This is a genomic window from Ideonella sp. (genome assembly GCF_041287625.1).
Taxonomy (GTDB): domain Bacteria; phylum Pseudomonadota; class Gammaproteobacteria; order Burkholderiales; family Burkholderiaceae_C; genus Ideonella.
In genome coordinates this window covers 1-54,154 of the sequence record NZ_JBGGNH010000050.1, presented here as the reverse complement: position 1 = coordinate 54,154, position 54,154 = coordinate 1, and the positions used below count along the sequence as shown (strand labels likewise).

General features: G+C 66.9%; 60 protein-coding genes and 1 pseudogene (1 of these 61 cut by a window edge). 39 read left to right on the top strand and 22 right to left on the bottom strand.

Annotated features, from left to right (window positions below; genetic code table 11):
* The 13 genes from fliG to ACAH41_RS18945 form a co-directional block, all read left to right on the top strand.
* Positions 1–41, top strand: partial view of a flagellar motor switch protein FliG gene (fliG, locus tag ACAH41_RS19005; RefSeq protein WP_325656368.1) — the 3' portion only. Its footprint begins 970 nt before the window's first position; the window shows 41 of its 1,011 coding nt (coding positions 971–1,011); its start codon lies beyond the left edge, outside the window; it ends in the stop codon at positions 39–41.
* Entirely contained in the window at positions 28–867 is an 840-nt protein-coding gene (locus tag ACAH41_RS19000; RefSeq protein WP_325656372.1) for a FliH/SctL family protein, read from the top strand. Before fliG ends, ACAH41_RS19000 begins: the two co-directional genes overlap by 14 nt.
* Positions 867–2,294, top strand: coding sequence for a flagellar protein export ATPase FliI (fliI, locus tag ACAH41_RS18995; RefSeq protein WP_325656374.1), 1,428 nt, complete (start codon positions 867–869; stop codon positions 2,292–2,294). The genes ACAH41_RS19000 and fliI overlap by 1 nt, the downstream gene beginning before the upstream one ends.
* 136 nt (positions 2,295–2,430) lie before the next feature.
* Positions 2,431–2,895 carry a flagellar export protein FliJ gene (gene fliJ, locus ACAH41_RS18990; protein WP_370538412.1) on the top strand — a complete coding sequence of 155 codons (465 nt, stop codon included), beginning with the start codon at positions 2,431–2,433 and terminating at the stop codon, positions 2,893–2,895.
* 49 nt (positions 2,896–2,944) lie between these two features.
* Positions 2,945–4,111, top strand: a complete 1,167-nt coding sequence (locus tag ACAH41_RS18985; RefSeq protein ID WP_325656379.1) for a flagellar hook-length control protein FliK — start codon at positions 2,945–2,947, stop codon at positions 4,109–4,111.
* A gap of 299 nt (positions 4,112–4,410) precedes the next feature.
* On the top strand, positions 4,411–5,040 hold the full coding sequence (fliL, locus tag ACAH41_RS18980; protein WP_325656380.1) for a flagellar basal body-associated FliL family protein: 630 nt from the start codon (positions 4,411–4,413) through the stop codon (positions 5,038–5,040).
* Positions 5,041–5,071: 31 nt separating this feature from the next.
* Positions 5,072–6,076, top strand: coding sequence for a flagellar motor switch protein FliM (gene fliM, locus ACAH41_RS18975; RefSeq protein ID WP_325656381.1), 1,005 nt, complete (start codon positions 5,072–5,074; stop codon positions 6,074–6,076).
* Complete coding sequence (gene fliN / locus ACAH41_RS18970; RefSeq protein WP_325656383.1) at positions 6,066–6,509, top strand: flagellar motor switch protein FliN; 444 nt, start codon at positions 6,066–6,068, stop codon at positions 6,507–6,509. The genes fliM and fliN overlap by 11 nt, the downstream gene beginning before the upstream one ends.
* Positions 6,510–6,543: 34 nt before the next feature.
* The gene (locus tag ACAH41_RS18965) at positions 6,544–6,903 is read left to right on the top strand and encodes a flagellar biosynthetic protein FliO (protein WP_325656385.1); all 360 of its coding nucleotides are present in this window, start codon (positions 6,544–6,546) and stop codon (positions 6,901–6,903) included.
* Positions 6,900–7,673 (top strand): flagellar type III secretion system pore protein FliP, encoded by a 774-nt coding sequence (gene fliP, locus ACAH41_RS18960; protein WP_325656387.1) that lies wholly within the window; start codon positions 6,900–6,902, stop codon positions 7,671–7,673. The genes ACAH41_RS18965 and fliP overlap by 4 nt, the downstream gene beginning before the upstream one ends.
* 13 nt (positions 7,674–7,686) lie before the next feature.
* On the top strand, positions 7,687–7,959 hold the full coding sequence (gene fliQ / locus ACAH41_RS18955) for a flagellar biosynthesis protein FliQ (RefSeq protein ID WP_325656389.1): 273 nt from the start codon (positions 7,687–7,689) through the stop codon (positions 7,957–7,959).
* Complete coding sequence (gene fliR, locus ACAH41_RS18950) at positions 7,956–8,720, top strand: flagellar biosynthetic protein FliR (RefSeq protein ID WP_325656391.1); 765 nt, start codon at positions 7,956–7,958, stop codon at positions 8,718–8,720. Before fliQ ends, fliR begins: the two co-directional genes overlap by 4 nt.
* Before the next feature lie 36 nt (positions 8,721–8,756).
* On the top strand, positions 8,757–10,430 hold the full coding sequence (locus ACAH41_RS18945) for a response regulator (protein ID WP_325656394.1): 1,674 nt from the start codon (positions 8,757–8,759) through the stop codon (positions 10,428–10,430).
* A 28-nt stretch (positions 10,431–10,458) separates the two neighbouring features.
* Here the strand turns inward: ACAH41_RS18945 and ACAH41_RS18940 are convergent, their stop codons facing one another.
* Positions 10,459–12,135, bottom strand: a complete 1,677-nt coding sequence (locus ACAH41_RS18940) for an alkaline phosphatase (protein WP_370538411.1) — start codon at positions 12,133–12,135, stop codon at positions 10,459–10,461.
* Between the two features lie 168 nt (positions 12,136–12,303).
* On the opposite strand from ACAH41_RS18940, the gene flhB reads away from it, so the two are divergent.
* From flhB to ACAH41_RS18925, 3 genes are all read left to right on the top strand, one after another.
* Positions 12,304–13,458 (top strand): flagellar biosynthesis protein FlhB, encoded by a 1,155-nt coding sequence (gene flhB, locus ACAH41_RS18935; RefSeq protein WP_325656398.1) that lies wholly within the window; start codon positions 12,304–12,306, stop codon positions 13,456–13,458.
* A 98-nt stretch (positions 13,459–13,556) separates the two neighbouring features.
* On the top strand, positions 13,557–13,829 hold the full coding sequence (locus ACAH41_RS18930) for a DUF1778 domain-containing protein (protein ID WP_325656400.1): 273 nt from the start codon (positions 13,557–13,559) through the stop codon (positions 13,827–13,829).
* Positions 13,826–14,320 (top strand): GNAT family N-acetyltransferase, encoded by a 495-nt coding sequence (locus ACAH41_RS18925; RefSeq protein ID WP_325656405.1) that lies wholly within the window; start codon positions 13,826–13,828, stop codon positions 14,318–14,320. The genes ACAH41_RS18930 and ACAH41_RS18925 overlap by 4 nt, the downstream gene beginning before the upstream one ends.
* Positions 14,321–14,401: 81 nt before the next feature.
* Here ACAH41_RS18925 and ACAH41_RS18920 read toward each other — a convergent pair whose 3' ends face one another.
* The 6 genes from ACAH41_RS18920 to ACAH41_RS18895 form a co-directional block, all read right to left on the bottom strand.
* Positions 14,402–14,779: a VOC family protein gene (locus tag ACAH41_RS18920; RefSeq protein WP_325656407.1), complete on the bottom strand. Its 378-nt coding sequence runs from the start codon at positions 14,777–14,779 to the stop codon at positions 14,402–14,404.
* A gap of 85 nt (positions 14,780–14,864) precedes the next feature.
* Positions 14,865–15,560 carry a hypothetical protein gene (locus tag ACAH41_RS18915; RefSeq protein WP_325656409.1) on the bottom strand — a complete coding sequence of 232 codons (696 nt, stop codon included), beginning with the start codon at positions 15,558–15,560 and terminating at the stop codon, positions 14,865–14,867.
* 330 nt (positions 15,561–15,890) lie between these two features.
* On the bottom strand, positions 15,891–16,400 hold the full coding sequence (locus ACAH41_RS18910) for a GNAT family N-acetyltransferase (protein WP_325656411.1): 510 nt from the start codon (positions 16,398–16,400) through the stop codon (positions 15,891–15,893).
* 4 nt (positions 16,401–16,404) lie between these two features.
* The gene (locus ACAH41_RS18905) at positions 16,405–16,701 is read right to left on the bottom strand and encodes a DUF705 domain-containing protein (protein ID WP_325656413.1); all 297 of its coding nucleotides are present in this window, start codon (positions 16,699–16,701) and stop codon (positions 16,405–16,407) included.
* Positions 16,702–16,905: 204 nt separating this feature from the next.
* Entirely contained in the window at positions 16,906–17,403 is a 498-nt protein-coding gene (locus ACAH41_RS18900) for a hypothetical protein (RefSeq protein ID WP_325656415.1), read from the bottom strand.
* A gap of 586 nt (positions 17,404–17,989) precedes the next feature.
* Positions 17,990–18,478, bottom strand: a complete 489-nt coding sequence (locus ACAH41_RS18895) for a hypothetical protein (protein WP_325656417.1) — start codon at positions 18,476–18,478, stop codon at positions 17,990–17,992.
* A 464-nt stretch (positions 18,479–18,942) separates the two neighbouring features.
* On the opposite strand from ACAH41_RS18895, the gene flhA reads away from it, so the two are divergent.
* The 4 genes from flhA (at position 18,943) to ACAH41_RS18875 (ending at position 24,228) form a co-directional block, all read left to right on the top strand.
* Positions 18,943–20,982 carry a flagellar biosynthesis protein FlhA gene (flhA, locus tag ACAH41_RS18890; RefSeq protein ID WP_370538413.1) on the top strand — a complete coding sequence of 680 codons (2,040 nt, stop codon included), beginning with the start codon at positions 18,943–18,945 and terminating at the stop codon, positions 20,980–20,982.
* Between the two features lie 70 nt (positions 20,983–21,052).
* Positions 21,053–22,696 carry a flagellar biosynthesis protein FlhF gene (flhF, locus tag ACAH41_RS18885; protein WP_325656421.1) on the top strand — a complete coding sequence of 548 codons (1,644 nt, stop codon included), beginning with the start codon at positions 21,053–21,055 and terminating at the stop codon, positions 22,694–22,696.
* 23 nt (positions 22,697–22,719) lie between these two features.
* Positions 22,720–23,496 (top strand): flagellar biosynthesis protein, encoded by a 777-nt coding sequence (locus ACAH41_RS18880; RefSeq protein ID WP_325656423.1) that lies wholly within the window; start codon positions 22,720–22,722, stop codon positions 23,494–23,496.
* Between the two features lie 18 nt (positions 23,497–23,514).
* Positions 23,515–24,228, top strand: a complete 714-nt coding sequence (locus ACAH41_RS18875) for an RNA polymerase sigma factor FliA (RefSeq protein WP_141286913.1) — start codon at positions 23,515–23,517, stop codon at positions 24,226–24,228.
* 239 nt (positions 24,229–24,467) lie between these two features.
* Here the strand turns inward: ACAH41_RS18875 and ACAH41_RS18870 are convergent, their stop codons facing one another.
* The 5 genes from ACAH41_RS18870 to ACAH41_RS18850 form a co-directional block, all read right to left on the bottom strand.
* Positions 24,468–25,112, bottom strand: coding sequence for an antibiotic biosynthesis monooxygenase (locus tag ACAH41_RS18870; protein ID WP_325653198.1), 645 nt, complete (start codon positions 25,110–25,112; stop codon positions 24,468–24,470).
* 104 nt (positions 25,113–25,216) lie between these two features.
* Positions 25,217–25,630 carry a type II toxin-antitoxin system VapC family toxin gene (locus tag ACAH41_RS18865; RefSeq protein WP_325653200.1) on the bottom strand — a complete coding sequence of 138 codons (414 nt, stop codon included), beginning with the start codon at positions 25,628–25,630 and terminating at the stop codon, positions 25,217–25,219.
* A gap of 6 nt (positions 25,631–25,636) precedes the next feature.
* Positions 25,637–25,894, bottom strand: a complete 258-nt coding sequence (locus tag ACAH41_RS18860) for a type II toxin-antitoxin system Phd/YefM family antitoxin (protein WP_325653202.1) — start codon at positions 25,892–25,894, stop codon at positions 25,637–25,639.
* Positions 25,895–25,948: 54 nt separating this feature from the next.
* On the bottom strand, positions 25,949–26,269 hold the full coding sequence (locus tag ACAH41_RS18855) for a high-potential iron-sulfur protein (RefSeq protein ID WP_325653204.1): 321 nt from the start codon (positions 26,267–26,269) through the stop codon (positions 25,949–25,951).
* 10 nt (positions 26,270–26,279) lie between these two features.
* Entirely contained in the window at positions 26,280–26,480 is a 201-nt protein-coding gene (locus tag ACAH41_RS18850; protein ID WP_231011856.1) for a heavy-metal-associated domain-containing protein, read from the bottom strand.
* 208 nt (positions 26,481–26,688) lie between these two features.
* On the opposite strand from ACAH41_RS18850, the gene ACAH41_RS18845 reads away from it, so the two are divergent.
* The 7 genes from ACAH41_RS18845 to ACAH41_RS18815 all read left to right on the top strand — a co-directional run bounded on the left by ACAH41_RS18845 (position 26,689) and on the right by ACAH41_RS18815 (position 33,392).
* On the top strand, positions 26,689–28,920 hold the full coding sequence (locus tag ACAH41_RS18845) for a heavy metal translocating P-type ATPase (protein WP_325653207.1): 2,232 nt from the start codon (positions 26,689–26,691) through the stop codon (positions 28,918–28,920).
* A 22-nt stretch (positions 28,921–28,942) separates the two neighbouring features.
* Positions 28,943–29,404: a Cu(I)-responsive transcriptional regulator gene (cueR, locus tag ACAH41_RS18840; RefSeq protein WP_325653209.1), complete on the top strand. Its 462-nt coding sequence runs from the start codon at positions 28,943–28,945 to the stop codon at positions 29,402–29,404.
* A 49-nt stretch (positions 29,405–29,453) separates the two neighbouring features.
* Positions 29,454–29,840 carry a DUF2946 family protein gene (locus ACAH41_RS18835; RefSeq protein ID WP_325653211.1) on the top strand — a complete coding sequence of 129 codons (387 nt, stop codon included), beginning with the start codon at positions 29,454–29,456 and terminating at the stop codon, positions 29,838–29,840.
* Between the two features lie 115 nt (positions 29,841–29,955).
* Complete coding sequence (locus ACAH41_RS18830) at positions 29,956–31,353, top strand: TolC family protein (RefSeq protein ID WP_325653212.1); 1,398 nt, start codon at positions 29,956–29,958, stop codon at positions 31,351–31,353.
* A 10-nt stretch (positions 31,354–31,363) separates the two neighbouring features.
* Positions 31,364–32,743: a copper oxidase gene (locus ACAH41_RS18825; protein WP_325653214.1), complete on the top strand. Its 1,380-nt coding sequence runs from the start codon at positions 31,364–31,366 to the stop codon at positions 32,741–32,743.
* 65 nt (positions 32,744–32,808) lie between these two features.
* On the top strand, positions 32,809–33,189 hold the full coding sequence (locus ACAH41_RS18820; protein ID WP_325653215.1) for a hypothetical protein: 381 nt from the start codon (positions 32,809–32,811) through the stop codon (positions 33,187–33,189).
* Positions 33,186–33,392, top strand: a complete 207-nt coding sequence (locus ACAH41_RS18815) for a hypothetical protein (protein ID WP_325653217.1) — start codon at positions 33,186–33,188, stop codon at positions 33,390–33,392. The genes ACAH41_RS18820 and ACAH41_RS18815 overlap by 4 nt, the downstream gene beginning before the upstream one ends.
* A 128-nt stretch (positions 33,393–33,520) precedes the next feature.
* Here the strand turns inward: ACAH41_RS18815 and ACAH41_RS18810 are convergent, their stop codons facing one another.
* From ACAH41_RS18810 to flgA, 6 genes are all read right to left on the bottom strand, one after another.
* Positions 33,521–33,931 carry a type II toxin-antitoxin system VapC family toxin gene (locus ACAH41_RS18810; protein WP_325653219.1) on the bottom strand — a complete coding sequence of 137 codons (411 nt, stop codon included), beginning with the start codon at positions 33,929–33,931 and terminating at the stop codon, positions 33,521–33,523.
* 2 nt (positions 33,932–33,933) lie between these two features.
* A complete protein-coding gene (locus ACAH41_RS18805; protein ID WP_325653221.1) occupies positions 33,934–34,206 on the bottom strand; it encodes a prevent-host-death protein in 273 nt (90 codons plus the stop codon).
* A 120-nt stretch (positions 34,207–34,326) separates the two neighbouring features.
* Positions 34,327–35,793 (bottom strand): M20/M25/M40 family metallo-hydrolase, encoded by a 1,467-nt coding sequence (locus tag ACAH41_RS18800; RefSeq protein ID WP_325653223.1) that lies wholly within the window; start codon positions 35,791–35,793, stop codon positions 34,327–34,329.
* Positions 35,794–35,911: 118 nt separating this feature from the next.
* Positions 35,912–36,310, bottom strand: coding sequence for a hypothetical protein (locus tag ACAH41_RS18795; RefSeq protein WP_325653225.1), 399 nt, complete (start codon positions 36,308–36,310; stop codon positions 35,912–35,914).
* A gap of 151 nt (positions 36,311–36,461) precedes the next feature.
* Positions 36,462–36,761: a flagellar biosynthesis anti-sigma factor FlgM gene (gene flgM, locus ACAH41_RS18790; RefSeq protein WP_141289757.1), complete on the bottom strand. Its 300-nt coding sequence runs from the start codon at positions 36,759–36,761 to the stop codon at positions 36,462–36,464.
* A 112-nt stretch (positions 36,762–36,873) separates the two neighbouring features.
* Positions 36,874–37,782, bottom strand: a complete 909-nt coding sequence (flgA, locus tag ACAH41_RS18785; RefSeq protein WP_325653227.1) for a flagellar basal body P-ring formation chaperone FlgA — start codon at positions 37,780–37,782, stop codon at positions 36,874–36,876.
* A 185-nt stretch (positions 37,783–37,967) separates the two neighbouring features.
* On the opposite strand from flgA, the gene flgB reads away from it, so the two are divergent.
* The 5 genes from flgB to flgF all read left to right on the top strand — a co-directional run bounded on the left by flgB (position 37,968) and on the right by flgF (position 41,860).
* Positions 37,968–38,381 carry a flagellar basal body rod protein FlgB gene (gene flgB, locus ACAH41_RS18780; RefSeq protein ID WP_325653228.1) on the top strand — a complete coding sequence of 138 codons (414 nt, stop codon included), beginning with the start codon at positions 37,968–37,970 and terminating at the stop codon, positions 38,379–38,381.
* Between the two features lie 240 nt (positions 38,382–38,621).
* Entirely contained in the window at positions 38,622–39,071 is a 450-nt protein-coding gene (gene flgC, locus ACAH41_RS18775) for a flagellar basal body rod protein FlgC (protein ID WP_325653230.1), read from the top strand.
* A gap of 43 nt (positions 39,072–39,114) precedes the next feature.
* Complete coding sequence (locus ACAH41_RS18770) at positions 39,115–39,768, top strand: flagellar hook capping FlgD N-terminal domain-containing protein (RefSeq protein ID WP_325653232.1); 654 nt, start codon at positions 39,115–39,117, stop codon at positions 39,766–39,768.
* Positions 39,769–39,846: 78 nt separating this feature from the next.
* Positions 39,847–41,109: a flagellar hook protein FlgE gene (flgE, locus tag ACAH41_RS18765; RefSeq protein WP_325653234.1), complete on the top strand. Its 1,263-nt coding sequence runs from the start codon at positions 39,847–39,849 to the stop codon at positions 41,107–41,109.
* Positions 41,110–41,128: 19 nt separating this feature from the next.
* On the top strand, positions 41,129–41,860 hold the full coding sequence (gene flgF / locus ACAH41_RS18760; RefSeq protein ID WP_325653236.1) for a flagellar basal-body rod protein FlgF: 732 nt from the start codon (positions 41,129–41,131) through the stop codon (positions 41,858–41,860).
* Between the two features lie 13 nt (positions 41,861–41,873).
* On the opposite strand, the gene ACAH41_RS18755 is transcribed toward flgF, so the two are convergent.
* The 3 genes from ACAH41_RS18755 to ACAH41_RS18745 are packed head-to-tail and all read right to left on the bottom strand — an operon-like array spanning position 41,874 to position 45,596.
* The gene (locus tag ACAH41_RS18755) at positions 41,874–43,679 is read right to left on the bottom strand and encodes an ATP-binding protein (protein ID WP_325653238.1); all 1,806 of its coding nucleotides are present in this window, start codon (positions 43,677–43,679) and stop codon (positions 41,874–41,876) included.
* A gap of 13 nt (positions 43,680–43,692) precedes the next feature.
* Complete coding sequence (locus ACAH41_RS18750) at positions 43,693–44,094, bottom strand: response regulator (protein ID WP_325653242.1); 402 nt, start codon at positions 44,092–44,094, stop codon at positions 43,693–43,695.
* Positions 44,095–44,096: 2 nt separating this feature from the next.
* Positions 44,097–45,596 carry a PAS domain S-box protein gene (locus ACAH41_RS18745; protein WP_325653244.1) on the bottom strand — a complete coding sequence of 500 codons (1,500 nt, stop codon included), beginning with the start codon at positions 45,594–45,596 and terminating at the stop codon, positions 44,097–44,099.
* A gap of 212 nt (positions 45,597–45,808) precedes the next feature.
* Between ACAH41_RS18745 and flgG the strand changes: the two genes are divergently transcribed.
* The 7 genes from flgG to ACAH41_RS18710 all read left to right on the top strand — a co-directional run bounded on the left by flgG (position 45,809) and on the right by ACAH41_RS18710 (position 53,924).
* Entirely contained in the window at positions 45,809–46,591 is a 783-nt protein-coding gene (flgG, locus tag ACAH41_RS18740) for a flagellar basal-body rod protein FlgG (RefSeq protein WP_325653246.1), read from the top strand.
* 43 nt (positions 46,592–46,634) lie between these two features.
* Positions 46,635–47,381 (top strand): flagellar basal body L-ring protein FlgH, encoded by a 747-nt coding sequence (locus tag ACAH41_RS18735; protein ID WP_325653247.1) that lies wholly within the window; start codon positions 46,635–46,637, stop codon positions 47,379–47,381.
* 61 nt (positions 47,382–47,442) lie between these two features.
* The gene (locus tag ACAH41_RS18730) at positions 47,443–48,570 is read left to right on the top strand and encodes a flagellar basal body P-ring protein FlgI (protein WP_325653249.1); all 1,128 of its coding nucleotides are present in this window, start codon (positions 47,443–47,445) and stop codon (positions 48,568–48,570) included.
* Between the two features lies 1 nt (position 48,571).
* Positions 48,572–49,489: a flagellar assembly peptidoglycan hydrolase FlgJ gene (gene flgJ / locus ACAH41_RS18725; protein ID WP_325653250.1), complete on the top strand. Its 918-nt coding sequence runs from the start codon at positions 48,572–48,574 to the stop codon at positions 49,487–49,489.
* 10 nt (positions 49,490–49,499) lie between these two features.
* A complete protein-coding gene (flgK, locus tag ACAH41_RS18720; protein WP_325653251.1) occupies positions 49,500–51,449 on the top strand; it encodes a flagellar hook-associated protein FlgK in 1,950 nt (649 codons plus the stop codon).
* Between the two features lie 68 nt (positions 51,450–51,517).
* Positions 51,518–52,711, top strand: coding sequence for a flagellar hook-associated protein FlgL (gene flgL / locus ACAH41_RS18715; RefSeq protein WP_325653253.1), 1,194 nt, complete (start codon positions 51,518–51,520; stop codon positions 52,709–52,711).
* Positions 52,712–52,727: 16 nt separating this feature from the next.
* The gene (locus tag ACAH41_RS18710) at positions 52,728–53,924 is read left to right on the top strand and encodes an HDOD domain-containing protein (protein WP_325653255.1); all 1,197 of its coding nucleotides are present in this window, start codon (positions 52,728–52,730) and stop codon (positions 53,922–53,924) included.
* A 56-nt stretch (positions 53,925–53,980) separates the two neighbouring features.
* Here the strand turns inward: ACAH41_RS18710 and ACAH41_RS18705 are convergent.
* Positions 53,981–54,154: pseudogene (locus ACAH41_RS18705) on the bottom strand (tripartite tricarboxylate transporter substrate binding protein BugD); the annotation flags it as partial.

Below are 54,154 nucleotides of genomic sequence, written 5' to 3'. Positions count from 1 at the left end.
AGATCGTGCTGGCATCGGGAGGTGCCGATGACTTCCTCTAAACCGAACACGCCGCGTCCGGTGCCGCCGCCGCAGGGTGGCAACAACCGCCCAGCCAACGCCTACGCCCGCTTCATTCCCCGCGAGGAGCTGGACAACTTCGCCGCCTGGACGCCCGACACCTTTGGTGGCGGCCTGGGCGGGCTGCCGCCTGGCGTCGTCGTCAACCCGCCGGCCGCGCAGGCGCCGGTGGCGCCGCCGCCGCCCGCACCGCCGCCACCGCCCGCGCCGACGTTGGAAGAGTTGATGCTGGCCAGCCGCAAGCAGGCCATCGATGCCCGCCAGAACGGCTACCAGGAAGGCTACCGCGACGGGCTCGAAGCACTGGAAGCCGCCAAGCGCCAGTTCGCCCAGCAGATCAGCGCGCAGATGGCACAGGTTGTGGCCGAATTCCAGGACCAGCTCGGCGGCCTCGAAACCCGCATGGCCGACTCGCTGGTGCAGACCGCGCTGAAGCTGGCCCGCCAGGTCGTGCGCAGCGAGATCGAGCAGCGGCCGGACTGCGTGGTCCAGGTCGCGCAGCAAGCCGTGGCCGCCGTCATGGTCACCGCCAGGCACCTGGTGCTGCGGCTGCACCCGGAGGATGTGGCGCTGGTCGAAATGGGTGCCTCTGACACGCTGCGCACGCGCGACGTGATGGTCATCGCCGACCCGCAGTTGGCACGCGGTGGCTGCATCGTCGAGTCCGACCTGGGCCGCGTGGATGCCCGCATCGAAAGCCGCTGGGCACAGGCCGCCGCGGTGTTTGCCGTGCCGCTGGCCTGGCAAGGCGGTGCGGCCGCCATCGCCGAGCCCCTCGAATCGCCCGAACCCGAAACAGACGCCTGATGCTCACCACCCGCCCCGAGCGCTGGCAGCGCTTCCTGCAGGACATCCAGAACTACGCCTCCTTGCCGCAGCCGCTGGAAATGCAGGGTTCGCTGGTGCGCGTGACCGGCCTGGTGCTGGAAGCCGCTGGCGTGCGTGCGCCGGTTGGCGCGGTTTGCTCGGTCGGTGTGCCGGGCGAATCGCCGGTCACCGCCGAAGTGGTCGGCTTCCATGGCGACCGCGCCTACCTGATGCCCACCGGCGAGCTGCATGGCCTGGCCAGCGGCGCGCAGGTCGTGCCGCTGCCGGTGCCGCAGATTCCCCCTCGCCTGGGCGTGGAAAACCACCCCTGGCGGCGCAGCGAAGACCGCGGCCTGCACCTGCCGATGGGCGAAGGCCTGCTGGGCCGCGTGGTCGATGCCCATGGCCACCCGATGGACCGCGGCGGCCCGCTGCAGGACGTGCTCAACGAGCCGATGGTGCGCCGCCCGATCAACGCGATGGACCGCGACCCGGTGCGCCAGCCGCTGGACACCGGTGTGCGCGCCATCAACTCGCTGCTCACCGTGGGACGCGGCCAGCGCATCGGCCTGTTCGCCGGCACCGGCGTCGGCAAATCGGTGCTGCTGGGCATGATGGCCCGCTACACCGCGGCCGACGTGATCGTCGTCGGGCTGATCGGCGAACGCGGCCGTGAAGTCAAGGAATTCATCGAAGACATCCTCGGCGACGAAGGGCTGCAGCGCGCGGTTGTCGTCGCGGCACCGGCCGACGCGCCGCCGCTGGTGCGCATGCAGGGCGCCAGCTATGCCACCGCGGTGGCCGAGCATTTCCGCGACAAGGGCCAGCACGTGCTGCTGCTGATGGACTCGCTGACCCGCTTCGCGATGGCGCAGCGCGAGATCGGCCTGGCCATTGGCGAGCCGCCGGCCACCAAGGGCTATCCGCCCAGCTGTTTTGCCAAGCTGCCGCAGTTGGTCGAGCGTTCCGGCAACGGCCTCAACGGCGTGGGCTCCATCACCGCCTTCTACACCGTGCTGACCGAAGGCGACGATCCGCAGGACCCGATTGCCGACGCGGCCCGAGGCATCCTGGACGGTCACATCGTGCTGTCCCGCGAGCTGGCCGAGGCCGGGCATTTCCCGGCCATCGACGTGGAGAAATCCATCTCGCGGGTGATGACCGCGGTCGCCCCGCGCGAGCACCTGGAAGGCGCCCGCAAGGCCCGCCAGTGGATGGCGAAATTCAACAAGGCGCGCGACCTGATCCAGCTCGGCGCCTACGTGCCCGGGGCAGACCCGGAGCTGGACGCCGCAGTCAAGGTTCACCCGCAGCTCACCGCGCTGCTGCAGCAAGGCATGCACGAGCGCGCACCGCTGGAAGCCAGCCGCCGCGCGCTGCTGCGCCTGAACCCGGCGGGCCAGCCGCAGAACCAGGCCGCTGGCTGAATCACACAAGAAGGCGTCGTTGAAGGTGTTGTTTCTCGCAGTGCAGGCCGGCGTTTCGGAGGAAGCTGCTGCTTCGTCCCGGCTGTGGTTGCAGTGCCCGTAGCCCTCGTCGCAGTCCTTCATCAGGAATCGCCCAATGAACCGCATGGAACTTCTCCGCACGCTGCTGGAGCGCGAACAGCGCCGCCGTGACGACGCGATGGCCGAATGGCGGGAGACCCAACGCATGGCCGAAGCCGCGCGTGAGCAGGCCGACTCGCTGGTGACCTACCGCGGCGAATACCGCAAGCGCTGGGCCGCGCAGTTCGCCAAGGGCGGCGCCATCGAGCTGGTGCGCTGCTACCACGGCTTTGTCGGCCGGCTGGACCAGGCCATTGCCTCGCAGCAGGGCGTGGTGCTGCAGGCCGACCAGCGGGTGCGTGCCGCGCACCAGCGCGTGCAGCAGCGCGAGCTGAAGGTGGCCACCGTGCGCCGGCTGATCGAGCGCCGCCAGGACAGCCTGCTGCAGGACGAGCGCAAGCGCGAGCAGAAGCAGGCCGACGAGGCCAACCAGCGCCGCGCCTGGGCCTCGCGCCAGTCCATGGCCGGCGCTGCGGCCTGAGCCCATCGAATCCGATCTTGTTTCTTGAATTTCCCGCAGGAGGATACGCATGCCTTTGGACACCCCTCTGGCGCCCGTGGTCCCGGTCAAGCCGGTGTCGTCGCGCGTCGCGCAGCGCGCGCCTCAGCGCCAGGACGCCGGCAGCCACGGCAACTTCGCCGACATGCTGCGCGGCCAGGGCGCCAAAAGCCTGAAGGCCGCCCCTGATGCTGACCAGGCGCTGACCGCCGACAGCGCGCCGAAAGCCGATCAGAAACCCGATGCCGACAAGGCCGAGGCCGGCAGCGACACCGAGGCCGCCGACCAGGGCGACAAGGACGAACGCGCCGACGCGCCGAAGAAGACCGCGCTCAGCGCCGAGGACCTGCCCGCCCAGCCCAGCACCTTGCAGCTGGTGGCCAAGCGCGAAGACCTGGGCGGCGCCTCGCGCGGCCTGGACGCACTGAAAGGCCGCGGCCATGCCGGCGGCGCAGGGGCTCGCCGCGCCGGTGAACTGAAGGACGCCGGCGGCATTGCCGCCACAGGCGAAGCCGCCACGGCAGACGGCTTCCGCAGCAGCTTGCTGGCTGCCCGCCAGGCCAGCGGCGACAGCCCGGCCGACGCCGCCAGCATGAGCCTGACCGCCGCTCCCGCGGCCGAGCGCGGCGGCGAAAGCGAAGGTGATGGCAGCTTGCCGAGCCTGGCGGGCATGGTCGACCTGGCCGCCAGCCGCCCGGCCACCGACGCCAGCGCCGAGCTGCAGGCCGCGCCGGCCCAGGCCCAGTTGCCCACGCCGCCGGACAGCCCGCTGTTCCCACAGGCGCTGGGCGTGCAGCTCAGCACCTGGATGAACGAAGGCGTGTCGCATGCCAAGCTGGAACTGAACCCGGCCGACCTGGGGCCGATCGAGGTCCGCATTGCGGTGCACGAAGGCAGCACCCGCATCGAACTGGGCGCCGACGTGGCGTCGACCCGCTCGGCGCTCAGCGAAGCCCTGCCGAAGCTGGCCGAACAGCTCGGTGACGTGGGCTTGAGCCTTGCCGGCGGCAGCGTCTCCGACCAGACCAGCCAGGGCCAGCGCCAGGGCGATTCCGGTGCCCAGCAAGCTGGCGGCGGTGGCCGCGCGTTTGGCATGGGCGGGCGTGGCAACAGCGGCGATGAAGCGTTGGACAACGCGACGATGAGCCCGGCCCGCACCGCGGTGAATCGCCGCGGGTTGCTGGACATGTACGCCTGACCAGCGCGGCTGGCCGGTCAACCCCCTGCGCCGCGCAGCTCATCGCGGCTCAACGCGGGCAACCCTTCGACAGGCTCAGGGCGAACGGGGAAACGCACTGCCAGTGAGTGCGGACGGGGCATGCACCGCCAGTGCGGACGGATCGGAAACCGGCGGCTGTCCAGCCTGAGGTGCACCGGTAAAACCGCCGCTTTTCGTGGCTTCTGCACGGGGCTCGGCGCTCAACAATTCTGCTCATCGGTCCTGCTGCGCCATCTTGGCGCAGTGTGGAGCCTTCAGAGGAATCAAGGAGCCCGTCCATGTCTGCTGCCGCAGCTGCCCCCGCCGGCGATGCCCCCAAGAAGGGCAAGAAGAAACTGATCCTGATCATCGCCGTGGTGGTGTTGTTGGCCTTGGTGGGCGGTGGTGTCGCGCTGGTGATGAAGAAGAACCACGACGCGGAAGCGGCCGCTGCCGCCGAAGATGGCGAAGAGAGCAGCGGGCACCACGAAAAGAAGAGCGCCAAGAAGGACAAGAAGAAGGACGACAAGCACGCGCTGCCGGTCTTCGTGCCGCTGGACCCGTTTGTCGTCAACCTGGCCGACCGCGAGACCGACCGTTTCGCCCAGATCGGCCTGACGCTGGAAGTCGAGGACGCGCACGTGGCCGACGAGATCAAGGCCTACCTGCCGGCAATCCGCAACAACGTGCTGCTGCTGCTGGGCCACAAGACCTCGGCCGAACTGATGACGCCCGACGGCAAGGAAGTGCTGGCCCGCCAGCTGCGCCGCGTCGCGGTGCAGCCCATGGGCATCGAGCTCGAAGACGAGGACGCGGTGGAAGAAGAAGCCCCGCCCACGCCGGGCAAGAAGAAGAAGCGCAAGCGCTTCGACAGTCTCGACGACTCGCCGGTGAAGTCGGTCCAGTTCTCGTCCTTCATCATTCAATAAGCCCGACACGCCCGGTCGCAGGATCTCATCCGTGAACCAGCAAATCCTCTCGCAGGACGAAGTCGACGCGCTGCTGCAGGGCATCACCGGCGAGAGCCAGAAGCTCGAGCAGGAAGAAGCGCCCACTGGCGGCATCCGCAACTACGACCTGGCCAGCCAGGAACGCATCGTCCGTGGTCGCATGCCGACCATGGAGATCATCAACGAACGCTTTGCGCGCAACATCCGCGTGGGGCTGTTCAACATGATCCGCAAGAGCCCGGAAGTCTCGATCGGCGGCATCAAGGTGCAGAAGTACAGCGCCTTCCTGCGCGAGATCGTGGTGCCCACCAACTTCAACATCGTGCAGGTGCGCCCGCTGCGCGGCTCGGGCCTGATCGTCTGCGACCCGAGCATCGTGTTCGCGGTGATCGACGCGCTGTTCGGCGGCGTGGGCAAGTTCCACACTCGCATCGAGGGCCGCGACTTCTCGGCCACCGAGCAGCGCGTGATCGAGCGCCTGGTCGGCTGCATCACCGAGGAATACAAGCGCGCCTGGCGCGGCATCTATCCGCTGGAGCTGGACTACCAGCGCTCGGAAATGCAGCCGCAGTTCGCCAACGTGGCCACGCCCAGCGAGATCGTCGTCTGCACCTCGTTTTCGCTGGAGCTTGGCGAAACCTCCGGCTCGGTTCACTTCTGCATTCCCTATTCCACGCTGGAGCCCATTCGCGACGTGCTGTATTCGTCGATGCAGGGGGACTCGGTGGAGCCGGACCACCGCTGGGTCAACCTGTTGAAGGAGCAGATCCAGTCCGCCAACGTGGATTTGGTGGCCGAGCTGGGCACGGCCCCGGCCACCGTCGAACAACTGCTGTCACTCAAGCCTGGCGACTTCATCGAACTCGATCTCGAGCCGCTGATCCAGGCCAAGATCGACGGCGTCCCGGTGTTCGACTGCCACTACGGCACCTCCGATGGCCACTACGCCATCAAGATCGATCGCATGTTGACCAGCCCGAACTTCGGCTGGTTGGGAGATAGCAATGGCAGCTGATCAAGCAACCGACGACGGCCAGGACGACATGGCCGATGCCTGGGCCGCGGCCCTGGCCGAGTCCAAGGGCCCCTCTGGTGGCGAGGTCGCCGAGCAGGTCGCGGCAGAGCAGGTGGCCCCCGCTTCGTTCGCCAACTTCTCGCCGACCACCGCCACCTCCGGCGCCGGCAACGACATCAACATGATCCTGGACATCCCCGTCCAGCTCACGGTTGAACTCGGCCGCACCCGCATCCCGATCAAGAACATCCTGCAGCTGGCGCAGGGCTCGGTGGTCGAGCTCGAAGCGCTGGCCGGCGAGCCGATGGACGTGCTGGTCAACGGCTTCCTGATCGCCCAGGGCGAGGTGGTGGTCGTCAACGACAAGTTCGGCATCCGCCTGACCGACATCGTCACGCCCAGCGAGCGCATGCGCCGCCTGAGCCGCCTTTGAACCCCGCAGTTTTCCCTGTCCAAGGAACGCCGGAATGACTTCTTCGCTGATGCCTCTCATTGCCTTCGGTGCGGTGGTGGCCATGATCCCGCTGGCCCTGTGGCTGATGCGCCGTTCCGGCATCGGTGGCGCCGGCACACCCGGGCTGCTGCGCAACGTGGGCAGCCTGTCGCTGTCGCCGTCGCAGCGCGTGGTGGTGGTCGAGCTGATGCAGGGCGCGAATGCCCGCTGGCTGGTCGTGGGCGTGAGCCCGGACCGCATCACCACGCTCACCACGCTGGACGCGCCGGACGAAGTGCCGACCGAGATCCTGAACCCGCAGGCCCACTCGGTGAGCCAGCTGATCAACCGCTGGCGCCGCAACACAGGCGGCCAGGACGGGAACCAGCCATGACCCGTCGCACCCTGCAACGCTGCGCGATGACCGCAGCGCTGGCGGCGCTCGCCCTGTCGCTGCCGGGGGCCGCAATGGCCCAGGCTGCACCGGCCGCGCCCGGCCTGCCGCTGCTGGTCGGCCAAAGCGCCGGTGGCACCAGCTACTCGGTGCCCATCCAGACGCTGCTGTTCTTCACCGCGCTGTCCTTCCTGCCCGCGGTGCTGCTGCTGATGACCGGCTTCACCCGCATCGTGATCGTGCTGTCGCTGGTGCGCCAGGCCATGGGCACGCAGTCGGCCCCGCCGAACCAGGTGGTGGTCGGCCTGTCGCTTTTCCTGACCTTCTTCGTGATGTCGCCCACCATCGACAAGGTCTACGAGCAGGCCTGGGCGCCTTACCAGGCCAGCCAGATCGACTTCACCGAAGCGCTCAAGCGCGGCGAGGTGCCGATGCGCGCCTTCATGCTGAAGCAGACCCGCCAGTCCGATGTGGAGCTGTTCGCCAAGCTGGCCAAGCTGGACGCCGGCATCAAGGGCGAAGACGTGCCGCTGAAGGTGCTGCTGCCGGCCTTCGTGACCAGTGAGTTGAAAACCGCCTTCCAGATCGGCTTTCTCATCTTCATCCCGTTCCTGATCATCGACATGATCGTGGCCAGCGTGCTGATGTCGCTGGGCATGATGATGTTGTCGCCGGTGCTGGTCTCGCTGCCCTTCAAGCTGATGCTGTTCGTGCTGGCCGATGGCTGGAACCTGTTGCTGGGTTCGCTCGCCGCCAGCTTCGCCCAATAAGGAAAGCCACTCCATGGAACCGTCCCAGGTCTTCACCATCGGCCAGCAAGGCCTGATCATGCTGCTGACCGTGTCGGCGCCGATGCTGGCCGTGGTGCTGATCGTCGGCGTGCTGGTCAGCATCTTCCAGGCCGCCACGCAGATCAACGAAGCCACGCTGAGCTTCGTGCCCAAGCTGGTCGCCGCAGTCGCCGTGATGGCCATTGCCGGCCCGTGGATGATGACGCAGCTGGTGGACTACATCCGCGCGATGCTCTTGTCGATCCCGTCCGCAGCCGGCGGATGATCTCTTTCAACGAAGCCCAGGTCATGGCCTGGCTCACGCCGGTGCTGTGGCCGTTCCTGCGGGTGCTGGCCTTGTTCCAGGTGCTGCCGGTGTTCGGGCAGCGCACGGTGCCGGCGCGGGTGAGGGTGGCGCTGGCCTTCATGGTGGCGGTGTGTGCCTCGGGCGTGGGCCCGCCGGTGCCGGTGGTGGCGCTGGATTCGGGGTTGGCGGTGATGCTGGTGATCCAGCAACTGGTGATTGGCGTGACGCTGGGATTCTCGGTGCGCGTGGTGTTTGCCGCGATCGAGTTTGCCGGCGAGATCGCCGGGCTGCAGATGGGCATGAACTTCGCCGGCTTCTTCGATCCGGTGATGGCCAGCCAGTCCACTGCCGCGAGCCGCTTCTTTGCCACGCTGGTGGCCTTCATGTTCATCGTCATCAACGGCCACCTGACGGTGATCGAGACGGTGGTCGACAGCCTGCAAGCTTTCCCGATCAGCGACCAGCCGTTTGCTTTCCTGCGCACGGTGGCGCCGCAGCAATGGGGCGCGCAGGTCTTCAGCATGGGCCTGTGGGTGGCCATGCCGATGATCGCGGTGCTGATGTTCGTGAACCTGGTGCTGGGCGTGATCTCGCGCGTGGCGCCGCAGTCCAACATCTTCGCACTCGGGTTTCCCATCACCATGGGCGTCGGACTTGTGTCGATGATGGCGATGCTGCCAATGATGCAGACACCTTTTGTCGCTTCGCTAGAGCGCATGCTGACGGTTTTTGGTCACTGAGCGTCCCCCACTCCTTACAAGGCAGAGGACTTCGCCATGGCTGCCTTGCTCGCTGACTGCACCGCGCTGATCATCGATCCGAACCCGACCTCGCGCAGCGTGCTCTCGGCCCAGCTGCGAGACGCCGGCATGGTGACGGTGATGCAGAGTGGCCGCGTCATTGACGCGCGCCGCCAGCTGGAGACCCGCGAGTTCGACGTGGTGCTGTGCGAGATGGACTTCCACGGCAATGCCCCCACCGCGGGCGTTCGCACCCAGACGGGCCAGGAGCTGCTGGACGAACTGCGTGCGGCCAACCTGCTGCCCTGGGCCACCGTGTTCATCATGGTCACCGGCGAGCGCAGCTACGCCAAGGTGGCCGAGGCGGCCGAATCCGCGCTGGACAGCTACCTGCTCAAGCCCTTCACGACCCAGGCCCTGCACGACCGCATGATGCAGGCGCGCCAGCGCAAGAAAGTGCTGAAGGACATTTACGTGGCGATCGATGATGGCCAGTTCGAGACCGCTGCGCGGCTCTGCACAGAGCGCTTCCGCCACCGCGACACCTACTGGCTCTACGCCGCGCGCCTGGGCGCCGAGCTGCTGCTTCGGCTGGAAATGCACACCGCGGCGCGCGAACTGCTGGACGCCGTCGTCGCCCATCAGGCGCTGCCTTGGGCGCGCTTGGGGCTCGCCCGCGCCCAACTGGGCGCGCAGCAGACCACGCCCGCGCTGCGCTCGCTCGAAAGCCTGATCGCAGATGAGCCGTCGTTTGCCGATGCCTACGACGTGATGGGCCGCACCCAGGTGGCGCAGGGCCATTTGCAGGAAGCGATGGTGACCTACCAGAAGGCCTGCGACCTCACCCCCGGCTCGCTGCGCCGCCAGCAGAAGCTGGGCATGCTGGCGTTTTATGCCGGTGACCAGGCGGCAGCCGCGAAGGCGCTGGACAAGGCCCAGGTCCTCGGCCAGGGCTCCAAGCTGTTCGACTTCCAGAGCGTGGTGCTGCTGGCCATCGTGCGCTTTCGCCAGCGCGACGGCAAAGGCCTGGGACGCTGCGCGGTGGACTTGGCCAGGGCGCTTGAAAAGGCACCTCAAAGCAGGCGGCTGCAGCGCATGAGCGGCATCGTCGGCGCTTTTGACCTGATGCTGCGGCACCAGGTCGGCCAGGTGGTGGAGACGCTCAGGCGGCTGGCAAGCGAGGTAAGCGCCAAGGACTTCGACATGGAAGCTGCCTGCAACCTGCTGACCGCGATTGCCCAGCTGACCGCCGCCGAGCTGAACCTGCCCGATGCCGAAGCCTGGGTCCAGGCAATTGGCCAACGCTTCACCGGCACCAAGGGCATCAGCGAGCTGATGGCCGGCGCGGCCGGCGCCCATGCGCCGTATGGCGAGCTGATCAAGCAGTGCCATGTGCAGGTCGCCGAGTCGGTCGAACGCTCGATGATGCATTGCGTGTCCGGCCGGCCCGATGCTGCGCTGGACGCGCTGCTGGGCCATGCCCGCAGCACCTTGAACCAGAAGTTCGTCGACACCGCACGTGGCGTGCTCAAGCGCTATGCCGACAAGCTCGAAGACGCGCCGCGCCACCACGCGGCGCTGGAAGAGCTGGTGCGCCTGCTCGGTGCCAGGCCCGCGCCGATGGCCAGCGTCGGCGTGGAAGACGCGGACTCCGGCGGCCTGCGCATTCGCGCCGGTGCCGCCGAGCCCAACTCGCTGCCTGGCGGATGAAGCCTGGCGCTTGGCGCCAGGCTTCGGCTCAGGGCGCCAGGACCGGCGCGCCGCTGCGGCTCAACGTGGGCGTGCCGGCGCTCAGGCGCTGGCTGCCGCTGGTGACCTGCCAGGTCGTCGACAGGCTCTCCACCGTGCTCGGCGCGGTGATGGTGTCGACGTTCCAGAACTCGCAGACGATGCGGCTCGCATCGATGTCCAGCAGCATGTAGCCGCGCCGGTTCAGGTCGATGTGCTTGAAGTGCGGGTTCTGCGACTTCAGGTAGCCGGCGATCTGGTTGGTCGGATCGTCGATGCCTGGCGAGGTCACCGAGGTGCCGACGAATTCGACCGCTGCCGAGCCGGCACCGGTGCTGGCGTTGTAGCCGCCGCTGGCCAGGTCGCTGTTGTTCGGGTCCTGGCTCAGGTCGGCCGCCCAGGCGCTGTGGATGTCGCCGGTCAGCACCACCACGTTGCCCACTGCTGCGTGTTGCGTCGTGCCCTTGAGCACCTTGTAGATGCGGTCCCGCTGGGGCTGGTAGCCGTCCCACTGGTCCTGGTTCAGGAAGGCGCCACCGCCGGCGGCATTGGCCGCGCCCTGGGCCTTGAGCTGGGCGAACATCACGCCCTGGCCCAGCAGGCGCCAGCTGGTGGTGGACTTGCGCAGGCCCTTGGTCAGCCACTGCTCCTCGGTGTCGCCCAGCAGCGTGCGGCTCGGGTCCAGGAAGTCGCCGGTCTGCGTGAAGCCCAGGCCCAGCGGGGTGGGCACGGTGGCCGGCAGTTGCTCGCTGCGGGCGTTGACGCGCTCTTCCAGCATGTACAGGTCGACCAGGTTGCCAAAGCGCACATTGCGGTTGTTGCGGCGCGGGTTGTCCTTGTCGACCATGCGCACCGGCATCCACTCGTAGTAGGCCTGCAGCGCGGCGGCCACGCGGTCCGGCCAGTTGCCTTCGCCGGGGTTCTGGTTCTCGGCGCCGTCCTTCCATGCATTGTTCGCGGTCTCGTGGTCATCCCAGATGGCGATCATCGGGTGCTGGCGGTGCATGGCCTGCGCGTCGGGGTCGGTCTTGTACTGGGCGTGGCGCATGCGGTAGTCGGCCAGGCTCAGGATCTCGGTCGAGGGCTGCAGCTTGCGCAGGCTGCCGTACTGGCCGTCGGCGTATTCGTAGAGGTAGTCGCCCAGGTGCAGCACCGCGTCCAGGTCGGCACGCTCGGCAATGCGGCCGTAGGCATTGAAGTAGCCGTAGGCGTAGTTCGAGCAGCTGACCACCGCCAGGCGCAGCTGGTCCACGCTGCCGGCGGGCAGGGTGCGGGTGCGGCCGACCGGGGAAAGCTTGTCCAGGTGGCTGAACTGGTAGTAGTAGGTGGTGCCGGGTTGAAGGCCGCTCACGTCGACCTTGACGGTGAAGTCGCGGCCGGGCGTGGTCGTCACCTGGCCGGTGGTGACCACGTCGCTCAGGGCCGGGTCGCGGGCGACCACGTAGCTGGCGTAGACCTTGTCTTTGGGCTGCGTGGGCGTCACGCGGGTCCACAAGATGACGCGGTCGCTCAGCGGGTCGCCGCTGGCCACGCCGTGCTGGAAGGCGCCCTTGTAGCTGCCGGCCTGGGCGTCCAGCGACAGCGCGGGCAGGGCCGCGATGGCCACGGCAGCGGAACTGGAGCGCTTGAAAAAGTCGCGGCGGCTGGTGCCTTGCGGCGCGGGCTTGACGGAGCTGGGGCGTCCCATGATGACTTCCTTGAGGTGGCCGGCGACGGCCGGCTCGAACTGAGCGCCTCACGGTAGTTGGGGGTTTTGACAGCGTGTTGACACGGCTTGCCGTGCGGATCACCGTGGTTTTTCGGGCTGTTTTTCAGCTCAAGTCCTGGCGCCGCCCGGGCACCATCTCGGTCAACCATGGCTGATTCCGCCCAAGACCGCAACTTACCGGCTTCTTCCAAGAAGAAGAGCAAGGCCCGCGAAGAAGGCCAGGTCCCCCGATCGCGGGACCTGGGTCATTTCACCGCGCTGGCCGCTGGTGGCGCAGGGCTGGCCGCGATTGCCGTGCCGCTCTCAGGCTGGCTGCAGCAGATGCTGGCGAGCGCGCTGCGCTTCGACCGCGCCACCGTGGCCGACCCCGCCGCGATGGGCGCGCAGCTCAGCGGCATGATGATCAAGGCCCTGCTGGTCATCGTGCCCATGGGCCTGGTGATGGCCGGCGTCGGCATCCTCACGGCGGTGCTGTCCGGCGGCTGGAACATGAGCTTCAAGGTGCTGGAGCCCAGCTTCGGCAAGCTCAACCCCATCTCCGGGCTGGGCCGCATGTTCGCCAAGCAGCACCTGATCGACGTCGGCAAGATGCTGGTGATGGCCTTGCTGCTCGGCAGCGTTGGCTACTTCTACCTCAAGGCCCAGTTCATGGGCATGGTCAGCCTGATGGCCGTGCCGCTGCCCAGCGCCGTGGGCCAGCTCGCCAGCACGATGGCCGGCGGCTTCGGGCTGCTGCTGCTGGTGCTGGGCGTGTGGGCCTTGATCGACGTTCCCCTGCAGCACCACCTGTGGCTGGAGAAGCTCAAGATGAGCCGCGAGGAAGTCAAGCAGGAACACAAGGACGCGGAAGGCAACGTCGAGGTCAAGGCCAAGATCCGGGCCCGCATGCGCGAGATGGTCAAGAAACGCATGCTGGCCGCCGTGCCCACGGCCGACCTGATCGTCATGAACCCGACCCACTACGCCGTCGCGCTGAAGTACGACGAATCCCAGATGGGCGCGCCCCGCGTGGTCGCCAAGGGCGCGGATCTGCTGGCCCTGAAGATCCGCGACATTGCCCGCGAATCCAAGGTGCCTGTGCTGCAAGCCCCGCCGCTGGCGCGTGCGCTTTATGCCCACTGCGAACTGGACCACGAGGTGCCCGCCGCGCTGTTCGCCGCCGTCGCCCAGGTGCTGGCCTGGGTCTACCAGCTGCGCGGCAAGCCCGGCTACATCGCCCCGCCGGAAGTGCACGTGCCGCCAGAGCTGGATCCGCACAATGCGCCAGGCAGGAAGATGCCGACGGATGAGGATGGCGAGTAACGCTCGTCCAGGGGCTCGATGTTCGAGTTGTATTGACAACGAATATACATCGGCGGCAGAATTTGCATATCTGACGTATATACAAAGAGGAGCGCCCCATGCGTGACGCCGCCATCAACCTGCGAGCCTTGCCTGAGCAGCGTGACCTCATCGATCACGCTGCCAGCTTGCTTGGCAAGAACCGTTCGGACTTCATGCTCGAAGCGGCTTGCGAGCGTGCCAAAGCCGTGGTGCTGGATCAGGTTTTCTTCAACCTGGACGCGGACAAGTTCAAGCAATTCACCGCGATGCTCGACGCCCCTCCCGCTCCCAACCCGGGACTTGAACGCCTGATGGCTGTCAAGGCACCCTGGCGCACTGGCGCGGCATGAGCTTGGCGCTGAGCGCGCCACAACCGTTGGCGGCCACCCATCTGCTCGACGAATTCGCCTGCGGGGAAGCCAGCCTTGATGAGTGGCTCAAGCGCCGAGCCATGGCAAACCAATTGAGCGGCGCCAGTCGCACTTTCGTCGTCGCAGAACAGGATGGCCGAGTCTGTGGCTACTACGCAATGGCGGCGGGTGCGGTTGCGCACCAGATGGCCACGAGCGGCGTGCGACGGAACATGCCCGACCCAGTGCCGGTCATGGTGCTGGCCAGGCTCGCCATTGACCACCGCGGCCAGGGCATCAAGCTTGGCGCTGCACTGCTTCAAGACGCAGTCCATCGGGCCGTGGCGGTGTCGCAGAACGCCGGTGTGCGCGCCCTGCTTGTTCACGCCCTGCACGACCGCGCAAAGCAGTTCTACCTGCATTACGGCTTCCAGGAATCACCGCAGCACCCGATGACATTGATGCTGCGGTTGAGCACGGCAAAGGCTTGAAGCTGTTTTGACGGTGACGGCGCTGGCGGCGTCAAAGCGAGCCTGCGCCGCGAAGACGCTGCCGGTCCGGAGCGTCATGGCTCAAGCCTCCGGCTTGTGGCAAACCGCTTCGATGTTGTGCCCGTCCGGGCCGATCACGAAGGCCGCGTAATAGTTCGCGTGGTACTTCGGGCGCAGGCCAGGCGGGCCGTTGTCCTTTCCGCCGGCTTCCAGCGCCGCACGGTAGAAGGTATCCACTTGCTGGCGACTCTCTGCCACGAACGCCAGGTGCAGGTGCGCCGGCTTCTCCTTGGTTTCGAACAGGCACAACGAAACCTCGCCGTCCGGGTGGTAGAGCTCGATGCCGTAGGCAGGCTCGCCTTCCGAACCCGCCACCACGCCCAGCGGTGCAAGTGCCTGGAGGTAGAACAACTTGCTCGCCGCGTAGTCGCTGGCGCCGAATTTGACGTGGTCGAACATGAGGCCCCCGAGATGTGCGGCCAATTGCACTACGAATTGGCTGGCAGTCCAACCATCGCGAGCAAGACTTGGCCTGTGGCTGAGATCAGCCCCGGCCGCCGCTGTCCAGCTGCGCGCGCAATGTTGCGATCTCCGCGGCTTGGTGGTCACGCGCAGTGACTGCGCCCACCAGCTCCATCTCGGCGGCCAGCCGGGCGTCGGATTCGGCCGCCGTGTTCGCCACCTGACGTTCCAGCTGCGCCCGCAGGTCGGCCAGCTGGGCGTCCTTGCCCTGGATCGCCAGCTGGTCCTTGGCCTTGCCGACCAGCGCGTCGGCCGCGATGTCGCGCGCCTGGCGCAGCTCCACGGTCAGCCGCGCAATGCGGGCCTCGCGCTCGGTGAGCGTGGCCCGCGTCCGGGCCAGCTCGGCCTCGGCCTCGCCGCTCAATGCCAGCAGGGAGGCCAAGTCACTTTCGGTCTGGGCTTGCGCGTCACGTTGGCCGGCGGCGGCCTGGTCCATCAGCTGCTGTGCCCAGTCGCCCAGCGCGGTGATCAGTGCCACTGGCGGCGCCACGTTGATCGGCTCAGCCGGCTCTGCCTGCGCCGCGCGCCAGGCGCTCAGGTGCTGGTGCAGCACCTGCGTCGGGCCGGCTTCCTTTTGCGTGCCGGCCAAGGCTTCGCGCAGTGCGCGCAGGTCCACCGGCAATCCGTCGTCCGCCAGCCCCTGAGCGGCTGCCGCGACGTCGTCGTAGGTGAGAGGCGAAGGGTGGGAAGCTTTGTCCAGTGATTGCTGATCAGCCATGTCGTCCAGTTCCAGTCGGGGCGCGCGGCGGCAAGAACGTAGAAACGCCCACCAACCCGCTCGCCAGCACCTGACACGCTATCTGGTTCCTCCGCGCGGCACGCATCAGTAAGCCAGGGCTATCAGGCCCAACTCTTGGCTTTCGGCGCCTGCAGCGGCTTCAAAACCAGGAAAGGAAAACAAGGCAGGCGCGGCGCATAAAAATAAATGGGGTCAGAGTCAATTTATCTTGCGGCAGCAGGCGAGCAAGGCACGGCCGGATCCAGATAAATTGACTCTGACCCCATTTATTTTTGAACCGTGGCCGTACTGCCTACCTGATTTGATCCGTCACGCGGCCAAAGGCAAAGATTTGGCGAAAACCAGAATTCGAGTTTCGACCGCAGCCCCGTGGAATGGCTTCGCCTCGCCGGTAGGTTCGAATCCCAATTTCGACCAGAAGCGACGAGCGCGCTCGTTCGTTTCAATGATGCCCAATTTCATTTGCCGATAGCCCCAGGGCGCCACCCACTTCTCAACTTCACGGAACGCCAGCGATCCAAGCCCGCGTCCTTCGTTGCTTTCGGACAAAAGCAGCAGCCCGATGAACGCAGATTCAGCGCCCGGGTAGGCGCGTATCAGATCAACGCATCCCACCAGCCGCTCGTGCTCGTAGACGCCGAAAACCAGCTTGTCTTCGTATGTCTTCCCCTTCGGGCACATCGTGAACACCTTCGCGGCAGCGTCATTTGCCGCCAGCGATCCGGTGGACAAGATCGAGAAGCGGGGTGAGTCTTCGAAAATGAGTTGCAGCGCCTTGATCTCTTCGGGCGTGCCGGTCAGTTGGCGAAGCGTGATCATCCTCTCACGCCTGCTCTGACTGCGCAGGGTACAGATGCGTGCAGAACTTCCACTCGCTCAACGGTTGGTCATCAATGTATACCGTCGGCTTGGCGAGGAATGCTTCAAAGCAATGCGAAATTCCCAGTTCTTCGGCGGTGTCCTTGCAGTATTCGGCGCCGCCAGAACTCCAGAGATACAAGATCGCACCTTCCTGCTTCAATCTCCGAACGTCGTCAATGACAGCAGGCATGGGGATGCGTTTGGTGCCAACGGAGCGAACCAGCGTGTCGTCAATGTCCACGTAGATGATTTTGTTCATATGCGGGGAGTTTCAGAATTGAAATTTACATTGAAAAATTTCGATCGGGTCTTACTTTGGAATGCTTGCGCCTGCAACTTAAGCGGATGTCGTAATGCAAGACTTGATCCTCGTTTCGCAATTCTGACCCAATTCATGCTTGACCCTCAATTATCCCGCATACTGCCAAATGGTATTAAGTTTCTTTTGCGTAAGTCCTACTTATTATGTCGCTTCATTGTAGTAGTCGTGAACAGGAAATCCGTATTCTCCACGACCGCCGTTCACCAAGAAGCAAAATTTGGTGATGCGCTCTGGTGTGTTGTGAAACATATCAAAATATTTGGCCCAACCAAAAAAGTACAGTTTCTTCGCATTGGTTCGTACTTGTTCCGATATAGATACGTCGAGGGGTGAGGTCGCGGGAATGCGCGGGCCATTGAACATCTGCTTTGGTGCAAGGAAACCTCTAGCGATCGGACTGGCATCCTCGGGGAAAACGAAATCGGCAGGTAGTTCGCCATCGGTGACAACATAGTCAATGTACGTACGCAATTCTCGAGTAGGCGTGTTTCCTCCACTTGTCCAACCAACGCCAAAGTACGCGCCGCCTTCGTCGGTCGTGAACCAGTAAGGCGTGGCATGAACGAACGCGCGATTGCTACCTAACGCTGCAGTCGCGTTGTCCTTCGCTGCCTCGGCCGCGCTGCTGGCAATGGCCATAGCCTCCTTTGTGTCTGCAGTTTGCTGTACTGCAGTCTCCTTCGCGTGAGTAGCCAATCTATAAGTGGCCAACCACATAAGTGCAGTGAAAATGGCTAACACTAAAGTAAAAATTGCGAGTGCGACAGTGCTCCATGTAAGTAATCTATCAAGCATTTGCTTCTCATGTTCAAAAATGCATGGTCCGGCGAATTTTGTTCTGTTCTGCTGGCGGTGCCTGTCGCAGACAGTTGGCCATCGGAGGTGCCAGATAGTACCTTTTTATTTTCATCGATGACACGAGTCGATTTTGAAAGCTCTATCTGCTGAACGACTGAAGATGCAGCAGAGGTTGGTGTGCCGGACGCAGCTACAGGGGTGCTGCAAAGCGCTAGCGCTAGCGTGAGAAAGGTCGCAAACACGAGTAAAGGGTTTGCAGCTTTCGGAGTGTGTACTGTTGTTATTGTCATAATAATATATTACAAGCCCCCAGGGTTTGCCTTTGCTGCGCGGTTGATTTTGCGGTGCTACTCTGTAGCAATGGTGGGGTATATATCAGAATCAAGCTAAGGAATATTTATTTGCAAGGCCGAGACATTTCGCAATGTCAAGGGCCCTGCTCATAAGCTGATTCAATGGATGAAAGTGCACCGCCGACAGCAATAGGGGTAATCTTGAATTCGCAGTTTGGACATATATAACTATGGCGCTCGTGCGCGCTGAGAATGTATAATTTTCTCTCCTGAAAGCACTTCGCGCACGCCCAATGCTTTGCTGTGACGATGGAGCTGCAGTGCTTGTAGACCTGCACAAAATGCCGCTGCTCCACGCCGACAGCTTGGAGAAAGTAGTTTTTCGCTTGAGCGTCCCAGTTTCGAATATTGGCAAGCTCATTCTTTAGCTCCTCAATTTCGGCGGCGAGCGCAGCCTGTTTTTCCTGACTTTGCAGGGCGATAGCGGTGGCTGCGAAAAGCTTTGAATTGACCTCGGAAACCGCCGCAACAAGTTCGTTATAGTTTGAAAGGCCGTGGGCTGCTTTGACAAGCTCTAGTGCATTTCTAGTGCTTGAGATCGCGGCGGAAATCTCAGCGAACATGATTGAAGGTCCTGTTATGTGTTGGTGGGCGTGCAGTAAATATTAGAAACTATGCGTTAGCAACGTAGTTTTGTAGCTTGCTGAAGGTTGATTTCATTTGGCCGCCTGCCCATGAATGGTTATTGTGAACCATAAGTTAGTTGGCCAAAAGTGGGCTTGTTGCAGATTCTGAGGGCTGTACTTGGTTTTGCCAATAGAGCGCTGGCGTCGCAATCTACGGTCATCCCTCGGAGGATGGATGCAGGCCCGAAATTTGACGGCGACTTGGATCAAGTCAGGGAGCATGTTCACGGCTGCGTAGTAGCCACCCCACCCCAAAACAGGCCCCTTTCCCCCCGCTTATCCGCCTCAAGCCCCACCCCCTCCCGCGGCACCATGGCGGGGCACCTGATTGCTGCCCAAGCCACGCCCACATGAACGCTCTCACCCTCCAACTGAAGAACCTCTTCGGCGAGAACACGGCCATGATCAAGGCGCTGATGGCGCCGTTGTTCATCGTCATGGTGCTGTCCATGATGGTGCTGCCGTTGCCGGCGTTTGCGCTGGACGTGCTGTTCACTTTCAACATCGCGATGTCGCTGATGGTGATGCTGGTGGCGGCCAACATGATCAAGCCGCTGGACTTTGCGGCGTTCCCTACCGTGCTGCTGGTGACGACGCTGCTGCGGCTGTCGCTGAACGTGGCGTCCACCCGCGTGGTGCTGGTGCAGGGGCACACCGGCACGGGCGCTGCGGGCAAGGTGATCGAGGCGTTCGGGCACTTCCTGATCGGTGGCAACTTCGCGGTTGGCCTGATCGTGTTCGCAATCCTGGTGGTCATCAACTTCGTGGTGGTGACCAAGGGTGCGGAGCGCATTGCGGAAGTCGGCGCGCGTTTCACTTTGGACGCGATGCCCGGCAAGCAGATGGCGATTGACGCTGACCTGAACGCCGGCTTGATCGACGAGAAGGAAGCCAAGAAGCGGCGCGCCGAAGTGAGCGAAGAAGCGGACTTCTTCGGCTCCATGGACGGTGCCCTGAAGTTCGTGCGCGGCGACGCGATGGCCGGCATGTTGATCCTGGTGATCAACATCGTGGGCGGCTTCATCATCGGTGTGGCCCAGCACGGGTTGTCGGTCTCCGAGGCGGCCAGCTCGTACATCCTGCTGGCGGTGGGTGACGCGCTGGTGGCGCAGATTCCCGGCCTGCTGATCTCGGTCGCCGCGGCCATGGTGGTGTCGCGCGTCGGCTCCGGCGAAGACACCGGCAGCCAGATTCGCAACCAGATGTTCACCTCGCCGCGCTCGCTGGGGCTGACGGCGGCCATCATCGGCGCGCTGGGCCTGATTCCAGGCATGCCCAACATCGTTTTCCTGGCCATGGCCAGCCTGATCGGCTACTACGCCTGGTGGTTGACCAAGCGCCAGAAGGAAGAGGCCACCGAGGCGACCCGGCCGGTGGTGGACAACGCACCGGCCTCGAACGCCGAGGCCACCTGGGACGACCTGCAGCCGGTGGACACCCTCGGCCTGGAAGTGGGCTACCGCTTGATCGCGCTGGTGGACAAGGCACGCCAGGGCGACCTGCTGGGGCGCATCAAGGGCGTGCGCAAGAAGTTCGCCCAGGAAGTGGGTTTCCTGCCGCCGTCTGTGCACATCCGCGACAACCTGGACCTCAAGCCCAGCATGTACCGCGTCACGCTGCGCGGCGCCACCATCGGCGAGGGCGAGGCCTATCCGGGCATGTACCTGGCGATCAACCCTGGCGGCAATGCGCCGCAGCTGCCCGGCACCAAGACGGTGGACCCGGCCTTCGGGCTGCCGGCGGTGTGGATAGAGGAACGCCAGAAGGAGCAGGCCCAAATGGCTGGATTTACGGTGGTTGATTGCTCGACCGTGGTAGCCACCCATCTTTCACACTTGATGCAAATGAACGCGGCCAAGTTGCTGGGCAGAACCGAAGCCCAGGCCCTGGTCGAACATGTCACCAAGCTCGCTCCCAAACTCATCGAAGACGTGATTCCCAAGATGGTCGGCATCGCTACCTTGCAAAAAGTCCTCCAGCTGCTGCTGGAAGAGGGCGTGCACATCCGCGATTTCCGCTCCATCGTCGAATGCCTGGCCGAACACGCCAGCGTGGTGACCGACCCGGCCGAACTGGCCCGCCGCATCCGCATCCACCTGGCCCCGGCCATCGTGCAGCAGATCTACGGCCCGGCCAAGGAGCTCGACGTGATCGCGCTGGAACCCGAACTCGAGCGCCTGGTGACCCAGGCCCTGAACTCGCCGCACGGCGCCGCGCTGGATCCGGGCGTGGCCGACACGCTGACCCGCCAGGCGGCGGAGAGCGCGAAGAAGCAGGAGAACCTGGGCCACCCGGCCTGCCTGCTGGTGCCGGACGCACTGCGCGCCCCGCTGGCGCGCCTGCTCAAGCGGGCGGCACCGCGCCTGAAGGTGCTGGCCCACAGCGAGATTCCGGAAACGCATTCGATCCGCATCGGCTCGATCATCGGAGGTGCAGCATGACCTCGGTGTCTTCGGCTCAAGGTAGTTGCCGCATCACCGCCTTCATGGCGGCCGCGCAGGAGCAAGCAGCATGAACGTCAAGAGATTCACCGCGCGCACGTCGCGCGAGGCCTTCGCCCTGGTGCGCCAGGCCTTTGGCGAAGACGCGGTTGTGCTGTCTACCAAACCTTGCGCAGAAGGCATGGAAGTGCTGGCGATGGCGCCGGACTCGGTCGAGCAGCTGGAGCGTGTCTCCAGCCAGGCCGCCGCGCCGGCTGCTGGCCGCCCGGCGGCCCGTGAATCGCTGGCTGCGCGTGCCGAGCGCCTGCAGGCCGAGCGTGCAGCGCCCGGCCGCCGCCTGGCCGACCGCCTGCCGCCCCCGGCTGCCGAACCTTCGCCGATGGAACACGACCTGGGCGCTGGCGTGAACGACGACGTCGAACAGCTGGCGATGAGCACGCTGTCCTTCCAGGACTATGTGCGCGACCGCATGCTGCGCCGCCGCCAGGCCGCGATCGACAGCAGCGCCGAGCCGCAGTACGAGCCGCCAGCGCCTGCACCGCAACAACCGGTGGCCCGCGCCCAGGCACCGGTGCAGCCGCAGGCGCCGCAGCGCGCCCCGGCGCCCACGGCGGCAATGCTGGCCCAGGCGCCCACGCTGTCGGCCCGCATGTCGGTGCCGGCACCCGCGGCGCCTGTGCGCCGCGGCCCGGTGCGCCGCCAGCCCGATCACATCGGCATGGACATTCCCACGCTGGGCGAGCCGGTGGGCCAGCAGCGCGACCAGATCGACATGGTCAACGAACTGCGCTCGATGAAGGGCCTGATCGAAGAACGCTTCGGCACGCTGGCCTTCATGGAGAAGCTGCAGCGCGAGCCGCGCCAGGCCGTGCTGTCGCAAAAGCTGATGGACTCCGGCTTCACGCCAGGCCTGACGCGCAAGCTGGTCGAGTCCCTGCCCGCAGGCACCACCGACGAACTGGCCTGGGCCACCACGGTGCTGGAGCGCAACCTGCTGACCGGCGAACAGGAGCCGGCCCTGGAAGAGCAGGGTGGCGTGTTCGCGATGATCGGTTCCACCGGCGTGGGCAAGACCACCACCACCGCCAAGCTGGCTGCCGCCTTTGCCACCGCGCACGGCGCCAACCACCTCGGCCTGATCACGCTGGACGCCTACCGCGTGGGCGCCCACGAGCAGCTGCGCGCCTATGGCCGCATCCTCGGCGTGCCGGTGCACACCGCCCATGACCGCGCTTCGCTGGAGGACCTGCTGGACCTGCTGTCGGGCAAGAAGATGGTCCTGATCGACACCGCCGGCATGGCCCAGCGCGACGCGCGCTGCCGCGAACTGCTGGAGATGCTGCAGCACCGCTCGATCCAGCGCCTGCTGGTGATCGATGCTTCGTCGCAAGGCGAAACCATTGACGACGTGATGACCGCCTGGCGCGCCGCGCAGTGCAAGGGCGTGATCCTCTCCAAGCTCGACGAAGCCGTGAAGCTGGCCCCCGCGCTGGACGCCGTGATCCGCCACCGCATGAAGGTGCTGGGCGTGGCCAACGGCCAGCGCGTGCCGGAAGACTGGCACCGCCTGTCGGCCAATGCGCTGATGCACCGTGCGATGCGTGGCGGCGGCAGCGCGGCCTACCGCGTCGATGCCAACGACGTGCAGCTGGTCTTCTCGGCCCTGCACCGCCCGGCCGCAGCCCCCGGCGCCGCGCCGATGCAGCGTCTGTAACCCCAGTGAATGCCAGCAGCCGTATGAACGCCTTCACCTCTTCCCCGTCCGACCAGGCCGACGGCCTGCGCCGCCTGTTTTCCGGCCAGCAAGTGCAGATCGTGCCTGTCGTCGCCAACCCGCATGTGGACATGGCCGCCGTGATGCTGGAGCGCCTGAGCCTGGCCTTCGCCGAGCTGGGTGCCCATGCCCTGGTGCTGGACGCTGCCGACAGTTCGCCGCTGCCCAACGAGCTGATCGACATGGACCTGCCGTCCTGCATCGAACGCCTGGGCGACAGCGTCTCCTACCTGGCTGCCCGCGGCCTGCCGCGCCGCCACGTCAACAGCCGCGGCTCCAGCGAAGCCTGGCTCGCCGCGGTCGAACAGGCTGCGCCGTTTGCCCACGTCATCATCGTGCACGCCGAGGCGCGTGACCTGTGCCGCCTGCTGGGCGCGCGCGAGGTCTGCCCGGTGCTGATGGCCGGCCTCGAATCGGTCAGCCTCACCGAGGCCTATGCCGCGATGAAGCTGCTCTCGCAGCGCCTCGGGCTGATGGCTTTTGACCTGCTGGTCGGCATGGCCTCGCGGCCGCGCCGCGCCGAGCGCGTGGCCGATCGCCTGTCCAGCTGCGCCGACAACTTCCTGGCTGCCGCGATGCGCAACTGGGCTGCGGTCGACCGTGACATTGCGCTGAACAAGCCCGCCTCGCCCGAGTTGTCCCAGCTGGCGGAAGACCAGTTGACTGGCCTGGCCGCGCCTTCCTCCTTCGCCCCCAGTCCGGCGCTTGCCGGCCAGGGCGCCTCACTTTCCCTGGATTGATAGACGGAGACTGCATTCATGTACACCGCCACCGGCCGTCTCGACGCCAATGCGTTGCTCAAGCAGTACAGCCCTCTGGTGCGCCGCCTCGCGCACCAGATGATTGCCAAGCTGCCTGCGAACGTCGAGATCGATGACCTGATCCAGGTCGGCATGATCGGGCTGAACGACGCACTGGGCCGCTTCGACGTCGGCCAGGGCGTGCAGTTCGAGACCTTTGCCACCCAGCGCATCCGCGGCGCCATGCTCGACGAGCTGCGCGGCACCGACTGGATGAGCCGCGGCAACCGCCGCCAGCAACGCGAGATCGAAGCCGCCGTGCATCGACTCGAACAGCAGCTCGGCCGCCCGCCGCAGGAAAGCGAAATCGCCAAGGAAATGGGCGTCTCGCTGGATGCCTACCAGGACACGCTGACCAAGGTGCGCGGCACCCAGCTGGTCTACCTGGAAGACATGTCGGGCGACGAAGGCGGCGACGAATACCTGGACCGCCACGTGGCCGACGCGGAAGCCAACCCGCTGGCCATGCTGCAGGACCACCGCATGCGCGAGGCCCTGGTCGAAGCCATCAAGAACCTGCCCGAGCGCGAACAGTACGTGATGAGCATGTACTACGAGCACGACATGAACCTGAAGGAAATCGCCGCCGTGCTCGGCGTCACCGAATCCCGCGTCTGCCAGCTGCACAGCCAGTCCATCGCCCGCCTGCGGGTCAAGCTGCGCGCCTGGTAAGTCCCGTTTTTCCGGCCATGCCTGGTGCATGGCCGCCCCCGTCGAAAGAGCCGTTGTTGGGAACCAGTGGCACAACCACCAGGCAGTGCCTCGGCACTCTGAGGTTGGCAGTCTCAACCCACCCGGTTGATCGCATTGTTTTCGTGTTGACTCCTCCTCCGACTTGCACAAGAAGTCGTTAGAGCCCCGCGCTGCTGTCCGGCCCGGGGCTTTCTTTTTGGCTACGCCGCGCCGCATGCCTAGCGCGACAGCCAGCGCGACAGCAGCCGGGTGTAGCGCGGCATGATCAGGTAGGTCATCAGGAACACGGTGGCCGTGGAGACGAGCAGATTGCCGGCCAGGCGGCCCCAGGGCGTGGGCCAGCCGTGCACCAGGGGGCCGATCAGCAGGCCGAGCACGGTGGTCAGCGGAAAGATCACCGACAGCGTGGCCAGCGCCTGTTTCGCGCGGCGTGGTGCCGGCATCGCGGCGCGCGGCTCGAACCAGAATTCCAGCCCGGTGACGGTCTTGACCTCTTCCGGCGCTGCCAGCAGGGGCTCGGCGTCCCGCAGCAGGGACTGGCGCGCTTCGGAGCGGAACCAGTCGTCGGCGTGGGCGATGGTGTCGAACTGCAGGGCGATGGTGTAGAGCGTCTCACCAGGCGCAGGCGGGACCACATGCACCCCGCGGTGGCCAGGAAAGCGCGCTGCGATCAGGATGATGCGGTGCAGCCAGGCCTCGTATTCGGTGTGCAGCGCCGGGTTCACGCGCTGGCGGATGACCGCGGTGACCATCTCCGACTGGGGCAAGGCCTGCTCGGCCACCTGGCGCAGGTCTGCGGAGCGCAACTCCGGGCGTCTTTCGTCGGTGGCGCGCGCCGGCGGCTTCTGAGGGGGCTTGTCCATGCCGCCACTGTGCGCGCTCACGGTCAGCTTCGCCTCGTCCGAACGGGTGACGTCGCGCGCTCCCCAAAGCGCGGGTCGGGGTACTCAGCAACGCTGGCCCTGGTTCAGCTGCCGCGCCATTCAAAGGGGTTGAGCAACGCCACTTCCAATTGCGAGAAATCGGCCACATTGCGCGTGACCGCCACGAGCTTGTGCCGTTTGGCAGTGGCCGCGATCATCGCGTCTTCGTAAAGCGTGTCCGAGCGGCGATGCATCAGCTTGGCCCAGATGCGGAACGTTTCGGCGTCCATCGGCAGCACCTGGTACGCCGCTGCCAACTGATCGGCCCAGCGCTCGATCTCTTCGGCCTTTGCGGTGTCTTGCTCGCGGGTGAGTTCGATGCCGGCCTGGATCTCGCCAAGGCTGACGGCCGAAAGAAACAGATCGGTCTCAGCCACCGATTCGAGCCACGCGACCACTGCGCCGTGCGGCCGCGGGCGGCGCAGTTCGGAAATGATGTTGGTGTCCAGCAGGTACATGCCGGCTCACCGCATCGGTTCGATGCGACGCCGCCGCGCCGTGCCCCGCGCGGGCACCAACAACTCGGTGCGTGCCTCGTCCGACAACAGCAAGGACTTCAGCGAAGGCTTGGCCGAGGCATGCAGGCGACGCCATTCGGCAATCGGCACCAGCACCGCGGTTTCGGCACCGCGCTTGGTCACCATCTGCGGGCCATCGGCCAGGCAGGCTTCCAGGAACTCGCTGAACTTCGCTTTCGCGTCTTGAACCGGCCAAGTCTTCATGGTGCGCCTTCTGACTAGTTTAGTGACTAGTCTATCAGCTGCCCGGCTCTCAACTCAGCCCGCCTTCTTGTCCCAGGCGTCACACCAGCCCGCCGCCGCCACGTCCTTGTCGATGAACAGCCCGCAGCCGCCGTCGGTGTCGCCCGGCGCGCCGGCGTAGAGGCTGCAGTTGGCGCAGGTCTGGCCGGGGACGTATTTGGGCACCTTGGCGCGGTCGACCTTGCCTGCGTCGCGCTTGTAGTGGATCTCCACCGCGGTGGGGTCGTCTTCCTGCAGGTGGGTGAGTTGCTGGGCCCGGGCCGGGCTGGCCTGCCAGGCGGCCAAGGCAGCGAAGGTGACCAGGGGCACGCGGGCGATGGCGTCGCGGCGGTTCATGGCCGGGGCTTCAGACGGGGACGGGTGTGAAGCCGGCGTCCTCGATCGCTGCCTGCAAGGCCTGCAGCGGCGCGCTGCCGGTTTCGATCTCCACGCGGTGCTGCGCCAGGTCCACCTGCACCTTGGCTTGCGCGTCCACCGCCTGCACGGCGCGCGTCACGCTGGCCACGCAGTGGCCGCAGGTCATGTCCTTGACTTCGAATGCCACCATGGTGGGCTCCTTTGATGTGGATGAAGAAAGTGGCGGGGCCATGCGCCCATGCTGCGCCAAGTTTGAAGCTTCCGGCAGTGGCAAGGTCAAGCCTGTGGCGACCAAGACCCTTCTGGGTCAAAGATGGCCGCTTGACCTTACCACCGTTGGAATCCTGAGAATCGACGCCAACTGCCTGATGATCCATTTTCGCGCCGGAGCCCTCGGAATGATTGCTGTCACTGCCACCGTCTCGCCCGCCAAGGCACCGCCCCCGGGGCTGGTGCAGCTCGACGTGACGGGCATGAGCTGCGCCTCCTGCGTGGCGCGGGTCGAGAAGGCCTTGCTGAAGGTGCCGGGCGTGTCGTCGGCTGCGGTGAACCTGGCCACCGAGCGGGCCTCGGTGCGGGCCTTGCCCAGTGTGCCGGTGGCGGTGCTGGCCGCTGCGGTGGAAAAGGCCGGCTACGGCGCCAGCGTGGTGCCCGAGACGCCGGCACCTGCGCCCGCTGCGCCGCGCTGGCCCAGCTGGTGGCCGGTGGCCGTGGGGGCGCTGCTGACGCTGCCGCTGCTCACGCCGATGCTGCTCGAACTGTTCGGCCTGCACTGGATGCTGGGCGGCGCCTGGCAGCTGGCGCTGGCCACCCCCGTGCAGTTCGGCCTGGGCGCGCGCTTCTACCGCGCCGGCTGGAAGGCGCTGCGGGCAGGCGCCGGCAACATGGACCTGCTGGTGGCGCTGGGCACCTCGGCAGCCTACGGGCTGTCGCTCTATGAGCTGTGGCGCCACGGCGGCCACGGCATGGCGCACCTGTACTTCGAGTCCTCGGCGGCCGTCATCACGCTGGTGCTGCTGGGCAAGTGGCTGGAAGCCCGCGCCAAGCGGCAGACGGCCGATGCGATCCGCGCGCTGAACGCGCTGCGGCCCAGCACGGCCCGCGTGCGGCGTGGCGGGCAGGAGCTGTCGCTGCCGGTGGCGCAGGTCGTCGTGGGTGACCTGGTGGTCGTGAAGCCGGGCGAGCGGGTGCCGGTGGACGGCAAGGTCACCGAAGGCCATAGCCACCTGGACGAATCTCTGCTGACCGGCGAGAGCCTGCCGGTGGCCAAGGGCGTGGGCGAGCATGTGACCGGCGGCGCGATCAACGGCGAAGGCCTGCTGCTGGTGCTCACGCAGGCCGTGGGCGCCGAAACCACGCTGGCCCGCATCATCCGCATGGTTGAGTCCGCCCAGGCGGCCAAGGCGCCGATCCAGCGCATCGTCGACCAGGTCAGCGCCGTCTTCGTGCCAGTGGTGCTGGGCATTGCCTTGCTCACGCTGCTCGGCTGGGCCGGGGCCACCGGCGACTGGGAACGGGCGCTGATCAACGCGGTGGCGGTGCTGGTCATTGCCTGCCCCTGCGCGCTGGGCCTGGCCACGCCCACCGCCATCATGGCCGGCACCGGCGTGGCCGCGCGCCAAGGCATCCTGATCAAGGATGCCGAGGCGCTGGAGGTGGCCCATGGCGTCACCACCGTGGTCTTCGACAAGACCGGCACGTTGACGGCCGGCAAGCCCACGCTGGTGGCCGCCGAGCCCGTGCCGGGCGTGTCGCGCGACGAACTGCTGCGCCTGGCCGCCGCGCTGCAACAGACCAGCGACCACCCGCTGGCGCGCGCCGTGCTGCACGCTGCGCCGAAAGCCTTGCCTGCCGCGCAGGCCGCCCGCGCGCTCCCTGGCCGCGGCCTGGAAGCCACCGTCGAAGGCCAGTTGCTGGCGCTGGGCAGCAGCCGGCTGTTGCAGGAGCGTGGCCTGGTGGCTGGCGCGCTTTCCGCACAGGCGGAAGAACTCGCGAAGGAAGGCCGCACGTTGTCCTGGTTGATGGTCCAGGAAACTGCGGGCGGCTCGCGGCTGCTCGGCCTGCTGGCCTTTGGGGACACGGTCAAGCCAGGCGCGCTTGAGGCCGTGCAGCGGCTGCACGCGCTGGGCCTGAAGACGCTGCTGCTGACGGGCGACAACGCCGGCAGTGCGCAGGCGGTGGCCCAGGCGCTGGGCATTCGCGAAGTGCGTGCCGACGTGCTGCCGGGCGACAAGGCGGCCGTCATCGAAGCCCTGCGCGCGGCCGGCGAGCGCGTGGCGATGGTGGGTGACGGCATCAACGACGCCCCCGCGCTGGCCGCGGCCGACGTGGGCATGGCCATGGGCACCGGCACCGACGTGGCAATGGAAGCCGCCGGCATCACGCTGATGCGCGGCGACACCCGGCTGGTGGCCGACGCGATCGACGTCTCGCGCCGCACCTACGCGAAGATCCGCCAGGGCCTGTTCTGGGCCTTTGCCTACAACGTGCTCGGCATTCCGCTCGCCGCGGCCGGCCTGCTCAGCCCGGTGATTGCCGGCGCGGCGATGGCCTTCAGCAGCGTCAGCGTGGTCAGCAATGCGCTGCTGCTGCGGCGCTGGCGCGGCGCCGCCGATGACCTTCCCGAATGACCCCGCGAACCCAGGAACCCGCATGTCCGCACCCATGAACATCGGCGAGGCCGCCAAGGCCTCCGGCGTCTCGGCCAAGATGATCCGCCACTACGAAAGCGTGGGCTTGTTCCCCGAGGCCAGCCGCACCGAGGCGGGCTACCGGCAGTACAGCGAGAAGGAGGTCAGCACGCTGCGCTTCGTGCGTCAGTCGCGCGACCTGGGCTTCTCCATCGAGCAGATCCGCGAGCTGCTGGGCCTGTGGCAGAACCGCCGCCGCCCCAGCCGCCAGGTCAAGGCCCTGGCCGAGGCGCATTTGCAGGAGCTGGAGCAAAAGCTGCAGGAACTCCAGGCGATGAAGTCCACGCTGCAGCACCTGGTGCACTGCTGCCATGGCGACGACCGGCCGGACTGCCCCATCCTCGACACCCTGGCCCAGGGCGAGCCGGTGGCCGTCGCCCACGGCCCCCGCAATGGCCTGCGGCCCGGCAAGGCTGCGGCATGACCGCGCCGGGCTTGACCTTCCCGCCGGGGAAGGCCTGATACTGCAGACCGTGAAAGCGCTCCGCCTTTGCCTGCTGCTGTTGTTGGCCGTGCTGCTGCCCTTGCGGGGCGCAGTGGCCGCGGCCATGCTGTGCCCGGGAGGCCAGGCGATGCAGCTGCAGCTGTCAGCCGCGCCTGCGGGCATGGCGATGCATGACCATGCCCACATGCATGAACACGAGGCCCAAGCCGGGCAGGCGCATCACGCGCAACCCTCTGGCGAGCTCGCCAAGTGCAACACCTGCTGCGACTTTTGCGCGATGACGCCGCTGCCGGCCACCGAGCCGCTGCTGCCGGTGGCGCAGGCACTCGCCAACGTGCGTTACCCGCACCTGTTGGCGCCCGCGCCGAGCTTTGTCTCGGGTGGGCAAGAGCGGCCGCCCAGAGCGGCCTGCTGAAGCGGCCCTTGGGGTCGTTCACGCCCGTGCCGCGTCACGGGTGAAGCTCGCCCGCGCTGGTCGCGGGTGCCGGCTGGTGGCCCACGGGCTTGCCGGCGCTTTGAGTCAAGCTTCCATGTCCATTCTTCCTTTCCCTGTGCGCGGCGCAGTGGCGCTCGCTGCGCTGGCCGTGCTCGGCGGCTGCGCCTCGTTTTCGCCAGACGGTGGCTTTGGCGAAGTTGCCCAGCTGACCCAGGCCCGCACCGGCCAGGCGCCGCGCTGGCAACGCACGCCGGCCGACGAAGCCGCCGCGCAAACCCGCGTCACCGAGCTGTTGCAACAGCCGCTCAGCGCGGAAGCCGCAGTCGAGCTGGCGCTGCTGCACAACCGCGGCCTGCAGGCCCGCTTTGCCGAGCTGGGCATGGCCGAAGCCGAGCGCGTGCAGGCCGGCCGGCTGGCCAACCCCACGCTGCGCTACGGCCGCATGAGCGGCGGCGGCGTGACCGAGATCGACGGCGCGGTGCTGTTCAACCTGCTGGGCCTGCTGACGCTGCCGCTGGCGAGCGAACTTGGCCAGCAGCACTTCGAGCAGGCCAAGCTGCAGGCCGCGAGCGACGCCGTGGCCGTGGCCACCCAGGCCCGGCGCGCGTTTTTCACCGCAGTGGCCGCGCAAGCCTTGGTCACCTACGCACAGCAGGTCAAGTCGGCCGCCGAAGCCTCGCGCGAGCTGGCCACGCGCATGCAGCAGGCGGGCAACTTCAACAAGCTCGCGCAGATGCGCCAACAGGCCTTCGATGCGGATGCCACCGCGCAACTGCTGCGGGCCCAGCACCGCGCCGTGGTCGAGCGCGAACAGCTGGTGCGGGCGCTCGGCCTTTCGGGCGACGAACTTGGCAAGCTGCAACTGCCCGAGCGACTGCCCGACTTGCCCGACTTGCCCGGCCAGCCGGCTGCGCTGGCGCAGGCCGAGCAGGCCGCGATGGACCGGCGCCTGGACGTGCTGCAGGCCCGCCGCAGCGCCGAAGCCACCGCCCGCCAGTTCGGTCTCACCCAGCGCACCGGCTTCGTCAACCTGCTGGACCCGAACCTCGCGCTGGCCCGTCACAGCCAGACCGGCGAGGCCACGCGGCGTGGCTTCGAGCTTGAACTCACGCTGCCGCTGTTCGACTTTGGCGCCGGTGGCAGCCCGGCTGCGGTGCAGGCCGAGGCGCAGTACCGCCAGGCCCTGCATCACGCGGCCGAGGTGGCGGTGAACGCCCGCTCCGAAGTGCGTGAATCCAGCTCGGCCTACCTCACGGCCCACGCGCTGGCGCGCCACTACCGCGACGAAGTGCTGCCGCTGCAGCAGCGCATCGCCGACGAGAACCAGCTTCGCTACAACGGCATGCTGCTCAGCGTCTTCGAACTGCTGGCCGACGCACGCGAACAGATCACCAGCGTCACCGGCTACACCGAAGCGCTGCGCGACTTCTGGCTCGCCGATGCCGACCTGCAACAAGCCCTGGCCGGCCCGCTGCCGCAGCCGGGCCAGTGAAAGCATTCCCATGACTTCTTCCCGCCGAAACTTCCTGCGTGCCGCCGGCGCCACCGCCGTGGGCGCCGCAGCCGTCAGCCGCGCTGCCGTGGCGGCAGTCCCCGAAGCCACCGAGGCGCCGTCTGCCGCCACCCAGCCGCCGCCGCTGCCGCCCAATGGCCGGCCGTTCAACCCGGTGGTCACGCTCAACGGCTGGTCCTTGCCCTGGCGCTTGAAAGGCAACGTCAAGGAATTCCACCTGGTGGCCGAGCCGGTGGTGCGCGAATTCGCGCCCGGCATGAAGGCCAGGCTGTGGGGCTACAACGGCACCAGCCCGGGTCCGACCATCGAGGCCGTTGAAGGCGACCGCGTGCGCATCTTCGTTACCAACCGCCTGCCCGAGCCCACCAGCACGCACTGGCATGGCCTGATCATCCCTTCGGGCATGGACGGCGTGACGGGGCTCACGCAGCCGGCCATCGCGCCCGGCAAGAGCTGGGTCTATGAGTTCGTCGTGGATAATTCAGGTACCTACATGTACCACCCGCATGCAGACGAAATGCTGCAGATGGCGATGGGCATGATGGGCCTGTTCATCGTGCACCCGAAAGACCCGCGCCAGCACCGCGTGGACCGCGACTTCGCCTTCCTGCTGGCGGCTTATGACATCCAGCCCGGCGCCGCCACGCCCAGCGTCAACACCATGCTGGACTTCAACCTCTGGACCTGGAACAGCCGCGTCTTCCCCGGCATCGACCCGCTGGTCGCCCGCACCGGCGACCGCGTGCGCATCCGCGTCGGCAACCTGACGATGACCAACCACCCGATGCACCTGCACGGCCACCGCTTCGAAGTCACCGGCACGGACGGCGGCTGGGTGCCACCTGCGGCGCGCTGGCCGGAAGTGACGACCGATGTGGCCGTTGGCCAGATGCGCGCGCTGGAGTTCAACGCCGTGGCCGGCGACTGGTCATTGCACTGCCACAAGTCCCACCACACCATGAACGCGATGGGCCACGACGTGCCCACGATGATCGGCGTGGACCAGCGCGCCGCCACCGAGAAGATCATCCGCCTGCTGCCGGACTACATGCAAATGGGCGACAAGGGCATGCACGAGATGACCGAAATGGAAATGCCGCTGCCCGACAACACCCTGCCCATGATGACCGCCCAAGGCCCCTTCGGCGCCATCGGCATGGGCGGCATGTTCAGCGTGCTGAAAGTGCGCGACGACCAGAAACCCGGTGACTACCGCGACCCCGGCTGGTTCAAGCACCCGGCCGGTACGCTGGCGAAGGAATACACAGGCGAGCTGCCAGCGCCGGTGCGCGCCGCAGCGCCACCTGCGGAAGCCAACATGCCGGAAGTGCGGAAGCCGATGGGGCATGAGGGGCACGGCGGGCACTGAGCATCGGCGTAGGGCGTTGGTCACGGGCCAGAATCCCGGCTCCGCCGCTACCCTGTGACTGCCCCATGCTGCCTGCCATTGCCGCCCTCCTGAGTGCCGAGATGATGCGCAACGGCGGCTCGCTGTTGACCATTTTCCAGGGCACCAACGGTGCAAAGTACGCCCTTCACTTCGACCTTCTGTCGGCGCGAGGCCCGAATAACGAGTTCATCCGCTTGGGCTATGCGAAGCCGGTCGTCTTCGAGCGCTTTCGGTTTCACGAGCCTGGCAGGGACGAATGGCAAGCCATCAACCCGGTCGAAATCTCCTGGACTCATGCCACGGTGCTGCTGCACCAACTGCGCGGGTTCCTCTGCAGTGAACATGATGCGCGCTGGCTTGCGGCCATGGAAGAGACCGCCGTCAGCAAGGGCAAGTTGCCGGCTGGAATCGACGCGATCCTTTGACCCACATCACCAAGCCCGACCTGAGATTGCCGGAAAGGTGTCGCGAGACCCTCGACGGCAATTGGGAAGGCCCTGAAGTCAAATCCCGCAGCGCGCCAGCGTGGGTTGTTCTGCCGCCTGGCGTGCCTATCTTTGCCACGCAGCCAGACGATTCGATGGCGTTGTTGCTGGTGTGGCGTGAGGCGCGTGCTGCTTTGGGTTGATCCTGGTGTACGTGACGGGCGCGCAAGGCGCCGCGGTGGCTGACAGAACCAGCGCGGCTAGGCGCGGGTTGAAACCGAGTGTTGCGTCAGCGGCTGGCGAGGCTGCGTGCCAGCGGCTGTTCCAAACATCAAACGAATGGATCGATGAGTCGCACGCCGGTTCCGGCAAAGTCCCGCACGTTGCGGGTGACGAGCGTCATGCCGTGCTCGAGCGCAGTCGCTGCGATCACGGAGTCGCGCCAAGCGCGCGGATTGGGGACGTGCATAGGCGCGCACAGTCGCGCGCCGCGCGCTGTGAAGGGCAGCGTTCGACCGTCATAGGCAGCTTCCAGCCCTTCGATCCATGCCTTGAGACCGGCTGCCTGCGCTGCGTCGGTGCGCGCCTTGAGCTCGTAGCCCAGCCACAGCTCCAGCAGCACGACGGCCGACAGATAGAACTGCTCTGCCGGCAAGCTCGCCGCCCAACTGCGCACCGTGGCCGAGGGTTGCTTCTTGCCCGTCCGCAGCTCGGAGACGACGTTCGTGTCGAGCAGGAACATGTTCAGTCCAGATCGGCCGCCACAGGCTGGTCGATCAGGCGCGGAGGCTCGAAGTCAATCCCGGCCGTCTCTGGCAGCCCGTCCATGAGCGCCAGCAGGCTGCGACTGGGTTGACGCTCGCCGCCGAGCGCGTAGAAGTCGTCGATGCGCAGCAAGGCGTAGGCAGGATGGCCGCGGTCGGTGATCAGCACCGGGCCCATGTCGGCCGCCCGCTTGGCGCCGGCCAGATCGCGTGCGAACTGGCGCGCCGGGATGGTCGTGATCGGTTTTGGCATGGGTTGACTCCTGCGGGGAGGCTTGACGGATGTCAGTATGTTATGACACTGGTCCCGTGGGCGCAAACCGATGGCATGCTGCGGTCGTGCGTTTCGGCCGGTTGGATGGCAACGTTTGGTTCAATGACCCGCCGGCACGCGCGCCAGCGGCGCCTTCATCTCCGCCAGGGCATAGCTCAGCACCGCCAGCAGCGCGACCTGCTTGCGCAGGGCTTGCGGGTCGACCTTGTCCAGGGTGTCGGCGGCGGTGTGGTGGTAGTCGAAGTAGTGGCGGGTGTCGACCAGCGGCGCGAAGCCGGGCACGCCGGCCTGCTGCAGCGGTTCGATGTCGGTGCCTGCCTCGCCGGCGCGGGTCGTCATCACGCCTGCGCCGATGCTGCGCAGCACCTGCGCGACCGGTGCCAGGCGCTTGAGCTCGGCTTCGCTGACGGCGCCGAAAAAGCCCAGCGGGTCGCCGAGGCCGAAGTCGCTTTCGATGGCTGCAGTCTGCGTGGACAGCTTGCCCTTGACCGACTCGAAATAGGCCTTGCCGCCGCGGGCGCCGTTTTCCTCGTTGGCCCAGGCCACCATGCGCACCGTGCGACGCGGCGCGAGGCCGAGCGACTTCAGCACCTGCACCGCGCCCATCGCCGCGGCCACGCCCATGCCGTCGTCCATCGCGCCAGTGCCCAGGTCCCAGCTGTCCAGGTGGCCGGAGACGATCACGAATTCTTCCGGGTGCTCGCGGCCGGGCAGGTCGGCCAGCACGTTGTGGCCATCGGCGTCGGGCAGCGTGCGCGGGGTCAGCAGCAGCTTCATCGTCACCGGGCCTTCGGCGGACAGGCGCTCGATCAGCATTGCGTCTTCGGCGCTCAGCGCGGCGGCGGGCAGCGGCTGCACGCCGGGCGCAAAGCCTGTGGCGCCGGTGTGCGGCAGGCGGTAGTTGGCCGCACCGACCGAGCGCACCAGCACGGCGGCTGCGCCCAGCTTGGCCGCCACCGAGGGCCCGCGAAAGCGCGGTTCGCCGGCCTGGCCGTAGGCCTTGTCGGCCATGCCGTTGTCGGCCAGGTGCTGGTCGAACGGCACGCTGATCAGCACGATCTTGCCGGGCACTTCCGAAGCGCGCGCAGCCAACTCGTCCATGCCGTGAACCAGCAGCACCGGCGCGGTGAGGCCAGCGGCTGGTGTGGCGGCCGAGCCCCCCAGCGTGGTCAGCACCAGGCGCTGGGTGATGCCGGCCGGACGGCCGGCGTAGTCCACCAGCTCGGCGCGTTCTTCGCCGCGCACCCAGTGCGGCACCTTGACGGGTTGCTGCGTCACCGTGAGGCCGGCCGCCGCCATGGCCGCGCCGACCTGGGCTGCTGCAGCTTCGGCACCGGGCGAACCGGCCAGCCGCGGGCCGATCTTGTCGGCCAGGTTGGCCAGGCGCTGCCAGGCGAAATCGCTTTGCAGCGCAGCGTCGCGGATGCGAACCAGCACGGCCGGGTCGATCTCAGGTGGGGCGGACGGTGCCTGGGCCCGGCCCGGCAGTGTGGCGCAGGTCAGCAGCAGCACGGTGGTGAACTGGAAAGGGCGGATCAGCCGGCGGACGGCACGCGCGAGAGGCATCTTGGAGTGTTCCGGTTTCGAGAAACCACGGAGGTTACCCAAGCCTGGCCCGAAAACGACAAAGCCCGCCGAAGCGGGCTTGGGGGCTGCGGGGACCGGTGGTCCCGCGGGTGGCCGTTCAGGCCTGCGCGAGGCCGCTGCTGCGGCCGGTGCTGCGGCCGGTGCTGCCCTGGCCGTAGACCGAGGCAGCGGGTGCCTCGGAGGGCAGCAGCACGTCGATCGCGCGGTCCAGCGCGGAGGTGGCGCGGGCCACGGCGTCGCGCTGGGCGGCAACTTGGCCGCTGGTGCGCACCAGCCGGCGGCGCAGCGCGGGCGGCACGCCGCCGCTGCGCTCGGCATTGCCAAAGCGGGAAACGGCCTGGGCCAGCGCACGGTGCAGCGCAGCGGCCGCTTCCTCGGCAGCCGGGGCGTTCTGCAGCTTCAGGGCATTGCCCAGGGCCGACAGTTGGGCCTCGACTTCGGCCAGGGTGGCTTCCAGGTCGCGGGGCGCGGAGACGGGGGCGGGATTGGGGCGCATCGGGGGTGCAGGTGAGCCTCGGCCCGCGCGGGTGCGCAGGGCCGATGCGGGCTTACGGCGGAAAACGGGCAGGGCAGGGGCAGTCGTGCTCAGGCCCTGGCGTGCGGCGAAGCCGCGCACCAGGCCGGGCAAATGCTGAACGGGCGCGGCCTCAGGACGGCTGGCGACCCAGCAGTTCCTGCGCGTTGCTGATCAGCTTGTCGGCGATCTTGCCGGCGTTGACCTCGAACTTGCCGTCGCGGATGGCTTGCGCCATGCGTTGCACCTTCTCGGTGTCGAACGTGGCGTCGGTCGGGGCGTTGCGCAGCTCGCTGGCGGTGGACGAAATGGCCACTTCGGCACTCACAGGTTCCGCTGCGGCGCTGCCCGATTTTTTGTCGGTGCCAGCGGCCTTGCGGTCGTTGACCAGCTGGCTGATGCCAGGCTGGCTGTCGGGGGAACCGATCTTCATGATGTTGCTCTCCTGCTGGCCCGGGGAAACTCCAGGGATCCGATGCACGTGTGTGCTGTATCGGAACACTTTGGCGGGACTTTAGCCATTTCGAATCGAGAAAAGCGGGTTTTCACAAGGCCACTTCGACCAATCGGTCGGCCACCGCGCGGCCCATCAAGACCTTGCCGGCCTCGGTGCGCACACGGATGGTCTGGCCCTCGATGCCCGGGTTCATGGCCTGGGCTTCGGTGGCAATGGCCCAGCCTGCACCGCCGGCCACGACCTTCACTGTCTCGCCAGCAGCGAACCACTGGCGTGCCTTGAGGTCCGGCTGGCGCAGCGCACTGCCGGCGGCCATGCCGCGCTGCAGCGAGCGGCCCACCAGGCCATTGGCTTCGGCAACCGGCATGCCGGTGCCGGCCGCCAGGTCGACCTCGGCTTCCATCAGGTGGCTGGCCAGCAGCACGGTGCCGGCGGGCAAGGCGTCTCGCAGCACCAGGGCGGGCCGCCAGACGTGCACTGTCAGCGGCAGGCTGACGTTCCAGGCCTTGCTGCCTTGCACGCATTTCAGGCCGATGCGGGTGCGGCCCCAGGTCGGCAGGCCAGGCGGCAGATAGGGTTCGATCTTCTGGCAAGGCGCCAGGCGCAGCCGAGGATCCAGCGCACCGACCTCGATCTCCACGCGGGTGTTCTTGTTGCCGCTGCCCAGCACTGCGCTGTCATGCGCCAGTTGCTGGATGCGGCCGCCCAGTTCACTGCCCAACGACGCCAGCGCACCGTCCTGCGGCGGCGGCGCCACTGCGGCGCGCACGGGTGCAGGCGCTGCCGAAGCAGCGGCGGCGGTTGTGGGGGCGGACGCCGGGGCGGCAGCCGGTTTGATGATGCGGGTGTTCGGCGGCAAGGTCTGCACCAGGCCGGGGTTGATGACGATCTCTTCAGCTGACACGCCGGCCCAGGCCGCGGCCAGCGCAGCGCACAGCAGCGGCTGCATCAGCGCGCGGCGGGCGGTACGGGGCAGGGCGGGGGTTCGGGCTGGCATGGCAGTTTCCTGGAGCGTCAGGTTCTGCACTGTAGGCAGCGGGGCGCTGTCGGACGGTCTGAAATGCGGGGCGGGTGGCTGCCATTTCGCGCCTTCAGAGTCTGGCGCGCACTTTCACAATCGCTCCACGCCGCAAGCCATGCCTGCTTATCGGCTCACCTCGGCAACTTCTGAAGGACGTTCGCATGATCAACCGCTTGACCGACAGCATGGACTTCCAGTCCCAGGCCTTGTCCCTGCGGGCCGAACGCCAGCGCCTGATTGCCAGCAACATTGCCAATGCCGACACCCCCGGCTACACGGCCCGCGAAATGGACTTCTCGCAAGCCCTGCGCCAAGCCACCGGGAGCGCCGCGGTGAACGGCCGCATGGCGGCGACCCAGGCCGGCCACATCCAGCCCGCAGCCGGCGCCACCAGCGAGACCGGCCTGAAATACGCATTGGCCTCGCAGACCAACCTGGACGGCAACTCGGTCGACATGGACCGTGAGCGCGCCAGCTTCGCCGAGAACTCGGTCAAGTACGAAGCCACGCTGAGGTTCCTGAATGGCCAGATCAAGTCCCTCTCGGACGCGATGAAGAGTCCGAGCCAGGGTTGAGGCGCATGACCGTGATCCTTGAAGCGATTCTTCAGCGGGCCGAGTGCCGGGCCGCTCCCAAGTCGGCCCGCATCCCCTTGGGGGATCGGCTGGCGTACTCGACGGACGAGGGGAAAACATGAACCACTGGAACCTGCAACCCTCGCCACAGCCGCAACGCCCCACGGGCAGCGACTGGCCGATGGCACCGGTGACCAAGCCTGCCGCCCCCGCTTCCGCCAAGCCGCAAGGAGCCGCCAAATGAGCATGTTCAAGGTTTTCGACATCTCCGGCAGCGCGGTCAGCGCGCAAAGTCAGCGGTTGAATGTGGTGGCATCGAACCTGGCCAACGTCGACACCGTCGCCGGCCCGGACGGTCAGCCCTACAAGGCGCGCCAGGTCGTGTTCCAGACGGTGCTGATGGATGCTTCCGGCAACGTCTCGGGCGGCCGCCAGACCGATGACGGCGTGACCGCCAGCGCGGGCGTGCGGGTCTCCAACATCCAGGAAGACCAGACCGCCGGCCGCAAGGTCCACGACCCTTCGCACCCGCAGGCCGATGCGCAGGGCTATGTCACCTACAGCAACGTGAACCCGGTCGAAGAGATGGTCAACATGATCTCGTCCTCGCGCTCGTACCAGAACAACATCGAAGTCATGAACACGGCCAAGAGCCTGCTGCTCAAGACGCTGCAAATGGGCCAGGGCTGAGTCCCACGCCGTCCCTGCCCACCTGATTTCATAGGAGCCCCTCATGGCCGTCGATTCCGCCACTGGCACCAACAGCACGAGCAAGACCAGCTCCACCAACGGGCTGAACAGCACCTCCAGCAGCGAGGCCTCCGACCGCTTCCTCAAGCTGCTGGTCACGCAGATGCAGAACCAGGACCCGCTGAACCCGCTGGACAACGCGCAGGTCACCAGCCAGATGGCGCAGATCAGCACCGTCACCGGCCTGGAGACGCTGAATTCCACCGTCAGCGGCCTGAACTCGCAGTTCCTGCAACTGCAGACCATGCAGGGTGCCGCGCTGGTCGGTCACGAAGTGGCTTTCGAGGGCAACTCGCTGAAGCAGTCCGCCGGTTCCGGCAGCGGGGGCTTCGAGATCAGCAGCGCGGCCGACGAAGTCAAGATCGAAATCCAGACCGCCGACGGCGCCACGCTGGACACCGTCACGCTGAAGAACCTGGACGCTGGCCGCCACGACTTCAACTGGGACGTGCCGACCTCGCGCGAAGGCACGGCGCTGACCTTCAAGGTCACCGCCACCGCCAAGGGCAACGCGGTGGATTCAATGCCGCTGCAGACCGACAAGATCACCGCCGTCAGCACCTTCAACAACACGATGGCGCTGGAACTCTCGAACGGGGACCGGGTGGCCTACGACGCCGTCTGGGCCTTCCTCTGATCGACGGCTGCCACTGGCCGTTTCCTTCCGTCTCCGCCCCGTCCTTCTCCATTCCTCTTCCTGCCCCAGGAGCATTCCATGAGCTTCCAGCAAGGCCTGTCCGGTCTGAACGTCATGTCCAAGAGCCTGGACGTGATCGGCAACAACATCGCCAATGCCAACACCTTTGGCGCCAAGGGCTCGCGGGCTGAATTCGCCGACATGTACGCCAGCGCGCTGAACGGTGCCGGCACCAACAACGTGGGCATCGGCGTGCAGATGGCCTCGGTGTCGCAGCAGTTCACCCAGGGCAACATCACCGCCACCGAAAACCCGATGGACGTGGCGATCAACGGCGGCGGCTTCTTCCAGCTGACCGACGGCCACAGCCCGGTCACCTACTCGCGCAACGGCCAGTTCAAGGTCGACTCCAGCGGCAACATCGTCAACAACCAGGGCCTGAAGCTGATGGGCTACCAGGCCGACAACACCGGCACCATCCAGCCGGGCCTGGCCGTGCCGCTGCAGCTGCCCACCGCCGGCATCAACCCCAAGACCACCGACCAGATCGACATGGAGTTCAACCTGGACTCCCGCCTGGCCACCACCGATCCCGGCTCCGGCGTCTCGCCGCGCATCGACTTCAGCGACGCCTCGACCTACAACAAGGCGACCTCGCTGACGGTCTACGACGCCAAGGGCCAGACGGTGGCGCTGACCTACTACTTCCAGAAGACCGATACCGACAAGTGGAACGTCTACGTGACGGCCAACGGCGATTCGGTCGGCGGCTCCACCGCCGACCCGCAACCGCTGACCGAACTGGACTTCCAGTCCGACGGTTCTTCGGCCACGCCGGAAAGCCTGAGCTTCGACATTCCGGCTTCGCAGAATTCACAGGGTTCGCAGACGCTGCCAATCACCGGCATCGACCTGAATTTCACCGGCTCGACGCAGTACGGCCTGGACTTCGGGGTGACCAACCTGTCGCAGACCGGCTACGCCCCGGGTTCGCTGTCGTCGATCGCCATCGACGACAGCGGCGTCATCATGGCCCGCTATTCGAACGGCCAGTCCAAGCCGGCAGGCCAGGTCGAGCTGGCGACCTTCCGCAACATGCAGGGCCTGCAGCCGTTGGGCGGCAATGGCTGGCAGCGCACCTTCGCTTCGGGCGATCCGGTGGTCGGCACACCTGGCGTGGGCAACATTGGCGTGCTGCAGGCCGGTGCGCTGGAAGAGTCCAACGTGGACCTGACCGGCGAGCTGGTCAACATGATCACCGCGCAGCGCGCCTACCAGGCCAACGCCCAGACCATCAAGACGATGGACCAGGTGCTGCAGACGCTGGTCAACCTCCGCTAACCTGACTTAGGACCCCGCCATGGACCGCATGATCTACCTGTCGATGTCCGGCGCGAAGGCGGCGATGCAGCGCCAGGAGGTGATCAGCCACAACCTGGCCAACGTCAACACCACCGGCTTTCGCGAGCAGATGGCGGCGTTTCGCTCGGTGCCGGTGCGCGGCGATGGCGCCTCCACCCGCGCCTATGCGCTGGAAACCACCATTGGCTACAAGGGCGACGCGGGGCCGCTGGAAGTCACCGGTCGCAACCTGGACGTGGCGGTGAAGGGCCAGTCCTGGATGGCCGTGCAAGGCTTGGATGGCACCGAGGCCTACACCCGCGCTGGCGCAATGGAAATCAACAGCGAAGGCTTGCTGGTGACCCGTGGCGGCCTTCAGGTCATGGGCGACGGCGGGCCGATCACGGTGCCGCCGAACGCCGAGGTGCAGATCGGCGACGACGGCACGCTTTCGGCCACCGTGCCCGGCGGCAAGCCGCAGGCCGTGGGCAAGCTCAAGCTGGTGACGCCGGAAGCCGGCAACCTGCTCACGCGCGGCGAAGACGGCTTGTTCCGCGCCGCCACCGGCGACCTGGAAGCCGACCCGAACGCCCGCGTGCAGAGCGGCTCGCTGGAAGGCTCGAACGTCAGCCCGGTCGAGACCATGGTCGCGATGATCTCGGCGGCACGCCAGTTCGAGCACCAGATGAAGCTGCTGCAGACTTCCGAGAAGCAGGACCAGGCCGCGTCGCGGCTGCTGGGCAGCAGCTGATCGCAGGCCGGGCTCAGTCGCCTGCCGGCAGCGCGCCGGCACCGGCGGCAACAGCCTGCGGGCCGAAGCTGACGTAGAAGGTCGCGCCCTGTCCGGGCGAGCTCTCGGCCCACACCCGGCCGCCGTGCCGGTCCAGGATGCGCTTGACGATGGACAGGCCGACACCCGAGCCGGCGAACTGCGCACCATGCAGCCGGTGGAAGGGCTTGAACAACCGTTCCGCCTGGCTGGCATCGAAGCCTACGCCCTGGTCCCGCACAAAGAGCACCGGCGCGCCGGTGTGCTTCAAGGCCCCGATCACCACCGTGGCCGCAGCGGCCATGCTGCCGGCACCGGCTGTGAATTTGAGCGCATTGCCGATCAGGTTGACAAACACCTGCTGGGCCAGGTCGGGGTCTGCATCGATCTGCGGCAGCGCCTCGATCTGCACCGGCAGGAGCGCTGCGCCTGGGGCTTGCAGCAGCGCGAGTGCGGCCTGCACGACCTGCGTCGCATCGATGTCCTGGCGGGCCAGCGCAATGTCGCTGGCGCGCGCAAGGTGCAGCAGCGATTCCACCATCCTGCCGGATTGTTCAGCCTGGTCGGCGATCACCTCCAGGAAGTGATCGACCTTGTCGTGGCGCTGCTGCGCGACAAAGTCTCGGGCCAGCCTGGCTGCGCCGGCAATGCCGCCCAGCGGTCCGCGCAGGTCGTGCGAGACGCTGCGGGTGAAGCTTTCGAGGCCATCGATGATCTCGTGCAGCTGCGCGGTGCGCTCCTGCACGCGCAGCTCCAGCGTCTCGTTGGCAACGCGCAGTTCTGCCGCAGCGGCCTTGCGCTCGACGATCTCCAGCGCCAGCTGTTCGGCCGTGTGCTGCACCCGCTTGTAGAGGCTGCCGTTTTCATAGATCCGCCCGGCCTGGGCTGCGTGGATCGCCAGCAGGTCCAGGTCCTGCGCGCTGAACGGGCCGTCGCCCAGCTTGTCGAGCAGCAGGATCCAGCCATAGCTGTGGTGCAGCGAAACAATGGGTGCCAGCAGGCCGTGCTGCCAGGCCGGAAAGCCGGGCGGCAGCGGGGTCTGGCCGTCCTCGAAGGAGAAGCGCCGGGACCGGCCGTCTTCCATCACCTGACCTGGCAGCCCTGCGCCAAGGTCCAGTTGCGCCCTGAGTTGCGTCGTCTCGTCCTGTGTCAGGCCCCATGTGGCCAGGTGGGTGGTGGTGGTCCCGTTCTTGTACCTGGCCGCCAGCACGGAGCGCCGGGCACCGGTGAGCTCGCGAGCGCCGCGGCAGACCTTGTTGAGCAGCTCGTAGGGATCTCGCTCCGAGGCCAGCTGCAGGCTCAGGTCGGTGAGCGCGGACATGCGGTGGTTGGTGTGCTCCAGCTCTTCGACCTTCAGTGCGAGTTTGTTTGTGAGCACACGCAGATGCTCGCGATCAAAGTCTTCCATGTCGAGGGCCGGTGTCGCCGTTTGCCGAGAGGACAGTGCATCCGCCACCACGCGCAGGATTTCCTCCGGCTCGCAGGGCTTCACCAGGACATGGGTCACGCCGCAAGCATCGGCCAGGGTGCTTGCCTCCTGTTCCATGAAGGTCGCGGTATAGAAGATGATCTTTGTGGCGGCGATGGTGGGTTCCAGCCGCAACTGACGGACGAATTCGTAGCCGTCCATCGCCGGCATCAGCAGGTCGCAGATCACCAGGTCAGGCACTTTCTCCCGGGCCAGTGCAAGCGCCATGTGGCCATCCGCCGCCTCTAAGGACTGATGGCCTGCATAACGCAGCAGCGTGACAACCAGGTCCCGGTTGGACGCCTGGTCATCGACAACGAGCACGAGCGCCATGCCAGAGGCCCGGTCAGGAGGCAGGATGCCCGGCAGGGCCCCGCAGCGCAGCCGGCAGGTAAGCCTCGATCTGGCCGACGAACAGCTCCGGCTCGATGGGCTTGGAGAGGTAACCATCAAAGCCGGCCGTGATGACCCGCTCGCGGTCGTGGGGCATCGAGAATGCCGTCACCGCCACCACCGGAATGGCGGCGGTGCGTGGATCGGCACGCAAGGCGGTGAGCGTCTGGTAGCCATCGAGCACTGGCATCTGCAGGTCGCACACGATCAGTGCCGGCGGGGTTGACTGGGCGACCGCCAGCCCTTCCTGTCCGTTGACCGCCATCAGCACCGTGTGACCGCGGTGAGTCAGGATGTAGCGCACCAGTTCCATGTTGGCAGGGTTGTCTTCGATGACGAGAATGTTCGCAGGCATCTCTACGCTCCAGGCAGCAGCAAGGAAAACCGGCTGCCGTGGTCGCTTTTGCTTTGCACGACGATACGCCCTCCCAGCACTTCGGCAAGCCGTTGGCTCAGGTGTAAACCCAGGCCGGTACCGTCGGGTGCACCCGGCCGGCTCTGGTTGACGCGTGAAAATGCGCCGAAAAGCTTGGCGTGGTCAGATGGCGCGATGCCGATGCCGCTGTCTTCGACGCGGATCTCGACCCAGTGGCCGCTGCTGTCCTGCGGTGCAGGCACACCAGCCGCCAGTGTCATCCGCACGCCGCCTTCTTCGGTGAACTTGATGCCATTGCCCACCAGGTTCAGCACGATCTGCTGCAGGGCCCGGCGGTCGCTTTGCAGCACCACGGCCTCCTCTGGCAGTTGCAGGTCGAAGTCCAGTCCCTTGGCGCGGGCCTGGGGCGCCAGCGTGGCGGCGATCTCCCGCAGCAGTTCGCCGCAGTCCACCGGCTTCAGGTGAAGCTCGAGCTTGCCGGCCTCGATCTTCGCCACGTCCAGCAGGTCGTTGATCAGGGCCAGCAGGTGCCGCCCGCTGGACTGCACGGTGCGCAGCTGCTGCTCCTGCTCGGCGTTGAGCGGACCGGGAAGCTTCATCAGCAGCGTGCCGGTGAAGCCGATGATGGCGTTCAGCGGTGTGCGCAGTTCGTGGCTCATGCCCGCGAGAAAACGGTCCTTGGCTTCGTTGGCCAGTGCCAGCTCCTGGTTCTTTTCCTGCAGCGCGTGCTCGAAGCGCTTGCGTTCGCTGATGTCGCGGATGGCGCTCATCACGTAGGTGTGGCCCTCGGCCTGCAAGGGGCTCAGGCTGATCTCGACCGGGAATTCGCTGCCGTCCTTGCGCAGCCCGGCCAGGTCAAGCCCCGAGCCCATCGAGCGCTGGCGCGGCTGCAGGAAGTAGCGCGAGCGGTGGCCCACGTGGGCCCGGCGGTAGCGCGAAGGCAGCAGTTCGTCCACCACGCGGCCTCGCAGCTCGCCCGGGGCATAGCCGAACAGGCGTTCGGCCTGGGTGTTGGCAATGACAATGTGGCCGGTGGGATTGGCCATCACGATGCCGTCCGGGGTTGAATCAAGCAGCTCACGGTAGCGGGCCTCCATCAGCTGCGCATCGCGCTGAACCCGCAGGGCCGTGACATCCTTCTCGGCAACCACGATCAGCGGTTGGCCCGCGCCGCCCAGCAGCCGGCGCGCCGACACGTCCACATACAGCAGCGAGCCATTGCGGCGCTGGCGCACCGATTCCCATGCACCGGCACCGCCCGCCAGCACCTGGTCCAGGTGACGCGCATGATCGGCATGAAGGTCCGGCGGCACCACCAGTGCCTCGAAGCGCTGGCCGCAGGCGTCGGTCGCGGTGTGGCCATAGATGGCCTCGGCGCCCTGGGCCCAGCGCAGTACTTCGCCGTCTGGCCGGATCAGGATCAGCGCATCCGGCGCATGGCCCAGCATCAGCCTGAGCAGTTCGTCTTCGGGGATGGGCAAGTCGCCTCCTCCTGTTGGTCGCCCGATTCTGATCAGTTCTGCGGAGGGCGGCGGCCTTCCGCGGCTGCGTTACATCCTTCATGTAGAGGACGGGGCCGCCAGAGGCCGGGTGTTCGCTGGCGAGGAAAGCCACAGCTTATGCCGGCTTTTCCAGCGCTATCGGCCCTCAAGTTCCCCGCATCATCGGTTCACCGCTTTGACGGGGGTGCCCTATGCTTCGATCGCTCTGGATTTCCAAATCCGGGATGGAGGCCCAGCAGATGCAGCTGGACCACATCTCCCACAACCTCTCGAACGTTGCGACCAACGGCTACAAGCAGTCGCACGCCAGCTTCGAGGACCTGATGTACCAGAACCTGCGCCAGACCGGCTCGAACAGCTCGGAGCAGACGCAGCTGCCGACCGGCCTGCAGGTCGGCCTGGGCACGCGCGCGGTGGCCACCACGCGCAACTTCAGCCAGGGCACGCTGCAGCAGACCAGCAACATGCTGGACCTGGGCATCAAGGGCAACGGCTTCTTCCAGGTGGCGATGCCCGACGGCACCACCGGCTACACCCGCGATGGCGCCTTCCAGCTCGACGCACAGGGCCAGATGGTGACCAACAACGGTTACCTGGTGCAGCCCGGCATCACCATCCCGACCAATGCCACCTCGGTGAGCATTGCCGCCGATGGCACGGTCTCGGTCACCACGCCGGGCCAGGTCGCGCCGGCCACCGTCGGCCAGCTGCAGATTGCCAACTTCATCAACCCGGCCGGCCTGGAGCCACGCGGGCAGAACCTGTTCACCGAAACCGCCTCGTCCGGCACGCCGACGACCGGCGCGGGCGGCACCAACAGCCTTGGCACGGTGCAGCAGGGCTTCACCGAAGCGAGCAATGTCAACGTGGTCGAGGAGCTGGTTTCGATGATCCAGACCCAGCGCGCCTACGAGCTGAATTCCAAGGCCGTGTCGACCTCCGACCAGATGCTGCAGCGCCTGTCGCAGCTGTGATGCCGCAGCGCTGATCCGCCTGATCCTTTCCCGGAGACCTGCCGTGACCCTGGCCCGCTTTTCCTCCCATTCCGTGGCGCTGCTCGCCCTGCTGTCCTGCGGCGCGCTGGCGGCCTGCAGCACCGTCTACACGACGCCGGAAGTGCAGTTCCCCACAGCCACGGCGCCCTCCATGCCGGCCAGCGGCCCCACGCCCTGGGAAGCCCAGATGCCGGTGCCGGTGGCTGCTCGCCCCGCCGGCTCGGTCAACGGCTCGATCTACCAGGCCGCGGCCTACCGTCCGATGTTCGAGGACCACCGCGCGCGCATGGTGGGCGACACGCTGACGGTGCAGATCAGCGAGCGCGTCACGGCCAGCCAGAAGGCCACCAGCACCATCGACAAGACCGGCGCGGTGACCGGCGCGCTCAGCGGCCTGCCGCTGATCAGCCCCAGCCTGCTGGCCAAGGTGGGCGTGAATGCCGCCGGCAGCAGCAGCAACACCTTCGCCGGCAAGGGCTCGACCGACACCGCCAATGACTTCTCCGGCACCATCACCGCGATCGTCACCGGCGTGCTGCCCAACGGCCACCTGCTGATCGCCGGCGAGAAGCAGGTTGGCGTGAACCACAACGTGGACACGCTGCGCTTCACTGGCCAGGTCGACCCGCGCAGCATCCTGCCGGGCAACGCCATCGCCAGCACGCAGATCGCCAACGTGCGCGTGCAGCACAAGGGCGACGGCGCGATGGCCGATACGCAGGGAATTAACTGGCTCTCGCGCTTCTTCTTGAACCTTCTGCCGGTTTGAGTTTGCCCAGAATCGGCCGAACCCCTCCCGCTTTGTGTCAGCTTTGCAAACGCCCGCCACCATGACCGTGACCACCCGCCTTTCCCGCTGTGCTGTCGTGCTCGCCGGCCTGGCCATGGCGGTGGGTGCGGTGCTGCCGGCGCAGGCCGCGCAGCGCATCAAGGAGGTCGCCTCGGTGCAGGGCGTGCGCAGCAACCAGCTGATCGGCTACGGCCTGGTCGTGGGCCTGGACGGCACCGGCGACCAGACGGCCCAGGTGCCGTTCACCGCGCAGGGTGTCAGCTCGATGCTGCAGCAGATGGGCATCTCGGTGCCGCCCGGCACCTCGATGCAGCTGAAGAACATTGCCGCGGTGCTGGTCACCGCCACGCTGCCGGCCTTTGCCCAGCCGGGCCAGCACATCGACGTCAGTGTCTCGTCGATCGGCAATGCCAAGAGCCTGCGCGGCGGCTCGCTGGTCGCCACGCCGCTGAAGGGTGCCGATGGCGAGGTCTATGCCGTGGCGCAAGGCGGCCTGATCGTCGGCGGGGCCGGCGCTTCGCAAGGCGGCTCCAAGGTGCAGATCAACCATTTGAGCGGTGGCCGCGTGCCTGAAGGCGCGACGGTGGAGCGCACCGTGCCCACGCCGCTGGCGCAGGGCGACTCGATCCAGCTCGACGTGAATTCGGCCGACTTCAACACCGCCCGCGCGGTGGCCCAGGCCATCAATGCCGCCAAGGGCCCTGGCATCGCGCAGGCGCTCGATGGCCGGGTGGTGCGGGTGCGTGCGCCGCAGGACATGAATGACCGCGTGGCCTTCCTGGCCGACATCGAGAACCTGCCGCTGGAGCTGGCCAAGCCGGCTGCCAAGGTGGTGATGAACCCGCGCACCGGCTCCATCGTGCTGAACCAGGCCGTCTCGCTGGCGCCTTGCGCGGTGGCCCATGGCAGCCTGTCGGTGATCATCAATGCCACGCCCACGGTGAGCCAGCCCAATGCGCTGTCCGGTGGCACGACCACGGTCACTGAGAAGACCGACATCTCGATCTCCCAGCAGGGCGGCAACGTGATCCAGCTGCCGGCCAGCGCCCAGTTGGCCGACGTGGTCAAGGCCCTCAACGCGCTCGGCGCAACCCCGCAAGACCTGCTGGCGATCCTGCAGGCCATGAAATCCGCCGGCGCGCTGCAGGCGGACCTGGAAGTCATCTGACATGAGCAAGCTCGCCACCACCGGTCTCGGAGCCAACGCAGGTGCGGCCAATGTGGCCAGCACCGGCTTTGGCGATGCGCGCGGTGTCGAGTCGCTGAAGAGCCGCGCGGCCAAGGATCCGAAGGCCGCCGTCAAGGAGGCCGCCAAGCAGTTCGAGACGCTGTTCATGCAGCAGCTGCTCAAGAGCATGCGCGAGGCCACCAAGTCCGACAGCAGCATGGACAACGACGCCTCCAAGCTCGGCGCCGAAATGCTGGACACGCAATGGTCCACCAAGCTTTCCGGCCGCCCCGGTGGCCTGGCCGACGTGATTGCCCGCCAGCTGGACCGCCAGGTCAGCGGCAGCGCGACTTCGATTGCCAAGCCCGACAGCGCCAACCTCGCCGCCGCCCGTTCCACCGCCAGCCTGGCCCGGCCACAGGCGGCCATCAGCATGCCGCAGCAGTCGGCCTCCGACTTCGTGACCCAGCACACCGAAGCCGCGACACAGGCCGAAGCCACCACCGGCATCCCGGCGTCCTTCATGATCGCCCAGGCGGCACATGAGACCGGCTGGGGCAAGCACGAGATCCGCCACCAGGACGGGACCACGGCCCACAACCTGTTCGGCATCAAGGCCGGCAGCAACTGGACCGGCGACACGGTCAACGTGACCACGACCGAATACAGCAACGGCCAGCCGCACAAGGTGGTGCAGAAGTTCCGCGCCTACGGCAGCTATGCCGAATCCTTTGCCGACTATGCCAAGCTGATGAAGGACAACCCGCGCTACGAGCGCGTGGTCGCCTCCGGCAGCGACGCCCACAGCTTTGCCCACGGCCTGCAGAAGGCCGGCTACGCCACCGACCCGGCTTATGCGCAAAAGCTCAGCCGCGTGATCAACACCACCCTGCGCCTGCAGCGCAGCGTGCAGACCTGAGGCCCGCGCCATGTCCGGCTTGATGAGCATCGGGTTGCGCGGCATGTTCGCCGCTCAGGCGGCGTTGGACGTCACCAGCCACAACATTGCCAATGCCAACGTTGCGGGCTACTCGCGGCAGGAGGCCGAGGTCGAGACCTCGAAGGGCCAGTACACCGGCCGCGGCTTCTTCGGCAAGGGTGTCAACGTCACCAACGTCAAGCGTGCCCACGACGACTTCCTGACCATGCAGGCCGCGGCCGCGCAGTCGCTGAAGTCCATGGACGCCACCCGCTCCGAACAGCTGCAGCAACTGCAGGATGTCTTTCCGTCGGGCAACCAGGGCATTGGCTATGCCATGGGCGACTTCCTGAACTCGATGGTCGACTTGGCCAACACGCCCAACGATGCTTCGGCGCGCCAGGTGGTGCTGGCGCGTGCGTCCGACGTGGCCGACCGCTTCAAGGCCGGTGCCGAGCGCATCCGGGTGCTGCAGGAGGGCGTGCAGTCCGACATGCGCAACTCGGTCTCCACGCTGAACACGCTGGCCGCGAAGGTCGCCGACCTGAACAACCAGATCGCGGGCTATGCCGGCGTGACCCAGCAGCCCAACGACCTGCTGGACCAGCGCGACCAGCTGATCTCGCAGATCAGCGAGATCGTCGAGGTCAGCACGCTGAAGGCCACGGATGGCACGATGGGCGTGTTCATCGCCGGCGGCCAGCGCCTGGTGCTGGGCAACGAAGCTTCGACGGTGACGGTGCAGGCCGATCCGGCCGACCCGTCGCGCAGCGCGCTGGCGCTGCAAAGCTCGGGCGACACGCTGTCGCTGCGCGAAGACATGATCACCGGCGGTTCGCTGGCCGGCCTGCTGAAGTTCCAGAACGACGACCTGGTCGATGCGCGCAACGAGCTTGGCCAGATGGCCGCTGCGTTCGGCACGCGCGTCAACGAGGTGCAGTCGCTGGGCATCGACATGGGCAACCCGGCCGGTGCCGGTGCGCCGCTGTTCAGCATCGGCGCGCCCAGCGCCAAGCCGAATGCCAACAATGCCAAGGATGGCAGCGGCATCTACATCGCGCAGGTCCAGCTGACGGTGACGGATGCCACCCAGCTGCAGGCCAGCGACTACGAGATGCGGGCCGACGGCAGCGGGAACTACTCGCTCAAGCGCCTGTCCGACGGCCTGACCCGCACGGTGGCCAATGGCGATACCGTGGACGGTTTCAAGATCGACGTCAACCCGGACCTGCAGACCGGCGACCGCTTCCTGCTGCAGCCGGTGGGCGTCGCTGCCAGCGGCATGGACCGCATCATGGACGATGTCAACGGCATCGCCGCCGCCTCGCCGGTGACCGCGACGATGAACGTCGCCAACACCGGCACCGCCACCGTCAGCTCGCTGACGGTGACCGACAAGTCGATCGACCCCTCGCTCACCGCCAGCGTCAGCTTCACGTCCGACACCGGTGACTTCAACTGGGAGCTGCGCGACAGCAGCGGCAATGTCACCACCAGCGGCACCGGTGCCTGGGTCTCGGGCCAGCCGATCTCGCTCAACGGTTTCGAGGTCCAGCTCAATGGCGTGCCCAAGAGCGGCGACTCGATGAGCGTGGCGCCCACCACCTACACGGCGACCAACAACGGCAACGCGCTGGCTTTTGCTGCGCTGCGCGACGAGCGCATGGTCGGCCGCTTCCAGCGCACCGACGGCACGATTGCCGACGGTGCGACCGCCACCGACGCCTACGCCGCAGCCATGGCCGACATCGGCGTGCGGGTGCAGGGTGCGATTGCTGCGAGCAACATCTCCACCTCGGCCGCCGACCAGACCGCGCAGACCCTGGCCTCCAAGACCGGCGTGAACCTGGACGAAGAGGCCTCGCGGCTGATCCAGTTCCAGCAGGCCTACCAGGCTGCCGCCAAGGTGCTGCAGATTGCCCAGACCGTGTTCGACACCATGCTGCAGCTGGGCCATTGAGCCCTGCGGCATGGTTGCCAGATGATCGATTGCCTTGACCGCGCGGCGCGAGCCGCAGGAGCCCCGCGATGACCCGCATCACCACCGCCTACGCGTTCTCCTCTTCGGTGGAAAACCTGCAGCAGCGCCAGGCCGAACTGGTCCGCGCGCAGGAGCAGATGACCAGCGGCAAACGCGTGCTGAAAGCCAGCGACGACCCGACCGCCGCCGCCCGCGCCGAGCGCGCCCGGGCGATGGAGCAGCGTGCCGACGCCACGACCCGCGCCATCGACGCCAGCCGCAACTCGATGACACTGACCGAATCGGCGCTGTCCGATGCCGGTGAGCTGGTGCAGCAGGCGCGCGAACTGATTGTTGCGGCCGGCAATGCGTCGTACAGCGACGCCGAACGTGCCGACACCGCCAACCAGATCGCCGCGATCCGCAAGCAGCTGCTGGCCGTGGCCAACCGCGGCGACGGCACCGGCGGCTATGTGTTTTCTGGCCAGGGCAGCAGCCAGGCCCCGTTCATCGACCAGCCCGGTGGCGTCGGCTACACCGGCAGCGGCGGTGCCACCCAGGTCGCGTCCGACGAGCAACTGCCGCTGACGCTGGACGGCAACCAGACCTGGCTGGCCGCGCCCACCGGCAACGGCGTGTTCACCACCAGCAGCAACAGCGCCAGCGCCTGGATCGACGCCGGCCGCGTGACCTCGCCGGCGGCCATCACCGGCTCTTCGTACCAGATCCAGTTCACCGTGGCCAACGGTGCCACGACCTACTCGGTCATCAAGGACGGCGGCACCGCCGTGCTGTCCGACCAGCCCTACACCTCGGGCCAGGCGATCCAGGTCGACGGCATGGCGCTGAGCGTCAGCGGAACGCCCGGCCAGGGCGACAGTTTCGACATTGCGCCCTCGACGCCGGACGCCTCCATCTTCAGCGTGCTCGACAAGGCCGTGGCCGAGCTGAAGACGCCTTCGCGCAGCGCTGCGCAGACCACGCAGACGGTGCAATCCAGCCTGCGCGACATCGATTCGGTCGCCAATCACCTGCAAAGCACCCGCAGCATGACCGGCGAGCTGCTCAAGCGCATCGACAGCGTGCAGGGCCGCGTCGACGACTTGAAGCTTTTCAGTAAAACCACCGAATCGAATGCCGAAGACCTCGACATGGCCCAGGCCATCTCGGACTTCTCGAACAAGCAGACCGGCTACTCTGCTGCGCTGCAGACCTACGCGTCGATGCAAAAGCTGTCCCTGTTCAACTACATCAACGGCTGACAACAAGAAAACTGTCATGGATCATCCTGTGCTCGATCAGCTGGTGCTGGCCTACGGCGCCCTGTTCAATGCCAAACGCCAACCGGCGATCACCCGTCTCACGCTGCACCCGCTGGTCGGCGCACCGGCCGAGCTGGCCGATGGCGTGCTGGCCATGCTGGCGGCCGACTGGCCCGAGACCAACGGCCCGCTGGCCCTGAACCCCACCAGCGAGCCGCTGCTGCATGCGCTGCTGGAACGGCCCGCGCCGGCCCACATCCAGCTGGAGGTGCCGGCCTTCATGGCAGCCGATCCGGCCAGCGCCGAACTGCTGCGCGCCCATGCCAAGACCGGCTCGGTGCTGGTGCTCAAGGGCCGCCCGCTGGCCCCGCTGCCGCCGGACCTGGCAGGCTGCTTCAAGCATGTGATCGTGGACGCCGCCGAAGACCGGCGCCAGCAACCCGCGCCCGCCAACGCCCCCGCCCGCAGCACTCCCTGGGTGATTGCCGCGGCGCCGACGGCCACCGTGGCCGCCGATGCGCTCAAGCGCGGCGCGCTGGCGGTGCAAGGCTGGCCGCTGGGCGATGCGCCCGCCGCCAACGTCGCCCGCAAGGATGTGCCGGCCAGCGCCCAGGTGGTGATGGACCTGATCCAGCGCGTGGACCGCGAGGAGCCGGCCAACAAGCTCGATGCCGTGCTGCGCGGCGACCCGGCGCTGGCCTTCAAGCTGATGCGCCTGATCAACTCACCGGCCTTCGGCCTGTCGGTCGAGGTCAGCTCGTTCCAGCACGCCATCATGATCCTCGGCTACCAGCGCCTGAAGCGCTGGCTGGCGCTCTTGATGACCAGCGCGGTCGACAGCCCGGACCTGAAGCCGTTGATGTTCCTGGCCGTGCGCCGCGGCCTGCTGATGGAAGACCTGGCCCGCGGGCTGGGCGACGAATCCGCCCGCAGCGAAGCCTTCATCTGCGGCGTCTTCTCGCTGCTGGACCGCATGCTCGGCCAACCCTTCGACCGCCTGCTGTCCAGCCTGCCGGTCGCCGAAGGCGTCGCGCAAACCCTGGTCGGCGAAAACGGCCCCTACCGCCAGTCCCTGAACCTGGCCATCGCCATCGAAGCCGAATCGCCGCACGACATCACCGATGCGACCGGCGAGATGCTGCTGTCCGCCGGCGAAGTGAACCGCGCGGCCTGGAAGGCATTGCTCGCGTCGCGCCAGATGCAGCCGGAGTGAGCTGTCGCAGTCCGCCTTGCTTGCGCCTTCGAGGGTGCCGCGCTGGGTAAGGGACGTCAATCCGCGTAGGCGCCCGCGGCTTGGATGACCTTGGCCCAGCGCGCGACCTCGGCTTCGACAAACTTCTTGTGCGCCGCCGGTTCGACGCGGGCGTCCGACACGACGGTGATCCCCAGCGCCTCCTGGCGCTTGATGAGTTCCGGATCCTTGAGTGCCCCGCGCAGCGCTTC

Coding starts and splice junctions, on each gene's coding strand:
- ACAH41_RS19000 (WP_325656372.1), top strand. CDS start 28: ATGACTTCCTCTAAACCGAACACGCCGCGTCCGGTGCCGCCGCCGCAG.
- fliI (WP_325656374.1), top strand. CDS start 867: ATGCTCACCACCCGCCCCGAGCGCTGGCAGCGCTTCCTGCAGGACATC.
- fliJ (WP_370538412.1), top strand. CDS start 2,431: ATGAACCGCATGGAACTTCTCCGCACGCTGCTGGAGCGCGAACAGCGC.
- ACAH41_RS18985 (WP_325656379.1), top strand. CDS start 2,945: ATGCCTTTGGACACCCCTCTGGCGCCCGTGGTCCCGGTCAAGCCGGTG.
- fliL (WP_325656380.1), top strand. CDS start 4,411: ATGTCTGCTGCCGCAGCTGCCCCCGCCGGCGATGCCCCCAAGAAGGGC.
- fliN (WP_325656383.1), top strand. CDS start 6,066: ATGGCAGCTGATCAAGCAACCGACGACGGCCAGGACGACATGGCCGAT.
- ACAH41_RS18965 (WP_325656385.1), top strand. CDS start 6,544: ATGACTTCTTCGCTGATGCCTCTCATTGCCTTCGGTGCGGTGGTGGCC.
- fliP (WP_325656387.1), top strand. CDS start 6,900: ATGACCCGTCGCACCCTGCAACGCTGCGCGATGACCGCAGCGCTGGCG.
- fliQ (WP_325656389.1), top strand. CDS start 7,687: ATGGAACCGTCCCAGGTCTTCACCATCGGCCAGCAAGGCCTGATCATG.
- fliR (WP_325656391.1), top strand. CDS start 7,956: ATGATCTCTTTCAACGAAGCCCAGGTCATGGCCTGGCTCACGCCGGTG.
- ACAH41_RS18945 (WP_325656394.1), top strand. CDS start 8,757: ATGGCTGCCTTGCTCGCTGACTGCACCGCGCTGATCATCGATCCGAAC.
- ACAH41_RS18940 (WP_370538411.1), bottom strand. CDS start 12,135: ATGGGACGCCCCAGCTCCGTCAAGCCCGCGCCGCAAGGCACCAGCCGC.
- flhB (WP_325656398.1), top strand. CDS start 12,304: ATGGCTGATTCCGCCCAAGACCGCAACTTACCGGCTTCTTCCAAGAAG.
- ACAH41_RS18930 (WP_325656400.1), top strand. CDS start 13,557: ATGCGTGACGCCGCCATCAACCTGCGAGCCTTGCCTGAGCAGCGTGAC.
- ACAH41_RS18925 (WP_325656405.1), top strand. CDS start 13,826: ATGAGCTTGGCGCTGAGCGCGCCACAACCGTTGGCGGCCACCCATCTG.
- ACAH41_RS18920 (WP_325656407.1), bottom strand. CDS start 14,779: ATGTTCGACCACGTCAAATTCGGCGCCAGCGACTACGCGGCGAGCAAG.
- ACAH41_RS18915 (WP_325656409.1), bottom strand. CDS start 15,560: ATGGCTGATCAGCAATCACTGGACAAAGCTTCCCACCCTTCGCCTCTC.
- ACAH41_RS18910 (WP_325656411.1), bottom strand. CDS start 16,400: ATGATCACGCTTCGCCAACTGACCGGCACGCCCGAAGAGATCAAGGCG.
- ACAH41_RS18905 (WP_325656413.1), bottom strand. CDS start 16,701: ATGAACAAAATCATCTACGTGGACATTGACGACACGCTGGTTCGCTCC.
- ACAH41_RS18900 (WP_325656415.1), bottom strand. CDS start 17,403: ATGGCCATTGCCAGCAGCGCGGCCGAGGCAGCGAAGGACAACGCGACT.
- ACAH41_RS18895 (WP_325656417.1), bottom strand. CDS start 18,478: ATGTTCGCTGAGATTTCCGCCGCGATCTCAAGCACTAGAAATGCACTA.
- flhA (WP_370538413.1), top strand. CDS start 18,943: ATGATCAAGGCGCTGATGGCGCCGTTGTTCATCGTCATGGTGCTGTCC.
- flhF (WP_325656421.1), top strand. CDS start 21,053: ATGAACGTCAAGAGATTCACCGCGCGCACGTCGCGCGAGGCCTTCGCC.
- ACAH41_RS18880 (WP_325656423.1), top strand. CDS start 22,720: ATGAACGCCTTCACCTCTTCCCCGTCCGACCAGGCCGACGGCCTGCGC.
- ACAH41_RS18875 (WP_141286913.1), top strand. CDS start 23,515: ATGTACACCGCCACCGGCCGTCTCGACGCCAATGCGTTGCTCAAGCAG.
- ACAH41_RS18870 (WP_325653198.1), bottom strand. CDS start 25,112: ATGGACAAGCCCCCTCAGAAGCCGCCGGCGCGCGCCACCGACGAAAGA.
- ACAH41_RS18865 (WP_325653200.1), bottom strand. CDS start 25,630: ATGTACCTGCTGGACACCAACATCATTTCCGAACTGCGCCGCCCGCGG.
- ACAH41_RS18860 (WP_325653202.1), bottom strand. CDS start 25,894: ATGAAGACTTGGCCGGTTCAAGACGCGAAAGCGAAGTTCAGCGAGTTC.
- ACAH41_RS18855 (WP_325653204.1), bottom strand. CDS start 26,269: ATGAACCGCCGCGACGCCATCGCCCGCGTGCCCCTGGTCACCTTCGCT.
- ACAH41_RS18850 (WP_231011856.1), bottom strand. CDS start 26,480: ATGGTGGCATTCGAAGTCAAGGACATGACCTGCGGCCACTGCGTGGCC.
- ACAH41_RS18845 (WP_325653207.1), top strand. CDS start 26,689: ATGATTGCTGTCACTGCCACCGTCTCGCCCGCCAAGGCACCGCCCCCG.
- cueR (WP_325653209.1), top strand. CDS start 28,943: ATGTCCGCACCCATGAACATCGGCGAGGCCGCCAAGGCCTCCGGCGTC.
- ACAH41_RS18830 (WP_325653212.1), top strand. CDS start 29,956: ATGTCCATTCTTCCTTTCCCTGTGCGCGGCGCAGTGGCGCTCGCTGCG.
- ACAH41_RS18825 (WP_325653214.1), top strand. CDS start 31,364: ATGACTTCTTCCCGCCGAAACTTCCTGCGTGCCGCCGGCGCCACCGCC.
- ACAH41_RS18820 (WP_325653215.1), top strand. CDS start 32,809: ATGCTGCCTGCCATTGCCGCCCTCCTGAGTGCCGAGATGATGCGCAAC.
- ACAH41_RS18810 (WP_325653219.1), bottom strand. CDS start 33,931: ATGTTCCTGCTCGACACGAACGTCGTCTCCGAGCTGCGGACGGGCAAG.
- ACAH41_RS18805 (WP_325653221.1), bottom strand. CDS start 34,206: ATGCCAAAACCGATCACGACCATCCCGGCGCGCCAGTTCGCACGCGAT.
- ACAH41_RS18800 (WP_325653223.1), bottom strand. CDS start 35,793: ATGCCTCTCGCGCGTGCCGTCCGCCGGCTGATCCGCCCTTTCCAGTTC.
- ACAH41_RS18795 (WP_325653225.1), bottom strand. CDS start 36,310: ATGCGCCCCAATCCCGCCCCCGTCTCCGCGCCCCGCGACCTGGAAGCC.
- flgM (WP_141289757.1), bottom strand. CDS start 36,761: ATGAAGATCGGTTCCCCCGACAGCCAGCCTGGCATCAGCCAGCTGGTC.
- flgA (WP_325653227.1), bottom strand. CDS start 37,782: ATGCCAGCCCGAACCCCCGCCCTGCCCCGTACCGCCCGCCGCGCGCTG.
- flgB (WP_325653228.1), top strand. CDS start 37,968: ATGATCAACCGCTTGACCGACAGCATGGACTTCCAGTCCCAGGCCTTG.
- flgC (WP_325653230.1), top strand. CDS start 38,622: ATGAGCATGTTCAAGGTTTTCGACATCTCCGGCAGCGCGGTCAGCGCG.
- ACAH41_RS18770 (WP_325653232.1), top strand. CDS start 39,115: ATGGCCGTCGATTCCGCCACTGGCACCAACAGCACGAGCAAGACCAGC.
- flgE (WP_325653234.1), top strand. CDS start 39,847: ATGAGCTTCCAGCAAGGCCTGTCCGGTCTGAACGTCATGTCCAAGAGC.
- flgF (WP_325653236.1), top strand. CDS start 41,129: ATGGACCGCATGATCTACCTGTCGATGTCCGGCGCGAAGGCGGCGATG.
- ACAH41_RS18755 (WP_325653238.1), bottom strand. CDS start 43,679: ATGGCGCTCGTGCTCGTTGTCGATGACCAGGCGTCCAACCGGGACCTG.
- ACAH41_RS18750 (WP_325653242.1), bottom strand. CDS start 44,094: ATGCCTGCGAACATTCTCGTCATCGAAGACAACCCTGCCAACATGGAA.
- flgG (WP_325653246.1), top strand. CDS start 45,809: ATGCTTCGATCGCTCTGGATTTCCAAATCCGGGATGGAGGCCCAGCAG.
- ACAH41_RS18730 (WP_325653249.1), top strand. CDS start 47,443: ATGACCGTGACCACCCGCCTTTCCCGCTGTGCTGTCGTGCTCGCCGGC.
- flgJ (WP_325653250.1), top strand. CDS start 48,572: ATGAGCAAGCTCGCCACCACCGGTCTCGGAGCCAACGCAGGTGCGGCC.
- flgK (WP_325653251.1), top strand. CDS start 49,500: ATGTCCGGCTTGATGAGCATCGGGTTGCGCGGCATGTTCGCCGCTCAG.
- flgL (WP_325653253.1), top strand. CDS start 51,518: ATGACCCGCATCACCACCGCCTACGCGTTCTCCTCTTCGGTGGAAAAC.
- ACAH41_RS18710 (WP_325653255.1), top strand. CDS start 52,728: ATGGATCATCCTGTGCTCGATCAGCTGGTGCTGGCCTACGGCGCCCTG.